The organism is Corynebacterium sp. HMSC062A03 (assembly GCF_001811145.1).
GTDB classification, from domain to species: Bacteria; Actinomycetota; Actinomycetes; order Mycobacteriales; family Mycobacteriaceae; genus Corynebacterium; species Corynebacterium aurimucosum.
Window position 1 is genome coordinate 114,431 of sequence record NZ_KV803680.1, and the last position, 57,179, is coordinate 171,609.

Here is a 57,179-nt window from a genome sequence, read left to right on the forward strand (position 1 = left end):
TCGTTTTCTTCTCTACCACCGTACCCGCTTATACGCGTGACACGTCAATCATTACCCCGGGATCTTCCGCCGCGGATGCATCCTGCCTTATGCCGCAGGAACCAGCAGCGCCAAGGTCTCAAAATGGTGTGTTCCCGGAAAGGCATTCACCATAGCTAGGCGCTCCATGCGGTAGCCGCGCTCGGACCATGCAGCGATATCACGCGCAAACGTAGCGGGGTCACAGCCAATGTGGAGGACGCGCTGCGGCGCCGCAGCGGCAATGGCGTCCACCACCTCAACACCCGCACCGGTACGCGGAGGATCCAAAATGACCGTTGTTGGCCGCGGCAGCTGGCTTGCGGCCTGCTCCACCTTAGCTGTCCGGAAGTGCACATCAATTCCTGAAAGGCCCGGCTGCGCTGCCGCAGCCGCCGGCGAGTAATCGACGGAATACACCGTGGCGTGCCCACCCTCAGGTGCAGTGACTTCAGCCAGCGCGGGAACGAATAGCCCTACTCCTCCGTAGAGATCCCACGCTACTGCTGTGACCTCGGATCCCTTCGTTGCTTCGTGTTCTTCGGCCTCGCCTTCAGCCGCGAGCCACTGACGCGCAAGCCGTGTGTAGACATCAGGTGCGCCGATGTGTGCTTGCCAAAAGGCGGTGGATGGGAATTGAAACTCGTGGCCATCAGCGCGTTGAACTACGTCTTGCGTCGGCGCCTCGATGGTCTCCCGAATAGTCTCGATCCTCCGGCCGCGCGGCGCCTTCCGGGTTTCCACGACGTGGCGGTTACCGTCGCTGTCCATGACCGCAATGACCTCCGCGCCAGGGCTAAATGTGCGGGCTCCAGGACCGACCAGACCGCTGACAAGGCCCGGTACTAGCTGGCTGCACGCCACGTCCGTAACCAGTTCTGTGGATCCGCGCTTGCGCACACCAGCACGGCCTTGCTGGTCGACGCCCAACCGGACCCGCGTGCGCCACCCTCGCTGGGGCGCCACATCAATAGGCTCAATTTCTGGAATACTCTCAAGGCGTCCTACCCGGCGCAGCTGATCCCGCAAGACTGCGACCTTGATTCCCGGCTCCGCCGCTAGGTCTAGCTCAGCGAAGTCGCAGCACCCGGCACCACGCTGTGCCGCCGGGCAGGCAGATTCAACGCGGTCAGGGCTTGCCTTGAGCACAGCATCAATTTCGGCTTCCACGAAAGATTTCTTCACCTTGGTAGCCGTCACTGCTACCTGGTCTCCGGGAAAAGCGCCGGGGACAAAACACACACGCCCGTCGGGTGCTGCGCCGATTCCGACACCGCCGTGCCCCATGCGCTCGATGGAGGTACCGAAAGACTGGCCTTTGGTGATGGCTGCGCTCTCAGCGTTCCGCTCAGTCTTAGTCATGAGTTTTCTCCTTGTGTAATTCCGGAGCCCTGCGCTTCCTCAACAACAGCGTTGGCGCGACGCACCATCCAAACAGTCAAGATGGTGACGATACCGGTCAGCGGCCAGCCCATGAGGATGCGGACGATGCCGAGGGTTGTGGTCTCGTCGGCGTCGTACAGCGCGCGCTGCACTATGAACCGGGCGATGAAGACTGCGGCCCACCCCGCTGTTGCTAAGGCATAGGCCCGCCGTGCCTTCGGTACTGTGCGCCACCCCATGTCATCGCCGTTCAGGCCCTTCCAGACCACGCCCACGAGTGGCCAGCGCGCGATGATAGAGACCACCGCCACGATGAACAGCACGAGCGACATCCAGATTCCATAAAGGAAATAGCCCTTGGCATCCCCTGTAAACCAGGCAATAGCGGCGCAGATAGCTACGCCCAACAGGCCGGAAACAGCCGGCTGCAGGGTCTCTTTGCGGGCCAAACGCCACACGCTAATGGCCAATGCCACGCCGAGCGCCGCAGCCAGCGCTGGTCCCAGACCCCAGACGTTGTTGACTGGGATGAGAACCAGCACCGGTAGGGTCGCGGACACGAGCCCAGTCAGGCCTCCCATCTGTTCGAGCAACGATGGTTCCACCTCGGCATCCGGGACCACGGCCGTTGCCTGCGGTGACGTATCGGTACTCGGCCCCGCGGTATCTGCGGGGCTAGGGGCGGCGCCGCGCTCAGTGAAATCGTGCTCTTCAGGCGTAGGGGTGGTCACGTGTTTTAAGAATCCTTTTCGCTAGTGCCGGGGAGAGAAAACAACGTTTAAAGTTTTAGTTCTTCTCGTTGTCTTCGAGCTCCCGCAGCTGTTCGCGGGCTTGGGCCTCCGCGGCGTTCTCGACGCCTTCGGTAGCTGATGCGGCCTCCGGTGTTGCAGTGTTGTCGGCATCGGCAGCCTGCTGCTGGCGCTCCTTCAGGGCCTGCTGAACTTGCTCAGCCAGTTGCTGCGGCAGCATAACAGGAAGCGAACTTCCGGCCAGGATAGGCTCCTCACCACGGTAGATGAAGGTACGGGCGACGACTTCACGCCCCAGCTTTGCGAGCTCTTCTTCCTTGCCCGCCGGGGCGGCCAGGGTCAATCGGTACATCCACCGCGGCCCCTCCACGCCGATAATGCGGATCCCGCCTTTGTCGCTGGATCCAACAATTTCAGATCCCCAAGGCCCGTCCTCTGGGTGCGCGGCAAAACCATCGGCTTCCAAGCCTTGGACGATATCCTCCGCAGATTCCGCCCATTGCCCTGGCGTGCGCGGCGCGGCAAAGGCTACGGGGGTCATGCGGCCGTGCGGCGTAAGGATGTGGAGCATGCGCGGGCCGTCTTGGCCCATCTCCACCTGGACCTGCGAGCCCTTCGGCAGCGGGATGCGCATGGAACCCAGGTCCAGCAAACCAACCGAGAAGTCCTCAAAGTTGAACTCGGCAATATCAACGTTATCGCCGTCGTAGGGCCCCATTTCCCCGTTGATGGCATCATGTGCCACGGCCTTAATCCCGGTAACACCATGAGAATCATCGTTGGCTTCGCGGACTAGGCCAGCGCTGGATTCGGCAGGAGCCGTGGCAGCGGTATCGGCTACGGTCTCTGCTGCCTCCGGAGCAGCCTCGTCCTGACGGAGATCTGGGTTCTTCCCCGCGTCCTCGGTCTTATTCTCGTCCTTCTTCTTTTTGCCAAAGGGCCACATCGCCATAGTTTATGCCTTCCTTAATTCGTGTGTGTTACTGGTCTATTCGAGTCAGTTGACGCCAGTGGAGCCGTAACCGCCTTCACCGCGAGCGGTCTCATCGAGTTCCTCAACCTCACGGAAACCGACCAACTCCACGCGTTGCACAAGGAGTTGGGCAATACGCATTCCCCGCTCAACCTCAAAGGTCTCTACTGGGTCGTGGTTAATAAGGCAGACTTTAACCTCACCGCGGTACTCCGCATCGATGGTGCCTGGCGTGTTGACCACGGAAATCCCATGCTTGGCTGCCAAGCCGGACCGAGGGTGAACCAAGCCGACCGTGCCCATCGGCAGGGCAAGGGCTATACCCGTGCCAACCAAAGCCCGCTGGCCGGGACGCAGAGTGACATCGTGCGCAGCATAGAGATCCGCGCCGGCATCGCCACGGTGGGCGCGCTGCGGCAGCGGAAGCTCCTTATCAAGGCGCTTTACCTGAATCTGACCAAAAGGACTTACCGGTTCTACGAGGGGATGTTGCTCATTCACGCGGCCCAGCCTACCTTGCTCCCACCGTGCCGCACCCACGGGCTGGGGCCTGGAGGCTATGTCTACTCGGCGCGTTGGGTTCTCCCCTCCCCAGACGACTAGACTCTGAGGCCATGTCTTCGAGTTCTTCGTCTGCTTCCCCCTCGGCAGCTGCCGAATCCCCCGTCATCCTTTACCGCGAGCGCCAGTGGGTGCCGTGGCACTGGTGGTTGATGGCGGCCGCCGTTGTGGTGATCTCTACAGCCACGGTCAGCCTCAACCGCGGAATCATGTGGGTCATCATCCCCGCTATTCTGCTCAGCGCCATCGCCGCGTGGGTCCTCTTAGCATGGTCCAACACGGTGGTGCAGGTGGAACAGGATACCGACGGCACGCGGTGGCTCACCGTGAAGGATGCGCAGCTGCCACATGATGTTGTCGCCCGAAGCACCGCGGTGCCGGCCACCGCGCGTCGCAATGCGTTGGGCCCACAGCTCGATCCCGCTGCATTCCTTGTGACACATGGCTGGGTACCAGAACATGTGATGCTTGTCCTCGATGACCCAGAGGACCCAACACCTTATTGGCTCATTGGCTCAAAGAACCCCGACGAGCTACTTGCGGCCTTCGTGCCCGAACAGGCCGCTGCTGCCAAGGCTTAAACGCCGCGTGCAGAATCAGGAAGCTCGTTAGCTCATTGGTTCAACCAATTGGCCGACCAATGAGCTAAGCGCAGTCCATGCAGACGGGCTGCCCGTCTTCTTCGTGGTCCAGGCGCTTATTGGACTGCACCAAGTAGCACACGGAACAGGTGAACTCGTTTTCCTTGCGCGGCACGACAGTGACGTTGAGCTCCTCGCCCGTCAGGTCTACTGACGGCGGCTCAAAAGCCTCGACGATTTCGCCATCGTCATCCATGCCGTTGTTGTCATTTTCAGCCGCCTTCAGGCCCTCGAGGGAATCAGCCTCGAGCTCATCTTCAGCGCGGCGACGCGGTGCGTCATAATCGGTGGCCATAATGCTTGCCTCTGTGAGTCAGATAGATAGGTACGTGTATTTATCGACGGCATCCTAAACCACACAGGCCCGCGTGTCACACTCGCCCCGCCATGGGGGCACCATGCGGCTCACCCTAATACCCCCTCCGCTCCTGCTTTCATGGTTCTAAGCTGTGCGTTTGCACCTTTCGTATCGTGGAAAATTTTTCTGGGTAAAGCTCCTCACACCCCACCCAATATGCATTGGGGCACGATGCATCGGACAGCGAAAATCGAAGTATTCTCCCCCACACCTTCGGCTTAAATGCTGAAGTATCACCACATCATCGGGCGGCTAAACATAGACTGTCGGTATGACCGTGCAAGAATCACAGCAGCAGGACACGAATCCGAGCCCCCAGCACCATGGCCATGCCTTCGGCATCGATGTTGGAGGCTCCGGTATCAAAGGTGCCGTAGTAGACCTCGCGACAGGAGGGTTCGTCGGCGACCGCCTCAAGATCGCCACGCCACAGCCTGCCACCCCCGACGCCGTGGCCACGGTAATCGCGCAGATCGTCGCTGAGAAGAACTGGGACGGTCCTGTCGGAATCACCATGCCCGCGGTGGTCAAAGAACAGATTATTCGCAGCGCAGCGAATATTGATAAGTCATGGATCGGGGTCGATGCACAGGACTTGCTGGGCAAGTACCTCGCTGCTCCTTGTACTGTGCTTAACGACGCCGACGCAGCCGGCCTCGCCGAGGTGGCCTACGGCGATGACGTCGCGCGCTCCGGCCCCGTTATCTTCCTTACGCTAGGCACCGGCATCGGCTCTGCCTTCCTACTAGATGGCCAGCTCTTCCCTAATACGGAGATCGGCCACCTCATCGTCGGGGAAAAGGAGGCAGAGCACCAAGCCTCGTCCGCAGTCAAGGATCGTGAGGGGCTCAAGACTAAGCATTGGGCAAAGCGCGTCAACCGAGTACTCCATGAATACGAGGCGCTTTTTAACCCCTCAGCTTTTGTCATCGGCGGTGGAATCTCTCGAAAGTTTGACAAGTGGGGCGAGCACCTGAGCATCGAAACCCCAGTCGTTGCAGCTCAGCTCCGCAATCGCGCGGGCATCGTCGGGGCCGCAATGGCAGCGAAGGAAGGCATTCGCCCATAAACCGAGCAGACCCTATCTTCCCCAGTCGACCCCAGTCACCGCCTAGTGACAAAAATGATCTATACTGGGCTGTCGATTATCGAATATCCAGCGGCGCGCCTCCCCTGCTCATTACGGAGGCGGGCTAGCATCGGGGACTAGTCGCGATAAACTTGCGCGTCCCCATAGTTTCCACTCAAAGAGCAAGTCGAAAGGGCGTACGTGGCAGCCACTGATTCTTCAGACCAGGTACTCGGCGAGGGCGAGAGCGCCTCCGAGGCATCTGCACCTGCACAGAAGACCGCCAAGAAGACGGCAAAAAAGACAGCCAAGAAGACGGCTAAGAAAACCGCGAAAAAGACTGCGAAGAAAACGGCTAAAAAGACGGCTAAAAAGACCGCCAAGAAGGCTGCTAAGAAGACAACTCGCAAGTCTGCGCAGAAGGCGACGAAGAAAACCGCCAAGAAGACTGTGCGCAAGTCGGCAGCCAAGAAGGCAACCTCGCCTGAAAGCTCTGAATCTGCCGAAGAGCTCGCAGAGGATCAGAACGACGAGTTGGATGCCGAAACCAACGACGATGCCGATATCGACTTCGATCCGGACAACGCAGAGTTGGACGAGGACGACGAGTTCGGTGACGACGATGACGACCTCGAGGGCGAGGACTCTGAAGAAGAAGATGACGGCTCATCTGTCTGGGATGAGGATGAGTCCGCAGCCCTGCGCCAGGCTCGCAAGGATGCAGAGCTAACTGCCTCGGCAGACTCTGTCCGTGCCTACCTGAAGCAAATCGGCAAGGTCGCCCTGCTCAACGCAGAGCAGGAGGTATCCCTCGCCAAGCGCATCGAGGCCGGCTTATACGCTCAATACCGCATGGATGAGATGGAAAAGGCCCGCGCCGAGGGCGACAAGGCCGCCAAGCTCTCCCCCATGGAGAAGCGCGATATGCGCGCCATCGCCCGTGATGGACGCAAGGCAAAGAACCACCTCCTCGAAGCGAACCTCCGCCTCGTCGTGTCCTTGGCTAAGCGCTACACAGGCCGCGGCATGGCATTCTTGGACCTCATCCAGGAAGGCAACTTGGGCCTGATCCGTGCCGTTGAGAAATTTGACTACACCAAGGGTTATAAGTTCTCCACTTATGCCACGTGGTGGATTCGCCAGGCCATCACCCGCGCCATGGCGGACCAGGCCCGTACCATTCGCATTCCGGTGCACATGGTGGAGGTCATCAACAAGCTGGGCCGTATCCAGCGTGAGCTGTTGCAGGACTTGGGCCGCGAGCCTACCCCTCTGGAGCTGGCGAAGGAAATGGACATCACCGAGGAAAAGGTGCTGGAGATCCAGCAGTATGCCCGCGAGCCTATTTCCTTGGACCAGACCATCGGTGATGAGGGTGACTCCCAGCTCGGTGATTTCATCGAGGATTCCGAGGCCGTCATTGCCGTCGACGCTGTGTCCTTCACTTTGCTGCAGGACCAGCTCCAAGATGTGCTCACTACCCTTTCTGAGCGCGAGGCCGGCGTAGTTCGCCTGCGCTTCGGCCTGACCGATGGCATGCCGCGCACTTTAGACGAAATTGGCCAAGTCTACGGCGTTACCCGCGAGCGTATTCGCCAGATCGAGTCGAAGACCATGTCTAAGCTGCGCCACCCATCGCGTTCCCAGGTGCTGCGCGACTACCTGGACTAAGCAAACTGAAGAAATAAAGCGGCGAGGAGGGATAAACCTCCTCGCCGCTTTTTCTTTGCCCTATATAGCCGGCAAACCCAAGGGCTTTCTAGCCTTCGATCCCCAGCTCAATGGCTGTGGCGATCCGATCGATAACGTCTTTATCGGAAACATCTCCGCTGATGGTCACCGAAGCGCCCTGGGATACCCCGAGAGACATCAGCATCATTGCAGAGTCTGCCTCTGCCGACTCTCCGTCACAGGAGAGGGTGACATCCCCTGCCGCTTCCGCCGCCAGCTCTGCAATCCTTGACGCCGGACGTGCATGCAGACCCGCCTCATCGGCCACAGTCACTGTCAGCGAGTACCCATCAGCGTTTGTTGCTAGGTCATCCTCGGCTGCAGACGCAGTGGCTGAGGGCTGCTTCGGAACGAAGACTTCGATGGCGCGTTCCGCGGCTTTGATCACGGCGGCGAGTCCATCGCCCTGCTGAGCGGCGGTGGCTGCTGCAATAGTGGATTCGACCAAGGGGGCATCGACAAACGTCACCGTGTCTTCGTCAAGGAACTCGAGAACGGACTCAACGGTCATCGTGGCCGAGCCCAAATCGGTGAGGACAACCACGCTAAGGCCTTGGCCACGTGCGTGGCTGATAGCCCCTTCGACGAGGTCAAAGGACGTTCCGATGCCGCCCTCCTCCAGACCACCGGCAGGAAGGATGGTCACGTCAGGAGCCATCTGAGCAGCAAGCTCAGTCAGACCTTCAGCGAGCTTTGCCGAGTGTGATACGAGAACGAGTCCAACGCGGGGCTGTGCCATATCCTATGCTTCCTCCTTGAGGGTTTCGGCGGCGCCCGCAGCCGCAGCGATGAAAAGTGCCGAGGATGTAGCGCCCGGATCCTTGTGTCCAGCAGAACGCTCCCCTAGGTAGGAAGCGCGGCCTTTCGTGGCCACCATCGGGATAGTCGCTTCCGCGCCTGTTGCTGCGGCGTCGGCAGCCGCGCGCAGCACTTGATCGGGGCTCTGTGCGGCATCCGCCGCAGCGCGAGCGGCCCGTGCGGCCGGCGCCCAGGCATCGACCATCGTCTTCTCCCCTTCAGAGGCCTTACCACGGGTGGCTATTCCCTCAAGCGCGGCCTCAATGAGAGCGGCCGTCGTAGGCGCATCGATCTCTCCAGAGCCTGCGGCCTTAGCCGCGCGTAGAAAAGCGGTTCCCAGCAATGGACCAGAGGCGCCACCAACGGTGGACATAAGCGTCTTTGCCGTCAGCTTCAACACATCAGCAACGTGAGACGTCTCCGGTGAGATATCCGAATCCACTTTCTCCGCGACAGCTCGGAAACCGCGGTCGACGTTTGCGCCATGGTCACTATCCCCGATGGCGCGGTCAAGCTCGATGAGTTCCTCGCGGTGTTCGTGTGCCGCTGCGGCGCAGTTTTTCATCCATGCCTGGGCCCACGCTGTTGTCAAAGTTGCATTGTCGGTCATATCTACATTCCTTGTCGTAGTGCAGCGGTGTGGCACGGGGCATCAAAAAGCTCAAGGTCTTCCTCGTCCGCGCGCATGACTGTAACGGAGCAACCGGCCATATCTAGACTAGTAACGAAGTTACCCACGAGGGAACGCTCGATGCTAACACCCGCGTCCTTCAGACGCTGAGCCACACGACGGTAGACCACGTACAGCTCGGACGCCGGAGTAGCACCCATGCCGTTGACAAGGACAATGGTACGCTCCCCATCACCCAGCTTAAGGTCTGCCAACACCGGATCAAGCAGATGGTCAGTTACGTCGTCGGCAGAGACCAACGGAATTTCCTTGCGGCCCGGCTCCCCATGAATACCCACGCCGAGCTCGACTTCGTCTTCCCCGAGGTCAAAGGAGGGCTTGCCCACGTGTGGCACCGTGCAGGCACTCAGCGCTGCGCCCATGGTCGCGGTGTTTTCTACCACCTTCTTCGCCACAGCGGCCACCGCCGCGAGATCATCACCGCGCTCGGCTGCAGCACCCGCCAGCTTTTCTACCAACAGTGTGCCGGCAACACCGCGGCGACCAGCTGTAAAAGTGGAATCCTCCACCGCAACATCATCGTCCACGATGACCTGGCTGACCTCAATATCATCGAATTCCGCCAGCTCCGCCGCGGTGTCGAAGTTGAGAACATCGCCGGTGTAGTTCTTGACGATGTAGAGCACCCCCGCCCCGGCATTAGCTGCCTCCGTGGCCGCTTGGATTGCGTCCGGCGTTGGCGATGTAAACATGGCACCGGGCACTGCTGCATCCAACATGCCGTAGCCAACGAAGCCGGCATGCAGCGGCTCATGTCCAGAACCGCCCCCGGAGACTATGGCTACCTTGCCGTCTTCTTTCTTCTGCGAGCGGGACACAAAGAGAGGATCGGTGGATCGAGTGACTATGTCACCGTGTGCTAAAGCAAAGCCCTCCACGGATTCCTCTACTACGCTGTCCGGCGAGTTGATGAGCTTCTTCATCATCCTTCTCCTTAGGTTTTCATTGCCCTCGAGCACTCTTCTGGGAATGCTGCCGAGCCTACCCTCGCTACCGGACGGTCTGCCGAGACCAGCGTAACGCTCCTGTAGCCCCCGCCTCACCTTCTTAGCTCTTCGCGGCCTTTTGAACCTGCAACGCACCAAAGACACCGAGTACCAAGAACATCACTGCGGCCAGAAGCGACCATCGAGCTGCATCACTCATGCCTTCGCTCAACGCCTGCACCAACGCTGTTGTCTGTTCCCCAAAGGGTCCAGCCGCGCCCTGTGCGCGAAGTCCTGCGATGCTCGAGCCCGCGGACTGGCGGGTAGCTTCCGCCATGGCATCTGCGGCTGGGCCGACGACGTCGATGTCTTCGAGCGCCTTCGGCAACGCCAGTGCTAGGGCGACGGAAAAGACGGAACCAGAAACCGCGGTGCCGAGGGAGGAGCCGATCTGGCGGACCGTGCTCTGGGTAGCAGATGCCTGCCCCGAATTCGCTACCGGTATCTCGCTCAAGACCGTGCCCGTCAACTGCGCAGATGCGAACCCCAAGCCCACGCCATACAACACAAGCGGAAGCGCGATGACCCAGCCGCTAGTGTCCGGACTCAGGAGCATCGCGAGGATAAGCGCGCCGACAACTTCTAGGCCCAGACCTATGAGCACTGTTCCAGGAGCACCAAAGCGGCCAGCAACATGCCGTGCGGCGGCTCCCGAAATAAAGGCGCCGATTGCCATCGCCGCGAGCACGAGGCCAGCGGACATCACACTCAAGCCCAGCGCATTAATGAGGTACAGCGGGAGGATAAAAATAATCGCAAACTCACCGATAGCTACCGCGCCCGCGGTGATGTTTCCCCAGGAAAACGTGGAGTAGGAAAAGAGGCCCAGGTCCAGCAGCGCGGAGCGTTGTACTCGCTCACGGTGCTCCTCCCAGCGGATGAACAAACTGAAACTGATCGCGGCGATGAGCAGTGCAACTGGCACCGCAGATACCGGCGCGGTGGTGGGCCATGTCCAGCCGAACACCGTCAGCTCGGACTGTGGTGTCCACCAGCCAAGACTTGGCCCCTCAATCACCGCGAAAACAAGGGCTCCGAAGGCAATCGCGCTCAACTGTGCGCCATCGACGTCGACCCCGGGCCGTTTTTCGGGGCTACGGGTTTCCCGCACGGTGAGCACAGCTCCAACAGCCACGATGATGCCAATGGGAACATTGACCAGGAAGATCCAATGCCACGATACCCACTGGGTAAGCGCGCCACCGGCCAAAGGTCCGACGGCGGCGGCGCCAGAGATAACTGCGCCCCACACACCGAATGCAGCCGCGCGATACTTGCCTCGGAAAACGGCGTTCACCGTGGACAAGGTTGAGGGCATGATAAACGCTGCACCCACTGCTTGTACTGCACGCGCGGAAATGAGCGTGCCTGCGGAGTCCGCGAAACCCGCCCACACGCTGCCTGCTACGAAAATGCTAAGACCGGCGAGAAACGCTCGCTTGCGACCCCAACTATCCGCGATCTTTCCGGTGGACAACAACAGTGCGGCAAGCACTACCGCGTAGAGGCTGTTGACCCACTGCGCCTGAGTTATGTCCAGTTTGAGGTCAGTAATAATAGCCGGCAGCGCTACCCCGACGATGGTGCCATCAAGGACAATGACGCCCAGTCCTACCGACAAAACCGCAAGACTAATCCAGTCACGGCGGGTCGGCACCGCCGTGATGGAACCCGCTGTGGGCGACAACATGACTAGGCGCTCACGGGTGCCGGGGTGGAAGAGTTAGCCGGCTCCTTCAATGCGCGGCCAAGTGCGACAACGAAGAGAACGAGGCCAATCGTGATGAGGATGTGGCCAATACCGGCAATCCCGGCGATCATGGCGGTGGATTCCTCGCCCAACACGGTCAGGCTGCCGTGCCAGATGAGCATTCCAACGGTAAGCACGACACCAATGTTGTAGAACCAGAAGAAGGAGTTAAACAGCTTCTTATTCCGCGAGACGCCGAATACCTTGTCCACGACGAGGAAGATCAAAAACATCATGAATCCCAGCGCCAAGAGGTGGGTATGGGCCACGCCCAACTGGGTGAACTGGCCCTCCGGGAAATCATTTGCGCGTGTGAACTCACGGTAGAATAGTCCTGCTGCCAACCCCATAACGAGGTAGAAAATAGCTGCTCTATACAGGGACTTCATTACTTGTTCCTTCCTAGCCACGGTGTTGTGGCTGCTGCACCGAGGGTGTTATCTATCACGGCCAAAGCCTTCTGGTATCCATCCTGCTTGGCGCAGCCAGCACAGTCATCGAGTGGTCGGCTGACTTTGACATCAACCAACTAGTTGATCGCGCACCTAGCCCTCAGCCCGCAGCTCTCTTCTTCCCCGAATCCACGCCTACTCAGCGGCGCCAACTACCACTTGCGCAGATAATCGATGCGCTCTTGGAGCTGCTCGGCGTCGCACAACGCGGTGGGAGGGCCGCCGCAAGCCTTGCGGGCTTCAGTGTGAATAGCGCCGTGTGGGCGGCCGGTGCGTTGAGCGGTGATAGACACTACTGTGTTGAGCTCCTTGCGCAACGCGGAAATCTCATCCACCACACCTGACTGGGAACCGGTGCTGCTTGCCGATGCCTCCGCCCCGCGCTTGGGCGCATGCGGAGTGCCGTAGAGCTTGCGGCGTTGCTCCTCTGCCGCCTCTGCAGCCCGGCGCGCCTTCTCTTCTGCCTCGCGGCGGTCCAGCTCATCAGACTGCTTCTTGCGCAAGAGGTCCTTGACCTGGTCGGCGTCGAGAAGCCCGGGAATGCCGAGGAAATCCTCTTCTTCATCGGTGATATTGCCCGTGGTGAACTGCGAGCCGTTGTAAAGCAGTCCTGAAAATTCTGCTTCCGCGCCTAAGGATTCATAGGAAGGCTCGAGCATGTCCGGTTCGGACTTCTTCTTATTGGCGTCCTCGAGCAGCTCATCGTCCCAGCCATCCTTGTCGGGGTTTTTCTCCCCTCCCAGGACGTGGTCGCGCTGCTTCTCCATGTTCTCGGCAAGCCCCAAGAGCACCGGCACGGAAGGAAGAAAGACGGAGGCGGTCTCCCCTGGCATGCGGGAACGCACGAAGCGCCCGATGGCCTGCGCGAAGAAGAGCGGTGTCGACGCAGAGGTGGCATACACACCCACGGCGAGGCGGGGAACGTCGACGCCCTCCGACACCATGCGCACGGCCACCATCCACTCGTCGGTGGATTCAGAGAACTCTGCAATACGCGCCGAGGAGCCTGGGTCATCGGAGAGGATGACGGAGACGGGGGTATTGGAAATCTGCTTGAGGATCTTGGCGTAGGCGCGCGCGGTTGTCGTGTCGGTAGCGAGCACGAGACCGCCGGCATCCGGCATGTTGCGGCGCATCTGCATCAGCCGTGTGTGCGCCGCCTGCAGGACGGTGGGGATCCACTCGCCTTTCGGGTCGAGGGCCGTGCGCCATGCGCGGGCGGTCTGCTCCGGATTGAGAATATCGCCGAGCCGGGCCGCATGTTCCTCACCGGCGCTATCACGCCAGCGGGATTCGCCGGAGTAGCTGAGGAAGACGACGGGGCGCACGACACCGTCGGCAAGCGCATCGCCATAGCCATACGTGTGATCAGAGCGGGATACGAGGTGACCTTCCCCATCCTCCTCGTAGCGCACGAAGGGAATTTGCGAGTCATCGGAGCGAAAGGGGGTACCGGTCAGCGCGAGGCGGTGCTCCGCATCATCATAGGCTTCCCGCACGCCATCGCCCCAGCTCTTGGCATCACCGGCGTGGTGGATCTCATCGAGGATCACCAGGGTGCGCCGGGCTGAGGCCACCGCGCGGTGTTTGTATGGGTGCATGCCCACCTGCGCATAAGTCACCACGACACCGTCCATCGCGGGGTTGACTCCCGAGGAGTTTGTGAACTTGGGGTCGAGCGCTAAGCCAACGCGGGAGGCGGATTCCGACCACTGCACTTTGAGGTGCTCGGTGGGCACCACCACGATGACGCGCTCAACGGTGCGGTCCGCCATAAGCTCTGTGGCCACCCGCAGGGCGAAGGTGGTCTTACCTGCACCTGGCGTTGCCACCGCCATGAAATCCTTCGGCTTGGTGGCTAGGAACTTATCCAAAGCAGCGCGTTGCCACACGCGCAGCGAACCGTTATTGGCAAATCTCTGTGCTGGAGTCTGTGTAGACACGGTCAGCGACTATCCCCCTCTAGTTATCCCAACATCCCGCTTCTGTGAAGTTCTCTATCCCTAATGCTTGGCATCGACGCAGGATGAACGTCGATGCGCAGCTTAACGGCGGCGCAAGCTCTTATAGACGCGCTCGCAGTCAGGGCACACGGGCGAACCAGGTTTGGCTTGCTTGGTTACCGGGAAGGTCTCTCCGCACAGGGCAACGACGTACTTGCCGTTGACCGCGGAGTCGAGGATCTGGTTCTTCTTCACGTAGTGGAAGAACTTCGGGGTGTCGTCGTTGGTCGACGTATCCTCGCGGACATCAGGGCGCTCAATAGTCTTAGTCGTCGTACTCACGCCCACTATCATGCCGCATCAGTATCGAAGTTGGCGAGTCCTCCAGCTACGCTGATAGGCATGACCCCTTCGAACTCGCGCGATAACGCCCGCCATACCCCACGATCGGGGCAGCGGCGCGGACGCCGATTCGGGCGCGAAACGCACCTCATCACCACGGCAAAACTCGCCCCCGGTCAGGACCGGCATCGCCGCGAGATCATCTACTCCATACTGCAGTTTCTGCGCGTTCCATCCCTCCTGATAGCCGGGGCCATGGTTTATGTCTGGCAGTGGTGGATCCCCGCCGCCCTTGTCGTGGCCGTCACCTTCCCCCTCCCCTGGATCGCTGTGGTCATTGGCAATGGCCGGGGTCAAAAGAAAGACAAGCGCGAAAAAGCTGTTTATAAACCAGCCCTTGCCCGGCAAATGGCGCAAGCACAACGTGAAGAACTCACCAGCGGTTCCCATGGTGAACTGCCCAGCACGCCTGGGCGGCACAAACCCTCGTCAGGAGCAGACACAAACAGTACTGCAGCTGACACTATTGACCACGAAGATTAGAACATCACTGTATTCCCTCCCCGATGCATTTAAGGATTCTCTTGTGAGCACCCAGCAGCCTTCTCCTTTTGGCCCAGCGATGAACCCGGAACACCCCATCGCGGACGTTGCGGCAGAACTTTCCCGAGTGTTTGCGGAGGCAGGGTTTAGTGCGGATGGCATCGCAGGCCATTTGGGACCCGAGTACACCGAAGCCCTGCATCGCGGCGAGCCCGCCGCAGTTGCGCTAGGAGCAAGCGGCGATTCCCGCCTGGACCATCTCATCCGTATCTTCTTGCTGCATGAACACGTACCAGCCACGCTGCTTTCCGACGTCCTCGGAGCACGCCTAGCCGCCCAACTCATTGATTGCGGTGTCGTGCTCAGCGACGAACACGGCACCGCCTACGTGGCTTATGACATTCGACCGCACATCATCGTGGGCAAGAATCGTGTCGTGTTCTCCGATGTTGATGCATCTCTGGTGCATCACGTCCCCGGCCCCGAGCATGTGTTGGGAGTGGGCTCGGCCAGCCTGTCCTTGTTGCATTCAACGCCAACGACACCAGTGGAATCAGTACTAGATTTAGGCACGGGTTCAGGCGTCCAGGTCCTTGGGCAGCTGGATTCTGCGCAACGCATTGTGGCTACCGACGTCCATGAGCGAGCCCTTGAACTCGCCCGCGCCACCGTCCTCGCGGCGGAGGCGGAAGACCGCGTTGAGCTACGCCACGGCTCCTGGTACGAACCCGTTGAGAATGAGCGCTTCGACCGCATCGTGGCTAATCCTCCATTCGTGGTTGGCTTACCCGAAGTGGGGCATGTCTATCGAGACTCCGGCCTCAACCTGGATGGAGCAAGTGAGCTGGTGGTCTCCCAGGCAGTCGAGCATCTCAACCCTGGGGGCACAGCGCACGTACTCGCAGCCTGGGTGCATCAAGGCGAAGAATCGTGGCAACAGCGCGTCGCCTCGTGGCTACCGGGTACCGGCGTCGCCGCATGGATCATTCAGCGCGATGTGGCGGACCCAGCGTTATATGTCTCAACCTGGTTGAGCGATGAATCCGTGGATGTTCGCAGCCCTGAAGGCCAAGAGCGGTCTCGCCGGTGGCTGGAGCACTTCCGTGAAAACGAGGTCACCGGAATCGGGTTTGGTTTCGTGGCCATCCAGCGCATCGGTGAGGACGAGCCCTCGGATATCTTGGCGGAGACCATGGCGCAGCCAGTTATCGATCCGCTCGGCCCGGAAGTGGAAGAATACTTCGCGCGCGTCGAATGGCTGCGCAACCTGGTGCCGGGTGAATTAGAAACTAAGCATGTACAGCTGCGCCCCGGGGTGACCCGTGAGGACGTTGCGCTGCCCGATGGGGACCTGGGCATGGGCTTTGAGCGCGCGGCACTGCGGCTCAGCCGTACCGATGGCCCCCGCTGGCAGCACGATGTCGATGAGCATCTCGCGGCCATTGTCGCCGGGTTTAACCCGAATGGTTTGAGCATCGGTGAAACCATCGAGCTCTACGCCGCCGCGCAGGGTTTTGAAGAAGCCGAGTTGGTCAGCGCAGCACTTCCGGCCATCGTGGATCTTATCCGCCACGGGCTTCTCATCCCGACTGAGCTGCTAGCTTTTAGCAACACTGAGTAGCCTCGCGCCCCACTAAGAGCCTCTTTCCTCCTTCAATCCCCGCGTACTTCTCATCCGAGAAAGAACTCCTCTACAGAAAGGTTGTGTACTTCCCTGCCATGCGTGCTGTTTTAACCCGTGTTTCTGAAGCCTCTGTCACCGTTGACAACGACGTCGTTGGGTCCATTACCTGCCCCGACACCGGCGGAGTCCTAGCACTCATTGGTGTGTCGCGGGAGGACGTCGAGGCAGGTGGTGACGCCACCGCTAGCGACGGCCCGACTTTAGAGGAGAAGATGGACACGATGGCGCGCAAGATCGCTGAGCTGCGCATCCTCGAGGGTGAGACCAGCGTGGTCGATAGTGGTGCGCCAGTTCTGGTGGTAAGCCAGTTCACCCTCTACGGACGAACCGCGAAAGGCCGCCGCCCTTCGTGGTCAGATGCAGCCCCAGGCGAGGCCGCGGAGCCGGTGATCCAGGGTGTAGTTGCGCGCCTGCGCGAACGCGGAATCACCGTGGAGGAAGGCCAGTTCGGAGCGATGATGCGCGTCTCCTCGGTCAACGAAGGGCCGTTCACCGTGCTCGTGGAGGTCTAGGTGCGGCGCGCCTCCCCCAAAATGGCCTAAAACCTCACTCTTCCCGCGGGGTGTTAGAAAATTTTTCGGGCCACGGGAACTAACTGCGCCGAAAGCTCGTTGTAGGAGATGAACCAAGCCGCAACTTAGGAGGCATGAGATGGCCACATCATCCGCTGCTAGCGTCCAGGACGAGGACGGACAGGAAGTTGACCGCGGCTCACGCCGTAACCAAACAAATGACAATCCCTCTGCGGACTTGGTCCGCGTTTATCTCAACGGAATCGGCAAAACTGCGCTGCTGAGTGCTGAGGACGAGGTTGAGCTCGCACAGGCCATCGAGGTAGGCCTGTACGCCGAATACAAGCTCGCTAATGCCGAAAAGTTGACCCGCGCTGAGAAGCGCGACCTGAAGATTTTGGCCCGCGAAGGCAAGAAGGCTCGCTCCCACCTCTTGGAGGCCAATCTGCGTCTCGTAGTCTCCCTGGCTAAGCGTTATACCGGCCGCGGCATGCCGCTGCTGGACCTCATCCAGGAAGGTAACTTGGGCCTGATTCGTGCGATGGAGAAGTTTGATTATGCCAAGGGCTTCAAGTTCTCCACGTATGCAACGTGGTGGATCCGCCAGGCCATTACCCGCGGCATGGCTGACCAGTCCCGCACTATCCGCCTCCCCGTGCACCTAGTTGAGCAGGTAAATAAGCTTTCCCGCATTAAACGCGAGATGTACCAGTCCTTGGGCCGCGAGGCCACGAATGAGGAGCTCGCGGAGGAATCCGGAATCGAAGAGTCCAAGATCGAGATGCTGCTGCGCCAGTCCCGCGATCCTGTTTCCTTGGACATGCCGGTCGGTACCGATGAGGAAGCCCCGTTGGGTGACTTCATTGAGGATGCCGAGGCAACGGATGCCGAGACCGCTGTGGTGGCCTCCATGCGCCACTCCGATATCCGCTCCGTGATTGGTTCCCTCGAGGAACGCGAACAGGATGTCATCCGCCTACGCTATGGCTTGGACGATGGTGTCCCGCGCACCCTCGACCAGATTGGCCGCAAGTTCGGCCTCTCTCGTGAACGCGTTCGCCAAATCGAGCGTGAGGTGATGGCCAAGTTGCGCGAGGGCAACCGTGCGGACCGCCTCCGCGAGTACGCGCTCTAAGCCTTAGCTGACTTCCCAGCCTTAGCCATTGAGGAATTCCTTTGCTGCCCAGTTGACTTGTGCTGCTGGGCCGCAGAGGACGTTGCTCGATGGCTTTTTCTTTCCTCGCGGTGGTCCTCACGGTTTTTAATTCCCGCCCCTCTCCTCCCTGTCGAACGCACAGTGCTGCGCGCTCTCAGCTTTCGAAAAATGCGCTATTGTTTAAGATATTCTCTTAATACACTTTTATTACCGCGCCTAAACCTATGTGGCTACGGACCGCCGACAACGCAGAAAGGTAAGCCCACGTGAGGGACCTAGTTGACACCACGGAAATGTATCTGCGAACCATCTACGAGCTCGAAGAGGAAGGTATTACCCCACTGCGTGCTCGAATTGCAGAGCGTTTAGAGCAGTCCGGACCGACCGTCTCCCAGACCGTGGCCCGGATGGAGCGCGATGGACTTCTTCACGTGCGCACCGACCGCAGCCTTGATCTCACTCAGCAGGGCCGCGAATTAGCTACCAACGTCATGCGCAAACACCGCTTGGCTGAGCGGTTGCTCACGGATGTCCTTGGCCTTGATATCCACAAGGTCCACGACGAGGCCTGCCGGTGGGAACACGTCATGAGCGAAGAAGTAGAAAAGCGAGTCGTCGCGGTGCTGGAGGATTCCTCCCGCTCACCATTCGGCAACCCAATCCCCGGTTTGGCACAGCTGGGCATGTCTCCGGTAGAGCTCGACTTGGGCACGCGCGCCATCGACCTTCCCACGGGGCAAGAAACCGAGGCCACTATCGTGCAAATCAATGAGGTCTTGCAAGCTGATAATTCCACCTTCCACGACCTGTATGCCTGCGGAATCCAGGTTGGCTCGCACGTCACCGTAGTCAATGAGAGCGGGACGATTAGGCTGACAACGAAATCAGGACACACTGTCGAGCTTGTCGACGACCTTGCTCACGCTATCCGCGTCAAGGAGGACTAAACCGATGAAGCTGTTAGTTACCGGCGGCGCCGGCTATGTCGGCAGCGTATGCGCGGCCGTCCTCGTTGAAAAAGGCCACGATGTCACCATCATCGACAATTTCTCTACCGGCAACCGCGAGGCCATCCCGGAGAAGGCGCGCCTTGTCGAAGGCGACGTGGCCGATGTCGCTCGTGAGGTGTTATCTGAGGGCGGTTTCGAAGGAGTCTTGCACTTCGCGGCCCGCTCCCTCGTGGGCGAATCTGTGGAGGCCCCGGCTGACTATTGGCAGCACAACGTGGTCACAACTCTAAAGCTGCTCAACGCTATGCGTGAATTCGAGGTCACCAACCTCGTCTTTTCCTCAACCGCTGCCACCTACGGTGAGCCGGCGCAAGTGCCGATCACGGAGACGATGCCCACCCAGCCGACGAACCCTTATGGCGCATCGAAGCTTGCCATCGACTACATGATTACTTCTTATGCCCAGGCCTATGGCTTGGGGGCGACTTCCCTGCGCTACTTCAACGTCGCCGGCGCCTACGGCGATATCGGAGAGAACCGCGAGGTGGAAACCCACCTCATTCCCCTTGTCCTGCAGGTAGCGCTGGGACATCGCGAAAAGATTTTCATCTTCGGCGATGACTACGACACCACCGATGGCACCGCAGTGCGCGATTACATCCACATTCGTGACTTGGCCGAAGCCCATGTCTTAGCGCTGGAGAGCAATGCCGCTGGCACCCACCGCATCTACAACCTGGGCTCCGGGGACGGCTACTCGGTCAAGCAGGTTATTGAGGCCTGCCGCGAAGTCACTGGACACCCCATCCCAGCAGAGCTTGCGCCGCGCCGCGCTGGTGACCCCGCGACGCTCGTGGCGTCCTCAGACAAGATTAAATCCGAGCTCGGATGGAACCCAGGCCGCACCGACTTGAAGACCATCGTCACGGATGCGTGGAATTTCACCCGGCAGCTCGGCGAGCGGGCTCACTCCGCTCGGCGCTAAGCGTCTTTTCTTTAGGCTCCTCCCCTAGGGCGGTGTCATAAGCCTTGAGCGCCCCTGTATGAATCGAATCACGTACCTTTTCATGCAGGCCATGGCGGTACGCTTGGCACAGCAGCGCCCCGAGGCGGTGGCTGGGAAACTCCTCCGTGACGAGCTGCAATGCTGGTCCGGCAAGGATATCCCACTCCTGCTCCAACTGCGCTAATGCGAAAAGGGTCAGCGCATTCGCCCGCAGCTCCCCGCTGAATGTGCGGGCCGCTGCGAGGAGAAGGTCCGCCCCGGATTCGCCTGCCTTCGCGCAGATATCTACTACGAGGTCGCGCGTCCACGTCGTCGCGAGCCACACTGCGCAGGTTTCCAGTAGCTTGCTGTCCTGTTCTGCTTCTTCCACCGATGCCACTTGGTCAAGCGCCCACTGGGCATCCTCAAGAAAGTGATCCAGCAGGTCTTTGCGCTTCTTTCCGTGCGCAACGGCCACCTGCTCGCGATATCGCGTTGCCGAATCGCGGGCTTGCTGCGCTAAGACTTTAGCTTCTTCAGCGTCGAGGTAGCTATTCCCCGGCGCAAAGACGGAAAAGAAATCCTCCCGGTTTAGCTCAGGTACCACATTGTGGTCGACGCAAGAGCGCATCGAGGGGGCGTCGGTTAGCGCCGGTATAGTCCCCTCAACCCACTTCTTCATCGGCCCGCTACCGTCCGCGTTGACGGTTCCATGCAGCAATATATAAGGCGCATTCTGGGTGATTTCCTGGGCATACCACGCGGCGTCGATCTCCACCCCATCCTCAGCACGGTCCAGGCCATAAAGCCAGTGGGACACTTCCCGCAGTTCGGTGAGAGGCTGCTTCGAGATGAGGAAGGCAAAGACACCTTCGCGGGCATGCTCCGCTAGTAGCGGTGCGATGTCTGTGATCGTTCCTTGGGCATCCGTGATGTCGACGCGAGCGAGCGGCCCCATGGCTGGGCCGCGTGGAGTGGTGTCGATGGCCATGAACACCACTGATTCGGTGGGATAGAAGCCTAAGAGGCCGGGGATGTTAGCGAGAAGATGACCTGGAGTTGTTATTGGTGGTGTACGGTCTGTGTGCGTTGAAAAAGTGTTCATACCCTGTAGCCTGAACCACCAACGGTAGCCACCGCTAGGGATACCCCGGCGCGCACGGCATATCTGTGGATAACAAGTCCGGACTGCCACTCAATCCATGGAAATCCACTGGGTTATCCACACCTTGGCAAAGGCAAGCCTGGAAGAAGTAATGACTATATGGCATGCTTGTACGATCAACACCAGTTCCCGCAGGCAGTCCCACATACGCAGCCTCCCGGGTTTGTGTTCTCCTTGGAGCACCATTTCAGCTGGGAATAGGCAGCAAGCCTTAAGCGTTGCATGACACAGAACGCTGATGAAGTCCGTACGCTCGTTAAGAAGCGCACGATGAGAAGGAGGAGTCACTACCATGCAGGAAGAACAGCGCCGCATGTATGAGCTGGAGTATCCCGCTCCAGTGATCAAGGATGATTCGACTCCAGACAACGGCCCCACGATGATCGTTGCTATGAATGGTTATGCCGACGCCGGACAAGCCGTCGAAGCCAGTGCCGATCACCTCAAGGCCGCTTTGGAAAACCGCCAGCTGGCCTCGTTTAACAATGACGAGCTCATTGATTACCGCTCGCGCCGCCCCGCCGTCACCATCGATCATGACCGCACGGTGGAGATTGAGAACACTGACTTGGGTATCAAGGTGCTGCGGGATAACTCTGGCACTCCATTCTTGCTTCTTTCGGGCCCTGAACCGGACTTGCGGTGGGAGGCCTTTACTGATGCGGTAGTGAACTTGGTGGAGAAATTCGATATCAAGAACACCATCATGCTCTACTCGGCCCCCATGCCGGTGCCGCACACCCGCCCCACTGTGGTAACAGCGCATGGCAATTCGCCGGAGCTCCTTAACTCAATGGTGCGCATGGAATCCACCATGATGGTCCCCGGCGCCGCCGCCCTGTATATCGAGCGAGCCTTGGACAAGAAGGGCCGCCGCGTTGCCGGGTACACCGCCCATGTTCCGCACTACTTGGCCGCCTCCCCGTACCCGTCGGCCACGCTGCGTCTTTTGGATTCGGTGGCAACCGCAGCTGGCCTCAACATCCCACTGGGCAGCTTGGAGGCAGACGTGACTCGCGTTAACCAGCAGTTGGAGGAGCAGGTTACCAACTCTGAGGAAATTGCAGGCGTGGTCCACCAGCTGGAGGAGCAGTACGACGCCTACATGGAGCGCTACCGCTCCCGCCACCCGCAGGCCATCATGCCTGGCGAAGAGCACATGCCTACTGGTGAGGAGATCGGAGCAGACTTTGAAGCTTTCCTGGCGGGCCTCGACGACAATCCGGATATCCTCTCCGAAGATATCGATGACCGCGAAGACAACTATGGGCGGGAGCAAGGACCCGGCTCGGATATGGACGATGACGTCTAATCGCAGTTAGATCTACCGCACGAACACAGGCACCGAGGACAGCCATCTGGGACTCCGGGGTGGAGGCCTAGTCCGCGGTGCTTTTCGCCTAAGGTGGGACGGGTGAACCTTTCTCAGATGTTGCCCGATCTCGCCGAAGTCCCCGAGTCGATGGTTGATGAGGCCATCTGGGACACATTTTTGTCCTGGACTTCTGGCCGTGGTATTTCGCTTTACCCAGCGCAGGAAGAAGCCTCCCTCGGCATTCTTGCCGGGGATAACGTCATCCTGGCAACTCCCACTGGTTCCGGCAAATCCATGGTGGCCAACGCCGCCCACTTCATTGCTTTGGCGCGCGGCCAGCGCAGCTTCTACACCGCACCCATCAAGGCCTTGGTGAGCGAAAAATTCTTCGCGCTCTGCGAGATTTTCGGCCCCGAGAACGTCGGCATGATGACCGGTGATGCCACGGTCAACGGCTCCGCTCCCATCATCGCCGCGACGGCTGAGATTGTGGCCAATATTGCGCTGCGTGATGGCGCGGAAGCCGCCATTGATCAGGTAATCATGGATGAGTTCCATTACTACTCCGAGCCTGATCGCGGCTGGGCCTGGCAGGTTCCGCTGTTGGAGCTACCGAAGGCCCAATTCTTGCTCATGTCCGCCACCTTGGGCGATACCGCCTGGCTGGAGAAGGATTTGACGGAGCGTACCGGCCGTACGACGACTCTGGTAGCGGGAACAACTCGCCCAGTGCCCCTCGACTTCTCTTATGTCTTTTCCGCGGTCCACGAAACCATCGAAGAATTGCTCGCCGATGGCAAGGCCCCTGTCTATGTCGTCCACTTCTCCCAGCGCGAGGCCTCAGAGCGCGCGCAGGCGTTGACTTCCCTGTCGAAGATCATCACCCCGGAGGAGAAGGAGGCCATTGCAGCTGAGCTCGCGGGCTTCCGCTTCACCACGACGTTTGGCAAAGACCTCTCTAAGCTTCTGCGTAAGGGAATCGGTGTGCACCACGCTGGTATGTTGCCGAAATATCGGCGCTTGGTTGAGCGCCTGGCCCAGAAGGGCCTTCTCAAGATTATTTGCGGCACCGATACTTTGGGCGTGGGCATCAACGTCCCCATTCGCACAGTCCTGATGACCGGCCTTGCCAAATATGATGGAACCCGCCAGCGCATTCTGAAGTCTCGCGAGTTTCACCAGATTGCCGGCCGCGCTGGCCGCGCCGGTTATGACACGGAAGGCACCGTCGTCGTGCAGGCGCCGGAGTATGAGATTGAGAACGCCAAGGCGCGGCGCCGTGTGGGCGATGACCCAGCAAGGCTCAAGAAGCTGAAAAAGAAGTCTGCGCGCGACGGTGAAGTGTCGTGGTCGGAACAGACTTACGCACGGCTTATCGACGCCGAACCGGAGCAACTAACGTCCCAATTCCGAGTGTCCAATTCCATGTTGCTCAACGTGCTCGCCCGGCACGGCAACGGCTACGAGCATCTCAAGCACCTGCTGCGCACCAGCCACAACACGCGTGCCCGCCAGAACGAGGACATCCTGACGGCATTGAGTCTGTTCCGGGGACTTCTCAATTCGGGCGTAGTGCAAAAGTCTACGAAGGGGCTCGATATCTACGGCCGTCCCTACCACGTCGTGCGAGAGATGCCGCGCGATTTCGCCCTCAACCAGCCTTTAGGACCCTTCGCGCTGGCAGCGCTCACCTTATTAGATCCAGAATCGGATACTTATGCACTCGACGTCATCTCTGTCTTTGAATCGGTGCTGGATGATCCTCGCCAGGTACTCATTGCCCAACAGAAGCAGCGGCGCGGTGAGGAAATCGCGGCGCTCAAGGCCGAGGGCGTGGACTATACCGAGCGCATGGCCATCGTGGAAGACATCACGTGGCCAAAGCCTCTGGAAGAGCTCCTCGAACAGTCCTATGAGACCTTCTGCCAGACCAACCCATGGGCGAAGGAGTTCGAGCTGCGGCCTAAGTCTGTAGTGCGCGACATGCTGGAGAGCGCCATGACTTTTTCCGATCTCGTCGCCACCTACGGTCTGGCCCGCTCGGAAGGCGTCATTTTGCGCTACCTGACCGATGCCTGGCGCACGCTCAAGCAGTCTATCCCTGCGGAGTTCCTCACAGAGGAACTCGAGGACATTATCGTCTGGCTCGGGGAGCTTATCCGCCAAGTCGATTCTTCGCTTGTCGACGAGTGGGCTGAGATGGCTGGCGAGGACTCCCCCATTTCCCAGGAAGATTTGGACCGCGAGTTGGCCTTCGGAGTCGAGGATCCCACCGCCTTGACCGCGAATCAGCGGGCTTTCAGCATCATGGTGCGCAACTACTTCTTCCGCCTTGCCCAACTCTTTGCGTTGGAGAAGGAAGAGCGCTTGGCAGACCTGTTGGACTACTTGGAGGAGATTCCTGACTTTAGCCGTGCCCTCGATGACTACTTCGATGACTACGATGACATTGACACTGGGCCAGCGGCTAGAGGCCAGGAATACTTCCTCCTGGACAAGGGCGACGCAGGTTCGGGCGCTCGTGGCGTTGGCGGCTCGCGGTCGTGGACCGTGCGTCAGATCCTTAAGGACCCAGAGGGTGATAATTCCTATCAGCTCGTTGGCACCGTAGATCTCGATGCCTCCGATGAAGCCGGGGAGGTACGGCTATCCGAGCTGCGCGTGGAGTACTAGGGCGCATAAGCAGGGACTATTAATACCCCCTTTCTGAATTAATATTTTCTACACACCGCATATTATGCGTATGATTGGGGGATGAGTACGCCACAGCAGATAGACGAACGCAAGCTTTCCCCTATCCCTCACGCCAGCGCAGCGCCTGCGGCCGAGCGCCTCACCCCCGGCTCCTTCACCATGAAGGTCCTCAACGGCATCTCCATCGCCGTCGTTGTGTCGCTCGTCCCACAAGCACTGCTCGGTGAATTAGCCAAGGCGCTACTCCCTTTGTGGTCCGGCGCAGCCACCGTCATTGCACTGACGGGCTTAGCCGCAAGCCTCTTGCCGGTAATGATTGGTGTCCTCGTGGGCATCGAATTCAAGATGACCCCCATCCAGACTGCTGCGGTCGGCATTGCTTCCTTCTGCGGCTCAGGCGTGGCCACTGTTAATCCCGAAGGCGGTTTCTTCCTCAAAGGCACCGGTCTTGTTATCAACTCAGGCCTTACAGCAGCCATAGCAGTGGGATTATTGCTCTTTATCGGCGACAGGCTGAAGAATTACTCTATTTTGTTGCTATCCACCATCGTGACGCTGGTGGCGGGCACCATCGGTTGGGCTGTCACCTTCCCCATCGTCAAGGTCTTCACTCTTTGGCTGGGCAACTTGGTCAATGGGGCAACTACCTTGCAGCCGGTTCTCATGGGTGTTGTCCTCGCCGTCCTTTTCGCCATCATGATTGTCTCTCCAGTCTCCACAGTCGGCATTGCCACTGCCATCTTCATTGACGGCATCGCCTCCGGTACCGCGAACCTGGGCGCCGTCGCCGCTGGGTTCACACTCCTCGTTGCCGGCTGGCGCGTCAACGGCTTCGCCACCTCTATCCTGCATGTTTTGGGTTCCCCGAAGGTGCAAATGGCCAACATGCTATCCAAGCCAGTCACCTTCCTGCCCGTGATATGCTCCGCTGCCGTGCTGGGCGGCGTCGGTGGCGCTTTAGGAATCTCCGGCACCCCTATCTCTGCTGGCTTTGGCATCTCCGGCCTCATGGGCCCACTGGCAGCCCTCAATTACGAAGGCTGGGGTTGGAGCGCCAGCAACGTGATGATTATTACCTTCGTTTATGTCATCCTTCCCCTCGCCCTTGCGCTGCTCTTTTGCTGGCTCTTTGAAAAGGTTCTGCACCTGACTAGGGCTGAGTACTTTTCTCTCGACTTTAAGTAGGTATCCGGGGAGTACAGTGGGGACCGCTATGAACGAACAGAACACCCCGCCCACCGGCATCCGCCTCGCAGGCGTTCATTTTGAGACGCACGAAGACGCCGTCACCGTGCATTGGCTCCTTGGAGGAATGCCCCACCACCGTGACGTCGTGTTCACCCTGCACACCCTCGATCTGGAGCTCACCGCTCACTTCGAACAAGAGCAGCTCACGTCGATGGAAATCTCTTCCTTCGGCGAGGACACCAGGGACGCCCACCGTCGGGTTGATTACCCCTACGAGTACACCCCGGAAGAGTTGACTGTTACCCTCCCCACCGCTCATTTCAACCTCTCGGAAGAAGTGTTTACCATGGCTCTTTCCGTGGACGGTGCGGCATGCGGTGAATGGACCGGCACTATAATCTAAGCCTTCACTCTCTGCATTCAGCTAAGCCTACACACGCTTTACAAGGCCCTGACCAGCGGCGATACTGGAACATAAGAAGTTCTCTAGACAACTGCGAAAGCACTAGAGAGCCACGCATATTCTGGTATCCAAGGAGCTGGCAATGCCACAACATATCAGCGAACCCCACGGAGCCTCACACAACGCTCGTCTGAACTCTCTTCGCGCAGGTGTACTTGGGGCTAACGACGGCATCGTCTCCGTCGCGGCACTTCTACTTGGCGTCGTTGGTTCTGGGGCGTCGGCAAGCGCCATCCTCACCGCCGGCCTAGCCGCAACGGTGTCGGGCGCTGCCTCCATGGCACTCGGAGAATATGTCTCTGTTTCGGCACAACGCGACTCCGAGCGCATGATGATAGACAAGGAGACCCGCGAGCTGGCAGATCTCCCCGAGCAAGAGCATGCCGAGCTCGTTTCTATGCTCGCCAGCTACGGCATGCATACCGAAACCGCGGATACTGCCGCCCGCGAGATCGCTGCCGAAGATAGACTTCTCGAGGCACACCTTCGACTGGAGATGGGCATTGATGGCGAAGACCTGACAAATCCTTGGCACGCCGCGTTGTGGTCGGCCGTATCCTTCCTTGCCGGCGCCGCACTCCCCCTGTTATCAATCTTCCTCGCACCCATGAGCATGGCTGCAGCAACAGTCGCCATTGTTACCCTGATCGCCCTGGCAATCACGGGCTACGTTTCGGCACGCCTCGCTGACACGGATGCCGCGCGCTCCGTCTGCCGCCTGGTTATCGGTGGTGCGCTCGGCTTAGCCATCACCTATGGCATCGGCGTAGCCTTCGGCGGGGTCATCGGCTAGCCCATGCTAGGACACTTTCCTCTGCCCCAGGTCCGGGCCCAAGCCGACAATGCACAAAGTCCCACTCACCGCAGTGCGAGCGGTGAGTGGGACTGCTTAACTGCGCTTGGGAAAGCGCACTGAGTCATTTACTCAGCGGAGCGTACGGCTTCGGCCTGGAGCGCTTGTGCAACGGCCTCAACCACACCAGCGACCTTGATGCCTTCCCAAATCTGCTCCTTGGTCACGCCTTCCTCGAGGAGAGTATTAGCGTGTGCGGACAGGCAGTGCTCGCAGCCGTTGATGGCGGAGACGACGGTGCTCCACAGCTCGAACGTAGCCTTGTCTACGCCAGGCTTAGCAATGATATTCATGCGCAGACCAAACTTGACCTGGGCAAAATCATCACCCAACCAGCTCTTTGCGCGGTAGGCCACGTTGTTCATAGCCATCACCGTGGCGGAGCCGAGAGCTGCGTCAATTGCCTCCTCGCTGAGGTGCTCGCGAGCTTCCTCAAGAATCTCCGACAGCACCAGGTCATTGCGGGTCGCAGCGGCGGCAGCAACCAAGCTGCCCCACAGCTGCTCCTCATTCAGCTCGGTGCTACGCGTAAGGGAACCAATGTTGAGCTTCTGATCCTTGGCATATGCCGGAAGCGCGGACTTCAGATTTTCGATGGACACTGATCTAACTCCTTTAAGGTTGGGCGGTTGTGCTTAGTGCTGTTTTACAGAGCGGACTTAACAACCTCGAGCTTGTCGATGTTCTTGGTCGGGTCATTAGCCTCCCAGTTGCAGGCACAGACCTCTTCAGACTGCAGGGCGTCCAGCACGCGCAGAACTTCATCTACGTTGCGGCCGACAGCATCCGGAGTCACGGACACGAACTGGATAACACCGTCCGGGTCGATGATGAAGGTAGCGCGGTCAGCAACACCGTCGGCGTTTTCCACACCGAGGGCACGGATCAGGTCGTGGCGAATATCAGAGAACATCGGGAACGGAACTTCCTTCAGCTCCGGATGGGTTGCACGCCAGTTGAAGTGCGCGAACTCGTTATCGGTGGAGCCGCCAAGAACCTGGGTATCGCGGTCCAGGAATTCCTCGTTCAGCTTGCCAAAGGCCGCAATTTCAGTCGGGCAGACGAAGGTGAAGTCCTTCGGGTAGAAGAACACGACCTTCCACATTCCCTGGTACTTGTCCAGAGATACCTGCTCGAAGTAGTCCTCCGGCTGGTTAGCGTTGACGTCGTGGAGGTCGCCACCCTTCAGCGCGGTCAGCTCGAACTCCGGGAACTTCTCACCAACGGTCAAGATAGGCATAGAAGACTCATCTCCTTCAATAGTCACAACAATGCACAAAAGTGATGCAAATCTCTACGACCGCACACCACTTTGCCTTTTGGCTGGTACGCAGTCGCTCGCTTGTTAAGTATGCCACGGAAGGCTTGGCACGTCAATAGGCTCCACGAATTAGAGATGTTAGAGTTATAGGCATGAACAATAAGGAGTATCGCCCAACCCTCGCCCAGTTGCGCACCTTCGTCACGATTGCGGAAAACAAGCACTTTGGAACCGCAGCCGCCAAACTCGATATCTCCCAACCTTCGCTCTCCCAGGCCCTCGTCGCACTCGAGCAAGGTTTGGGAGTACAGCTGATCGAACGCTCGACCCGCAAGGTCATCGTGACGTCCACAGGTGAAGCGCTACTGCCTTATGCCAAGGCAGCACTCGAAGCTTCCGATGCTTTCCTCAGCCAAGCGCGCGGCGCTAGCGGCACGCTTACCGGCCCCCTCACTATCGGCATCATCCCCACCATCGCGCCCTATATTTTGCCGGGGATACTGCAGTCCATCAGCGAGACCTATCCCGATTTAGAACCCCGCTTCGTCGAGGAACAGACCCAGCACCTGCTGGACAAGCTGCGCGAGGGCAACCTGGACCTGGCCATTGTTGCTCTGCCCACCGAAGCCCCCGGAATGGTGGAGATTCCTCTCTACAGCGAGGCCTTCACCGCAGTCACCCCGGCAGAGCACCCACTTGCGGGTCGAAAGGATCTCACGCTCGAGGATCTAGGGCACCTTGATCTGCTCCTGCTTGACGACGGCCACTGTCTCCGCGACCAAGTCCTCGACCTGTGCCGCCGCGCGAAGGTCAATCCCTCCGAAGCCACCAATGCCGTCACTCGAGCCTCATCGCTGACTACTATCTTGCAGCTGGTCATGGGAAACCTCGGCGCCACTCTCGTCCCCGAGTCCGCCCTGGCAACGGAATGCCAGAATCCGCGGCTCTCCGTCGCACACTTTGCCCCTTCTGTCACGGCGGAGCGGCACGTGGGGCTTGTCTTCCGCTCTTCCGCTGCCCGTGCCGATGAGTTCAGCGCTTTCGGGACCTTGGTCACCGCTGCCTTCCACGACGCCGCGGAGCGTTCCCGGACACTTTTCACGGCCTCCTAACTGTTCCCCAGCTCCAGCATCAGAGCTAAAGAAGACGACAACGCCGCCCCTAACTCACCTCATGAAGTCAGGGGCGGCGTTGCATATCGATTCGACAGCTTAAGCCTTAGGCTGCAGGAGCATAGCGACCCTGGCACTGGCGGCACAGGTGTGCGGTTGCCAGCTGCAGTGCCGGCGCGATGATGATCAGTGCCAAGCCCAGGGTGATGAGGGAGGCGAAAGCCATCAGACCGGACAGGACAATGAACAGCAAGATGTGACCGTAGTTTTCCTTGCCCAGCTTCAGACCCTGGGAGAAAGCCTCACCAACGGAGGAGCTATCGGCTGCCAACCACGGCATGAGAGTGAAGAAGGGCTGAATGAACAGCGCAATCAGCATGACGATGATGACTCCGCCGAAGATAGAGCCAACGAGTGCAAAAATATCATTTTCACTGAGCTGCTCTGGGTTCTGGAGGTCCACACCTGCCACACCACCGAGGCCCACCATAAGCAGGCCGACGATGACAATCACCAAGACAATCGCACCAAGAATGCCCAAGACGATGTTCACCACGAGCGGCGGTACCCAGCGAACACCCTGGAACAGGGTGCCCCATGTGGGGCTCGGCTTGTCGATTTCACGGTAGGCCAAACGATAAACAACCAGAGCAATGACAAAGGACAGGATGGACACCGCGAAGGAGAAGAGGTCCAACATAATGGAGGTCTCCGCCCCATCGGCGTTCTGCGCACCAACGCTGATTCCAATTTGTGGAACAAACTGAATAGCAAACACGACGACGGCGCCCAGCACCCACAAAAGTGCGTTACTGAGCGCGGCTTTGAAACCCCACTTGATAGCTTCGATAGCGCTGACCGGACCGGTGTAGGCCGGGCCGGCGCCTGGGCCTGGGCCTTCGTAGCTGGAGTCGCTTCCATAGCCCGCACCAGCGTAGCCTGGCTGGCCAGCCTCGTACCCACCATAGGACTGGGAGCCGTAGGCGCCGCCGCCATAATTGCCGTAGCTGCTGGACTGGCCGAAGCCAGCCTGATCTTCTGGGTGAGAAGTAGGCTCGTATTTGGGAAGTCCGCCGTTGTTTCCGGAGGAGTCGCCGGAGTTATGAGCCGGGTTGCTGCCAAAGCCCCGGTTGGAGCCGTTATCCTCCGGATTCGATTCAAAAGGATTAGTCATAATTCATACCCTTCATTGATTAGTGTTCACGCAATAAACACGAGGGTACCAATATCTCCACCTCGACCTGTGAGCGAATAGCCTTCCGAGTAGACTTTTAGGTCGATTATGACTGCTACTCGCGAAGACCTTTACGGCGCTCTCACTTCGGTTTCCTTGAGTGATGAGCGCGCTTTCCGCCGTCGCCTGCGCAAGGCCCGCTCCCCCAAGGCCCTGAATGCCATTGGAGCTGATATCGCAGCCGCCCAAGACAAGGTGCGCACCATCGATGCGCATGTACCACCCATTACCTACCCCGAACAGCTTCCCGTCACTGGGCGCCGCGATGATATAGCTGAAGCTATCGAGAATAATCAGGTAGTCATCATCGCCGGTGAGACTGGTTCGGGAAAGACCACCCAGATTCCCAAAATCTGTTTGGAGCTCGGCCGCGGGCGTCGAGGGCTCATTGGGCATACTCAGCCACGACGTTTGGCAGCGCGCACGGTTGCTGAGCGCATTGCAGAAGAGCTTGACCAATCCATCGGGGACTCAGTCGGCTATGCCATCCGCTTCGATGACCGAGTCTCCTCCACCACCGCTGTAAAACTCATGACGGACGGCATCTTGCTGGCAGAAATGCAGCGTGACCGCTTCCTCAACGCCTATGACACGATCATCATCGATGAGGCGCACGAGCGTTCGCTCAACATTGACTTCCTTCTCGGGTACCTCAAAAGGCTGCTGCCCAAGCGCCCCGACCTAAAGGTGATCATCACCTCCGCCACCATTGATCCGGAACGCTTCGCCAAGCACTTCGCTGACGCTCACGGTGAACCAGCGCCGATCATCGAGGTATCGGGGCGTACCTATCCCGTGGAGATCCGCTACCGCCCGCTCGAGGTCGAATCAGGTGGCAAGACCATCGACCTCGATCCCTTGGACGCCCTCTGCGAAGCCATCGAAGAACTCATGGTCGAAGGCGAAGGAGACATTCTGTGCTTCTTCCCGGGCGAGCGCGATATCCGCGACGCCATGGAAGCCATCGAAGGGCGCCATTGGCGCAACGTGGAGGTCACTCCGCTCTTCGGACGACTGTCCAACCAGGAACAACATCGCGTCTTCCGCTCGCACCGCGGCCGCCGAATCGTGCTCTCTACCAACATCGCTGAGACCTCATTGACGGTGCCTGGCATTCGCTATGTCGTCGACACGGGCACCGCGCGCATCTCGCGCTATTCCACTCGCACCAAGGTGCAAAGACTGCCCATTGAGCCGATCTCCCAAGCAAGCGCTAACCAGCGCTCAGGCCGATGTGGTCGCGTTGCCGATGGCATTGCCATCCGCCTCTACAGTGAACAGGACTTCCTCTCCCGGCCAGAATTCACCGACCCCGAAATCCTGCGCACCAACCTGGCCAGCGTCATCCTGCAAATGATCTCGTTGCGCCTCGGTGATATCGCCGACTTCCCCTTCGTTCAATCCCCCGAACCGAAGGCCGTGCGCGATGGTCTGCTCCTCCTCCACGAATTGGGCGCACTCGAGGGCAAAGAAAAAGATGGGCTGCCGGTACTGACCCGAATTGGACGCAATCTTGCCCGCATTCCCGTGGATCCGCGCATGGCCCGCATGCTCGTTGAAGCCAACACCTCCGGATGCCTCCACGACGTCATGGTCATTGTCGCCGCGATGACAATCCAGGATGTGCGCGAGCGGCCTACCGACAAGCAAGCGCAGGCTGACCAAGCCCATGCTCGTTTTAAAGACAAGTCTTCAGACTTTATGGCAATGCTCAACCTGTGGGACTTTGTCCAAGAAGCTCGCGAGGAGATGAGCGGCAATGCTTTCCGCAAACGGATGAAGGCCGATTTCCTGCACTATATGCGCATCCGCGAGTGGTTCGACCTGGTGCGGCAGCTGCGGGACGTCACCAAGCAGCTCGGGTGGAACGCTCAAGAGGGCACCGAACGGCGCCCCGATGACATCCACATGTCGTTGCTCTCTGGCCTGCTGTCCAACATCGGCGCACGTGACGGTAACTCCAAGGAGTTCATTGGCGCGCGCAATACCCGCTTCCTTGTTTTCCCGGGATCAGCGCTCGCAAAGAAGCCACCGGAGTTCCTCATGGCAGCCGAGCTGGTGGAAACCTCGCGACTGTGGGCACGCGATGTTGCCGCCATCGACGCGGCCTGGGTGGAAAAACTGGCGAAGGATCTGTTGAAACACAACTATTCCGATCCAACATGGTCACGGAAGCGTGGCTCAGCGGTCGTTACCCAACGCTCGACGTTGTACGGCGTCACCGTGGTCGCAGACCGGTCGGTGCCCTACCACCGCGTCGATCCTGCGGCGGCACGCGATATGTTCATTCGCAATGCGCTTGTCGACGGCGAATGGACCACCCACCATCACTTCTTCCACGACAACAAGCGCAAGCTTGCCGAGGCCTCCGAGTATGAGGAGAAGGCCCGTCGGCGCGGCCTCGTGGTGGATGAAGACACGCTCTTCGACTTCTATGACCAGCGGATCCCCGAGTCTGTCACCACTGCCCGTCACTTCGATTCTTGGTGGAAGAAACAGAAGAACAAGCACTCTTTGGACTTCGACCCGGAAGCACTCCTCGAAGAGGACCACGCTGTTACTGAAGAGGCTTTCCCCGACCGATGGCTGAAGGGAAGCATCGACTACGACCTCTCTTATAAATTTGAACCCGGTGACCCCCTCGATGGTGTCACGCTCATGGTCCCTGTCCCCCTCCTTGCGGGATTGGACTCCGAGGGCTTCGACTGGCTCGTACCCGGCCTGCGGCTAGAGCTGGTAACGGAGCTGATTCGCTCACTCCCGAAGGCTCTTCGGCGCACTGTGGTTCCAGCACCCGAATTCGCTGAACGAGCGCTGCCCAAGCTTGTGCCCTATGAAGGCGCACTCACTGAGCAACTCGCTGCTGTTCTGCAAGAAATGGGCGGCCAAGGCATCAACGCAGGGGATTTCCGCCCCGACCAGCTCCCTCCGCACCTGCGCATGAACTACGCGGCAGTGGACAAACGAGGAAAGGTCATCGATTCCGATCGGGACTTGAAGGCGCTCGTGCAACGCCAAGCCGGGCATATCTCGTCCTCCGTCTCGCGTGTTGGCCGGGCAGCTGAATCCACCGCCGTCAAGGAATGGTCAAAGGACACTCTGGGCGCTATCGATGAAGAGGTAACCACTGTCGTTGATGGGCACGAGGTCACCGCCTATCCAGCACTCGTAGCAACGAAGGAAGGCGTCGCTCTCAAGGTGCACCCGACAAAAGCGGCTGCCGACGCCTCCATGATCACCGCCACCCTCACCTTGTTGCTTCGGGAAATCTCCGTGAGTGCACAACAGATGGTCAAGGGCTTACCGCTACAGCAGCGGGTAGCTGTCGACTCCTACCCACACGGCGGAGCCGAAGGGTTGGTCAACGATGCACGAGTAGCCGCAGTGCGCGACATCATGATGGACAAGGGAGGGCCCGTAAGAACTCCTGAGGAATTTACCGCCTTGCTGAACGCCGTAAAGCCTGAGGTCCCGGGGCGTGTGCGTCAGGCGGTGGTGGCCATTGCCCCAGGGTTGGCAGAGTACTCCAACCTCAACGCAGAGCTGAAGCACTGGGAGGGGCCGGCAATCGATGATATTCGCGCTCAGCTCGACTTCCTATTGCCACCGCACGCCATCACCGTGCATGGAATCCAGCACTTGCGCCACCTACCGCGCTATATCCAGGCTGCACGTATCAGGCTTGATGATATGAACCTGGATCCAGATCGTGACGCTGACCGCCAGGCAGATGTCGACGAGGCCAAGGCCTACCTGAATAATCGTTTGCGCTCCTTGCCTGCAGGCCGCGAGAAGACGCGTGAAGTTAAGGAGATCTTGTGGATGATCGAGGAGTTGCGCGTATCGCTCTTCGCGCAACGCCTAGGAACCGCTCATGCGGTGTCTGTTCGGAGAATCCAAAAGGCCGCGGATAAATTGCGCTAGAAGCTAAGGCCGCGGATAAATTGCGCTAGAAGCTATCGCGGTCACGCCGACGCATCAGGCGGATTTCCGATTCGAAGTCGTCTGCGCTTTCGAAAGACTTGTATACGGAGGCGAAGCGCAGGTAGGCGACCTCATCGAGATCGCGGAGAGGCTCCAAGATGGCAAGGCCGATGTCGTTGGCATTGACTTGGGAAGACCCATGACTGCGCACGGTCTCCTCGACTTCTTGTGCAAGCTTCTTCAGAGCATCATCACTTACATCACGCCCTTGGCACGCGCGTTTGACGCCGCGAATCAGCTTGTCGCGGCTGAAGGGCTCCGCTAAGCCATTGCGCTTGACTACCGACAGGACCGCCTTTTCGATCGTGGTAAAACGGCCTTTACATGCGGCGCATTCGCGACGCCGCCGGATTGAGGTTCCACTATCAATCACGCGCGAATCGATGACTCGTGACTGTTCATTGTGACAAAACGGGCAATACATAGTGTCGTAACCTTCCTCTCCGCCGATGCGCCTTGCTTCCCCGGCCCAAGGAATTCTAGCGCGAAGTTGCCTCCGCGGTAGCTGAAGCACCATTGTTACTAGGAACCTCACTATCGATGCTGAGGCCACCCCACACTGTTCCAATAAAGACTGCAGCGCCAAAGACCGCGCCCAAAACATAGTTACCTACGTTCGACCCTCCACGCCGGCTCCGCGACACACTCCGCGGGGAAGAAACACAGGATGGTGCCGAGCTGATCGTGCGCCCCTGTGTTCTACCCTCCGAAGAGAGCGTTCGAACAACAGACGAGCCACGAGAAGAAGTAGGTGATAATTCATGGGTTCGCACCTGGCGCTGCACAGGATCCCAAATTGCCGCCGGAGGGACCAGCACTGCCGTGTTGCGAGGCTTCCGACGAACATCCCTACGCAGTACAGAGGCATTATTGAGAGCGATAGCCATGACGGCTCCTTTCTAGTTCTTCCTTCTCCATCGACGCAATATCCGAAGTATAAGAATCCAGGCAGACACTTTCGAACATCACCATCGACCAACCGTTCGATTTAGCGTGTATGTTCGATTTATAGCACCGTCTCGAAAATTTGTCCACAATTCGGCGACGCCAGTCGAACATTTTTTCCTGTCGTGCTAAAAAGGAAAGCGGAAGCACCACCGGCAGTCCCATACATGCCTGGCACGCCAAAGCCTCAACCACGAATGTGCACATCGCAATAGTTTTAGGAGAAAGAATGGCCCGCAAATCCAAGCGAAGCGACCACCCTTCCCTCGACACCCTGTCCGCCCGCCAGCGCCGCATCCTGGAGGTTATCCATGATGCCGTAATGCTCCGCGGATACCCGCCAAGCATTCGTGAGATCGGTGATGCCACCGGCCTACAGTCCACATCATCCGTGGCCTACCAGCTGAAGCAGCTTGAGGAGAAGGGCTTCCTGCGCCGCGATCCAAACAAGCCGCGCGCCGTTGATGTCCGCCACTTCCCCGGTGCCGAAGACTCGAAGAAGCCCGGCCGCAAGACAAGCCAGGCAAACAAGTCTCCGGATCTTTCCACCCCCGATATCCCTGAGGACGCAGCGACGCCGAACTATATCCCTGTTGTCGGCCGCATTGCCGCAGGTTCCCCAATTACCGCCGAAGAAAACGTTGACGCTTATTTCCCTATGCCGGGCGAAATCCTTGGCAGCGGCGAACTTTACATGCTGCAGGTCGTGGGCGATTCTATGCAGGACGCCGGAATCCTCAACGGCGATTGGGTGATTATTCGCTCACAATCCGTCGCAGAGGAAGGCGAGTTCGTCGCCGCTCTCCTGGACGGCGAAGAAGCTACCGTAAAGGAATTTCACCGCGACTCTTCCGGCGTCTGGCTTCTCCCCCATAATGATGCCTACTCCCCCATCAAGGGCGACGAAGCTGAGATCATGGGCAAGGTAGTGTCAGTTTTCCGCAAGCTCTAGGAATCATCACTTCGCAGCCACCCCCAGGGCCCTACCCACCCCGCAGTGCCAGTCCACTCGGTGCGGGCGTAAAGGGCCGGGGGATTGTTTCTTTCTACCCCCTTGTGTGTGTACATGCCCGATTCCTACCGCTTTAGCGTCCGACATCACACATTTGCATATGTGCAGGTTATAACTGAATTTTTACACTAAGACGGTAATCGCAATGTGAGTTTTTCTTTGTTTCGTTCCGTTTTCTTCACATTCAGTGGGACAATAGAAGCATCGCCGCAACATTCGTTGCTCTTTTCGTTCACACGCCCCAGCCCCGTTTCCTTTCCGCGGCGGGCGCAGTGACCACCACAGGCAGACTTCACCGGGAGGAACTATGTACGCAGAAGAGCGTCGCCGACAAATTGCCTCATTGACCGCCGTCGAAGGCCGTGTCAATGTCACCGAACTTTCTGAACGCTTCGATGTTACCGCTGAGACGATTCGCCGCGATCTCGCGGTTTTGGACCGGGAAGGAGTCGTGCACCGAGTCCATGGTGGTGCGGTTGCCTCCCAATCCTTCCAAACCGCGGAGTTAACCCTTGATACCCGTCAACGCTCGGCCACGGGCGCCAAGATGGCCATTGCGCGCGCTGCACTGGAACAGCTTCCCGATGGCGGCAGCATCTTCCTCGACGCCGGCACCACGACGAATGCGCTTGCTGATCTCATTGGCCAGCGCTATTCGGCAGGTCAGTTCAGCATCGTCTCCAACAGCCTGCCGATCGCCCTTTCGCTAGCCAGCAACGGGGTATCCGAAGTCCAGCTCCTTGGCGGTACAGTACGGGCAATTACCCAGGCCGTGGTTGGTGATACCGCCCTTCGCACCATGGCGCTCATGCGTGCCGACGTGGCTTTTGTCGGCACCAACGCACTGACCATTGATCACGGTCTCTCAACGGCAGACTCGCAAGAGGCTGCGATCAAGTCCGCTTTCGTCACCAATGCGCACCGCGTCGTCGTACTGTGCGATTCTTCAAAGCTGGGCAATGACTACCTCGTGAGCTTTGCGTCCCTCGATGAAATTGATGTCGTTATCACCGATGCCGGCGCGCCCGCTTCCTACGTTGAAGCGCTGCGTGAGCACGGCATTGAGGTGATCATTGCTGCAGAGAAGTAGGCGCTTTAGCCCCTAGATCGTTTCAGGAGGTGTGCACCCCTTCATGGTGAGGGGCACACACCTCCTGCGCATTCACAATAATCTAGGACGCTTGGAATTGCTCCAATAGGTCAATCACCGCGGCGCGGGCATCAGCTGGGCCCTCAGCGTTTACTGCTGCGTCCGACATCTTCTGGCATTGCTCAAGAGTGACCTCAGCAAGCTGTGCGCCAACACCTGCGACCGCAGTCGACGCCGCAGACAGTGAAGTCACACCAAGGCCAGTTAGCACGCAGGCGAGCATGGGATCTGCTGCTGCTTCGCCGCAGACGCCCACCGGAACATTATTATCGCGCCCGACCACGCAGGTGTGCTGGATCAAACGCAACACGGCCGGTTGCCACGGATCGGTCAAGTAGGCCAGCTGGGGCGATAGGCGGTCAGCGGCCATAGTGTACTGCGTCAAGTCATTGGTACCGATGGACACGAAGTCGAGGTGCGGCAGGATAGTATCCGCCATCAGGGCTGCAGCCGGTACCTCAATCATCGCACCAGCCGTGAGCCCACGCTCGCGACAGAGTTCGGCGAACCACTTTGCCTCGACTGCCGTGGCCACCATCGGTGCCATAACCCACGTCGTGGCACCTTCGGCACGCTTTTCTGCGGCCTGCGCGATGGCATCGAGCTGACGGGTCAAAAGTGCCTCGTTATCGCGGGCGATGCGCAGGCCCCGGACGCCCAAGGCGGGGTTCTCCTCAGAGTCCAACGTGGCATAGGAGATCGGCTTATCAGAACCAGCATCGAGCGTTCGAACAACGACCTTGGAGTCCGGGAAAGCGTTGAAAACCTTGCCGTAGATGCGTGCTTGCTCCTCCACGGTGGGCTCTTCGCTCGCGGAGAGGAAGGACAGCTCTGTACGGTACAAACCGATACCTTCTGCCTGCGAATCAGAGGCGATGCGAGCTGCGTTGCCGTCGGCAACATTGGCGAGCAACTGCACGCGGTGTCCATCCTTGGTCTGGGCCGGACCCCGCCACTCGGCCACTCGTGCTGCCTTCTCGCGGTATTCCTCTACAGCCTTGAGCGAGGCAGCGCGATCCGCACCAAGGGCCACTGTTCCCACGGAGCCATCGACGAAGATCTGGGTTCCCGCCTCAATCGTGCGCAGCTCAGCGCCGACCGCCACGATGCACGGAAGGTCGAGCTGACGAGCGATAATTGCCGTGTGGCTGGTGGGACCGCCCAGCTCGGTCACAAGCGCCTTGATATGGGTGGTGTCCAAGGTTGCGGTATCCGCCGGTGCAAGGTCATCCGCCAGCAGCACCGCCTCCCCTTCAACCATGGGCAGGCCCGGCTCTTGCTCACCACGCAGTTGTGCGATGACACGGTCGCGCACGTCCTTGAGGTCAGTCGTGCGCTCGGCCATTACGCCGCCGGCGGCCTCAAACATGGTGACAAACCTGTCTGTGGCACCAACAACTGCATATTCGGCGTTCTTGCCGCTGCGAATGCCCTTGCGCACTGCCTTGTGCCAACCTCGGTCCTTGACCATTCCAGCAGTAGCGCCCAGAACTTCTGCTGCCTGACCTTCAGCACCAGCGGCACGCTGTTCTAGCCTGCTGGCAACGATGTCGGCGGCTTCGAGGAAGCGATCGTATTCAGCATCACGTTGCTCTTCCGCCACGGTTTCTCCAGCCGTGGGCAGTTCTGGGCGTGGGCGAACCCACACCGCCTCAGCGTATGCAACGCCGGCGACGACGCCGGTGCCTTTAATGGTGGATGGGGATGCGTTTTCCATGACACATTTCCTTACGGAGACGATGTTTTTCTCTATCCAGATCATCACAAGTCGGTCAAAAATGCAACGAAAACCACAGTGACGCCGTTGACATTCGGACACAAACGGGCAATAATCAACATTAAGCAACATTACTTTCACGCTGACCACGGGCAATCCGCACGGGAGTTCTTGTTTAAGCCGCCGAGGCGCGTTTGCCCCCAATATACGCACTCCGCGAAAGGGGACATTGTCCACAATGATCCTTACCTTGACCCCCAACCCAAGCATCGACGCCACCGTGCGCCTGAACGAGGAACTCGAGCCTGGTGCTGTACACCGCGCAGGGTCTGTATCCAGCGTTGCCGGTGGTAAAGGCGTCAACGTCACGCACGCCGTAACGCTCGCTAACGTCGACAGTCTGGCCCTTCTACCGGCTGTGGCCTCAGACCCTTTCTTAGCCCTCGCCGCTGACGCGTCTATCCCCGTGCACGCCGTGCCGGCGCATGACGCGGTGCGCACCAATACCACCCTGACCGAACCGGATGGCCGTACGACCAAACTCAACGGACCCGGCCCCACGCTCGATGAATCAATTCAGCAAGACGTGGCACAGGCTGTTGCTGAACACTGCGCTGCCGCCGAGTGGATCGTCATGGCGGGCTCTCTTCCCCAAGGCGTTCCTACAGATTGGTACACGCAGCTCATCTGTGTCGCGCGCGAAGCCAACCCCGGCATCCGTGTAGCCGTCGACACCTCCGATGCCCCTATGGTGGCTCTCGGAGAAAACCTCGAAACCGCCAGCCCCGACCTCATCAAGCCGAATGGTCTTGAGCTTGGCCAGCTAGCCAACGTGGATGGTCAGGCCCTCGAAGCTGCCGCCGAGAACGGTGATTTTAGCGGTGTGGTCAAGGCCGCGAGGGTCGTCGTCAAGCGCGGCATCCCCGAGGTTCTCGTCACCCTGGGTGGCGCTGGCGCAGTGCTGGTCACTGCCGATGAAGCGTGGGCCGCTACTCCCCCGCCGATTACCCTGCGCTCTACCGTGGGCGCCGGTGATTCTTCGCTCTCCGGCTATATCCTCGCCCGCCGCTCGGGTGCCTCCTACTCGGAAGCCCTGCGCCAAGCGGTGGCCTACGGCTCGGCTGCCGCAGCACTCCCGGGAACCCAGATACCAACCCCTGAAGAACTAGATATCGAACACACGACGGTTCAGGCCGTCACCGACTTTTAGCAGTACTGAGGAGTACGTACCCGATGTCATCAGAACTCATCACCACCGATCTTGTGGCGCTCGACGCCGACTTCGGTGACAGCATCGAGACAGTCATTACCAACCTGGCCACGCTTGTCCACGACACCGGCCGCGCCACCTCCGTGGAGGAACTGGCTGACCCCGCCATCGAGCGTGAAGCAAAGGCTGGCACCGGTGTCCCCGGTGGCGTTGCCATCCCACACTGCCGTTCCGCCGCAGTGTCTGAACCCACCTTGGCCTTCGCCCGCCTCTCGCGCGGTGTAGACTTCTCCGGGCCCGATGGCGACGCCCACCTGGTGTTCCTCATCGCCGCCCCGGAAGGTGGCGGTAAAGCACACCTGAAGATCCTTTCCAAGCTGGCTCGCGCGCTGGTGAAGAAGGACTTCTTGGAGGCTCTGCGCACCGCGCAGACCAAGGAGGAAATCGTCTCCCTGGTACTCGACGTGGTTAACGCCGAAAAACCGAAGAAGAAGGCTACGGCCAGCGAATCAGCACCTGCAGCTGCGACTGCAGCGCCTGCGGCGAGCAAGGCTGCGGATTCACAGAAGACCCGCATCGTGGCTGTGACCGCATGCCCGACCGGCATTGCCCACACATACATGGCAGCCGACGCCCTCACCCAAACCGCCGAGGAGCGCGACGATGTCGAGCTCACCGTAGAAACCCAGGGTTCCTCCAATAACACCGCTGTTTCTGCAGACACCATCGCGGCTGCCGACGCCGTCATCTTCGCTACCGATGTCGGTGTTCGCGACCGGGAGCGCTTCGCCGGAAAGCCCGTTATTGAATCAGGCGTCAAGCGCGCCATCAACGAGCCGGGCGTGATGCTCGATGAAGCTATCGCTGCGTCCAAGAACCCCAACGCACACAAGGTCGCAGGCACGGCAGGCGCAGCCTCCTCTAGTTCCGCAGAAGAAGGCGAAGGTCTGGGCTGGGGCAAGCGCATTCAGCAGGCCATCATGACCGGTGTGTCTTACATGGTGCCCTTCGTCGCTGCCGGTGGCCTCCTCTTAGCCTTGGGCTTCCTCTTCGGTGGCTACGACATGGCCAACGGTTGGCAGGCCATCACCAGCGATTACTCGTTGACCAACCTGCCGGGCCATAACGTCATGGTTGATGGCGAAATGATGACCTTCAAGAAGGCAGGGTTCGCCCTGTACATCGGCGCCGTGCTCTTCGCCATCGGTCAAGCATCGATGGGATTCATCGTCGCGGCGCTCTCCGGCTACATTGCCTTCGCGCTGGCGGGCCGCCCGGGCATCGCGCCGGGCTTCGCCGGTGGTGCCATTGCGGTCACCCTCGGTGCGGGCTTCATCGGTGGTCTGGTCACCGGCCTTATCGCTGGCTTTGTTGCGATGTGGATTGGCAAGTGGAAGGTCCCGCGCTGGATCGGCTCCCTCATGCCTGTGGTCATCATCCCGCTGCTCGCCACCATGGTTACTGGCCTGCTCATGTACCTGCTGCTCGGTGCACCGCTGGCCGCCATCATGGAAGGCCTGCAGAACTGGCTGTCCTCTATGTCCGGTTCCTCCGCGGTCCTTCTGGGCATCATCCTGGGACTTATGATGTGCTCCGACTTGGGTGGCCCGGTCAACAAGGCTGCTTACCTCTTCGCTACTGCTGGCCTGTCCACGGGTGATGAGGCTTCCATGAAGATCATGGCCGCCGTTATGGCCTCCGGCATGGTTCCGCCGATCGCACTGTCCATCGCTACCTTCGTACGCAAGAACCTGTTCACGCCTGCGGAGCAGGAAAACGGTAAGTCCGCCTGGCTGCTGGGTCTGTCCTTCGTCTCCGAGGGCGCTATCCCGTTCGCTGCTGCCGACCCGCTGCGTGTCATCCCGTCGATGATGCTCGGTGGCGCAGTAACAGGTGCTCTGTCGATGTCCCTGGACGTCATATCTCGCGCCCCGCACGGCGGTATCTTTGTTATCTTCGCTATCGAACCTGCGTGGGCATACTTCGTGGCTATCCTTGCCGGCGTCATCGTGTCCGCCATTGCGGTCATCGCGATGAAGCAATTCTGGCCTAACAAGGCTGCGGAAGAGGCTGCTGCGAAGGCAGACAAGGCCAAGGCCGCCGCCTAGCGCTTAAGCCGCGTACACTTGTAAGCACGAAACTCCGTAATTCGAAAGGATTATTATCATGGCTTCTAAGACCGTCAAGGTTGGTTCCTCCGTCGGACTGCACGCACGTCCGGCCTCCATCATTGCCGATGCCGCCGCTGAGTTCGACGAGGACATCTTCCTGACCCTCGTCGGCGATGAGGACGAGGATGAGACCGATGCTGCTTCCTCCCTCATGATCATGGCTCTCGGCGCCGAGCAGGGCGACGAAGTCACCGTGACTTCTGAGAACGAAGCCGCTGTGGAGAAGATCGCCGGTCTCATCGAGCAGGACCTCGACGCTTCCTAAAGCACTTTCCGTCTATAGAACGGCAGAGCTCCCGCTTCCCTCTTGTACTGAGGGTGGCGGGAGCTTTTTGATTCGCCTCGTCTGCGCGGACTCTTTCTCTCGTCTTCTCCCCTCGACTGAAGTGACCTACTGTGTAGAGTCAAAGACATGACTGGCCAGCCAACAACGCCCCCAGACGTCGGCTACGAGGTCATGGGAGCGTTGACCCGGTTCCGCGGCGACCTCGATACCGAAACCCTCTACCACGGAGTCGCCTCACACCTCTGGGCGGATCAATTAGCGGGAGATTATCCGATTGGAAAAGCAGACTTCGCCAACCCCGAAACCATTTCGTGGCCAACTCATACCGACGACGAGGTATACATACACACGGTGGAAGAGCTGCTGGACTACGCACAGGCTCATTCCGGCAGTGATGATGTCTGGCTGGATGATGAGTTCGTGGGGAGACCTCTAAAGGGACCGAAGTAAAAGCACCTTATGCAGACTTCTGCACACATTCACCTGGGGTTTTCTAAATAAAAGCCTCCAGATGGTGCCTTTACTCCGTTCAGGCGGCGAGGGTATGTCTAGTACTTCGCGCCGCGGCCCTCACCAATGGAGCCGTAGAGCTTCTTCATCACCGGGTAGAGCACGATGATGCCGACAGAGCCCCAGGCAATGCCCTCAAGCGTCACGCCAAAGACGTCGAGGGTGAGGTTGCCAATACCCGCGATGAGCGCCACCGCCGCAGCAGTGAGGTTCACCGGGTTATTGAAGTTGACCTTGTTGTCCATCCAGATGCGCACGCCGAGCATGCCGATGAGCCCGTAGAGGACAATGCAAGCACCACCCAGCACGCCGGTGGGGATGGTAAAGATGAGCGCGCCAAACTTCGGGATGAAGGCCAGAGCGATGGCTGTGATAGCAGCTACCCAGTAGGCGGCCGTGGAGTAGACGCGGGTCGCGGCCATCACGCCGATATTCTCCGCGTAGGTCGTAGTACCTGAGCCACCGAAACCACCAGCCAGGGAGGTGGCAAGACCGTCTGCAATGAGGGCGTCACCGGCCAGATCATCGAGATCGCGCTTGGTCATCTCCGAGACGGCCTTGACGTGGCCGACGTTTTCCGCAATCAACACGACCAGGACCGGAAGCGCGGCCGCGATGGCGGAAACGTGAAACTCCGGCGCATGGAACTGTGGGAAGCCAATCCAGGCTGCTGCGCGGATGGACTGCACAGCGCCTTCGCCAAGGTTGCCCGTGGCAGCCGCAAAAGCCCAGCCCACGACAACACCGATGAGGATAGACAGACGCGACACCATGCCGCGACCAGCGACGGTGGCCAGGATGATGACCGCCAGCGTCACCGTGGCAACCAGAGGCTGGCTCGAATAATTGGTGGCAGCATTGGGCGCCAAGTTAAGGCCAATCAGTGCCACGATGGCGCCGGTCACAGCCGGCGGCATGACGGCGTCAAGGACCTTCCGGCCCGCCGCCTTCACCGCGAAACCAATCGCCACCAGGACCAGGCCAGTCACTAAGACGGAACCCGCCTGTGCGCCAATGCCGTACTGCTGGGAGGCGCTCAGCGGCGCAATGAACGCGAAAGAGGATCCCAGGTAGGAAGGCAGGCGGTTGCGGGTAATCAGGAGGAATAGGATTGTTCCCAGGCCTGAAAACAGCAACGTCGTATTGACCGGGAATCCGGTCAGGGTGGGCACCAGCAGTGTCGCGCCGAACATGGCCACGACGTGCTGCATGCCGATGCCGATAGTGCGGCCCCAGCTCAATCGTTCTTCGGGTGCGACGACCGCGCCCGGCTTAATCGTTTTTCCGTCCCCGTGGACGGCCCAGCCAAAATTACTCACGAACCATAATTATGGCTCACGGGAGCACTGAAACCTAAGCGTCCTCACCGGCCACGCGAAATTCCCTGAGTTCGGCGGCAATAGAGGCGGGCAGGCGAACGTCGACAAGCGTGCCCTGACCCGTGTACTCCTCACTGCGCACGGTGCCCTGGGTATGGATGCGATCGACCACGTCCCCGCGGGTAAACGGCACGAGCAGCTGCACGTGCTCGTCTTGGGAATTGAGGAACAGCTCCACACGCGCAGTGAGCTCATCGATGCCCTCCCTCGTCTTGGCGGAGACATAGACGACATTGTCGCGGTCGAGGGCGTGGCGCAGCTCCGCGAGTACCAGGGGGTCAGCCTGGTCAATCTTATTAATGACGATAATCTCCGGCGGGGCTTCCTCACCGGTGTCCTTCACAATGTCATAGATGACCTTGTTGACCGCTTCAATCTGCTTGAGCGGGAAAGGATCAGAGCCGTCCACCACATGAAGCATCAAGTCCGCTGCGAGGACTTCCTCCAAGGTGGATTTGAAGGCTTCCACCAGCTGCGTCGGCAGGTGGCGCACAAAGCCGACGGTATCGGTGAAGACGACCTGACGGCCATCGGCCAGCTCGGCGCGGCGCGTAGTGGGATCCAAGGTAGCGAACAGCGCGTCCTCCACCAGCACGCCAGCGCCCGTCATCGCGTTGATGAGCGAAGACTTGCCAGCGTTGGTGTAGCCAGCAATAGCGATCTGCGCAATCGTTGAGGATGCGCGGCGCGAGCGCTTGATCTCGCGTTCCGTCTTCATCCCTTTAAGTTCCTTGCGCAGCAGCGCCATCTGCGTGCGGATGCGGCGACGATCCGTCTCAATCTTGGTTTCACCGGGTCCGCGCAAGCCGACACCGCCGTTGGATCCGGCTCGGCCACCCGCCTGGCGCGAGAGGTTACCGCCCCAACCGCGTGTATGGGTGTAGAGGTACTCCAGCTGTGCGAGCGAGACTTGGACTTTACCTTCCTTGGACTTGGCGTGCTGCGCGAAGATGTCCAAGATGAGCATGGTGCGGTCGATAACCTTGGTGTTGAGCGCTCGTTCTAATGCCGTGAGCTGGCCCGGGGTAAGTTCGCCGTCGCATACCACGGTATCCGCGCCGGTGGCAGTCACGATATCCTTGAGCTCTTTCACCTTGCCGGAACCGATATAGGTTCCAGGATCCGGCTTGTCGCGCTTCTGATACAGGGCTTCGATGACCTCTGCACCCGCGGTCTCCGTCAACGCGACAAGCTCCGCCATCGTGGCCTCAACCTCGGCCACGGTGCCTTCGGTCCACACGCCCACCAAGATCACTTGCTCAAGGCGGAGCTTGCGGTACTCCACCTCGTAGATGTCGGTGCTGTCTTCTGAGCGGATTGTGGTCTTACGGTTCACTCGCCGGAAGGCATTGCGCTCCGCGAGGTCGAAATCACCGGTGGACGGCACCTGTGTCATGGGCGCGGGCTCACCAAAAGCCTGCGCGAGGAGATCATCATGGGTTTCTTGTGTCATATGTTTTCTATTCTTGCACGTCACGCCTCTTAACAGGGAATCTCCGTTGCACACGACCTTGTGCCGATCCCGGCGGCAAGGCTCACCGACAACATTTTTGAGTCATCGCGGCGCCAGATACAATGGGCCGCATGACCGTCAAAGAGACCACCCACCCAGAGATGCAGGCCATTGGCCTCAACTACGAGCGCTGGCAGGACGCCGTCGAAGCCGCCATTTCCACCAACCAGCTGGCAGTCACCGGGGAGGTTCGCGGAGGACAACTCATTCAGTTCTCGGATCCTTCCGGGGCGCAACTCAATATCCTTGCCGTCGAACCTTTCGCCACCTTTATCGGCTTCGAGGGCGTCACCCAAGGATTCGCTCACGTCTCTATGCTCAACGATGTCTTGGCTTACCTGGACATCATCGATCCTTTCGGAAACGTTCTCGCGCAAGCAACGGCGAACCTGGCGCAGGGCCCGCTCTCGGCAGATGAGGACACCCAGCAGTGGCAACAGGTAGAGCTCACCGCGATGGGCCTCGACGTCACCGCCTTCGACAGCACTGAAGCCTACGAAGCCGAGAAGGGTGCCTACCCAGCCACGTTTGAATCCACTGGCGCGGCAATTGTTGCGGCCGGTTCCGGTTCCGAATCCCCCACGCCGGGCTGCACTTTTTCCGCACGGGTCATGGAATCCGAGTGGCGCCACAACCAGCTCACAGGTAAGCGCTTCATGCACCTCGTCATGGATGGCACCTTCCCCTTCGATCTGTGTCTGCCGGAGAGCTTTGGTGAGCTGCCACCGAAGGATTCCGTTCTTGCGGGTTCGGCGATGTTGACGGCCTCGATTGCGCTGCCCACCGGTGGTTGTGGCGGCGAAGGCGGCTGCGCTTGTGGCTCTGGAGGCTGCGGAGGCCACTAAGGTCTCGGAGAGTTGTCACCATGATTTTTTCCGCATCTCAGCGTCGCGGTCTAGCGCTGCTTCTCGCCGCAGTTACCGCTGCGGTGTTGATTGTGACGCTGAAGCTGCCGGGAGTCATCCTCGCTGCTTTCGTCTGCGGCGCGCTGTGGCTTTTCGCCGATGCCCGCCCCAACGCCTCGGAGCATGCGGCACTGCGGGCTTCCATTGCGCTCACGGTGGAGGACATCACGGGTGTCCTCGAGGACTATGCCACGTTTGCTACGAGCGATGACGCGGAGTCCTTAGCCGACCGAACATTGCACCGCCCCGCGCTTGTCGACGTCGACTGCGCAAACCCCGTCATCGAAGCGTTCCACTACGAGATGCATGGTGCGCAACGCTTCTTACGCCGCCTCGATGCGCGGGTGAACTCACCGCACGTTGAAACCAGTGAGCTGGAATCCCTGCTTAAAGTGGCCGACGAGCGCGCCGCAGAACTCAAAGAAGCCTGGCTCGCGGCCCGCCGCGCCGCCTTGGCCTTGGGCACCAACTACAAAAAAGAGGACGGACGCTAAACGCCGTCCCGAAAAGCCCTATAGTGAAGTTTCACCAGTTGCCACGATGCGCGAAGGCCCCGTCAGCGTGGAGCCGTCTTCGGTGATGTCCACCTCTACCTCGCCGCCCGGAACAATGACGCGGACGTGGCCGGTGACCTGGGAGGCATCGGCAAGCGCGGCGCACGCTGCCGCCACCGTTCCGGTGCCGCACGAGCGAGTCTCCCCCGAGCCGCGCTCGAAGACGCGCATGTGAATCACACCATCGCGCAAAGGTGTCACCAGCTCTACGTTGACGCCTGCCGGGAAAAAATCAGTGTCAAAGACAGGCTGCTCAAGGCGCTTTCCAGCCAAGGCCTCTGCGCTAAGCCCCGGGATTACAGCCGCCAAATGGGGGTTTCCCACGTCCACTCCTAGCCCGGCGAAGCTCTCCCCCGCCATCGCAGCCGTGGAGACACCGAGCACCTGTGCTGGTCCCATCTCCACGCTAACTTCGGCCTCAGTCTCGCTGAAAGAGTGCACGGTAACCTGCTTGGCGCCGGCGCGCGTGCCCACGGTGAAGGTGTCTTCTTCCACCAACCCACGGGAACGGACCCAATGCGCGAAGACGCGGGTGCCGTTGCCACACATTTCCGCCACGGAGCCATCCGCGTTGCGGTAGTCCATGAACCAGTCATCGGCGTTAATACCCGGCGCGAGCTCATCGATTTCTCCAGAAGCGAGCAGTTCACCAGCGCGGATGACGCGCAGTACACCGTCGGCGCCGATTCCGGCTCGACGGTCACACAGTGCCGCCACCTTTTCCGGCGGTAGCGGCTCGGTTCCCTCCACAATGACGAAATCGTTCTCAGTTCCGTGGCCTTTAGCAAAGTTCATAGCTGTAGAGTCTAACGCCCTTCGAGGACACGCAAAGCCTGCGTGGTCGTGTCAGCCGCGGCATCCAACCAGTGGATCCGTTTATCGCGGTTGAACCAGGCGCGCTGGCGGCGCACATAGCGGCGGGTTCCGGTGATAGTGCGCTCCACTGCCTCCTCCCATGTCAGCTCTCCGCGCTGTGCTTGGAGAACTTGGGCATAGCCAATCGCCCGCCCGGCTGTGGACTCAGCCTTCAAGCCGCGGATTTGGAGGCTCTCCACTTCCTCCACCAGCCCCTTGTCGAACATGAGGCGGCTACGCAGCTCGATGCGCGGGTTCAACCAGCTGGCTTCCGTGCGCAACCCGAGGATTCTCGTGCCCCACCGGGGCGGGGCGTTCTTCGGTGGCTGGCTGGCTTTGAAAGGCTTGCCTGTAAGCTCGATGACTTCCAGTGCGCGCACGGTACGGCGCGGGTCCTTATCTTCAATGATGGCCGCGGCTGCCGGGTCCACGCTGGCAAGCTCTGCGTGCAAGGCATCGGTACCAATCTCTTGGCGCCGGGCTTCCCAGCGAGCGCGCACCTGCGGATCAGTGGGCGGGAATTGCCAATCATCCACGAGTGATTGGACATAAAGCATGGAGCCGCCCACCAAGATCGGAGTCTTGCCACGCGCTCGAATACTCTCGATATCCGCGATGGCAGCGGACTGATAGCGTGCTACCGACGCCGTTTCCGTCACGTCCCACACATCGAGCTGATGGTGTGGGATACCTTCGCGTTCCTCCATCGTTAGCTTGGCGGTGCCGATGTCCATGCCACGGTAGAGCTGCATCGAATCAACGTTGACAACTTCCCCGTCAAGCTCGTGTGCAAGAGCTACGCCGAGAGCCGACTTTCCGGAGGCCGTCGGGCCGACCACTGCAATGGGGGTTGGCGCGTGCGGGTGAGTATGAGTCATCAGCACTGCCACCCCGCCACATAGCGCCCTACCCCGAGGGTTGAATCCGCTGCCCGAAGCTCCGCGTGCCGTGGGTGCACGCCTGCCAGCTGTGCCCAGAGGTTCGTCTCGAGCACACCTGCGGACCGCAGACGTGCCTCGTCGCAGTGTGCTTCCCCGCCGGCAAGAACGCTTTCGCACCACAGGTGGGCATCCCGTGCGCCGTCGACGAGGGCTAGTGGCGCGCGTTTGGTCAGGCCTGCTGAGCCATCAACACAGACAACGGTCAGGCGGGCGGGACGGACCTCACCGAGTTCAGCGCGGGAATCCTCCACCACGAAGCCTGGTTCATCGGGTGTGTGGGCAAGCGCGCGACAAAGCACGTAGCGGGCCATGATTTCTGGCAGAAAGTTGCCTCCGCCGACGTCGACCTGCGGCGCTCCCCATGCTCGCAAGCTTCCCGTATGCTCGGTGCGCCACCGAGTATCACGCGATCCCACGATATCTACCTTGAGAGGGCCTCCGCCGCTTATGCGTGCGGCATCGCGAGCGAGCTCGCAGGCCGCGCCGAGCAGCGCGCGCGAAGCGTCATCGCCGGGAGAGAGTTCTTCCGCCAGAGCCGGGGAGGCTGGCATAACCATGAGATTCTGCATCAACTCCCATCCTATAAGGTTTGTTTTTCGGGGTTAACACGCGGCTGCACGGCGGAAACGGTAGTGTTGTGTCACATAAGTTTTGGCAGCCGTGTCGCGCGGCGCGATAGTACCGAAGGTGGTTTCCTACCATGTCCGCTATTCCTTCTCCTGGAGCCATGCCCCGCAAGGGCGCTCGTCCCGGCCCGTCGGCTTCCGCCCCCGCCGCACGACCGGTGCAGCCGGCAAAGAATGATCCCGCTAAATGGGGCCGCGTTGATGCTGATGGTTCGGTCTTTGTGAAGTCGCCCGAAGGTGAACGCAAAATCGGCGAATGGCAGGCAGGCACCCCAGAAGAAGGCTTGGCGCACTTTGGCGCCCGCTACGACGATCTGTCTACCGAAATCGAGCTGCTGGAATCCCGCCTGCAGGCGCATCCGGACGATGCAGCGTCGATCAAATCAACCGCGGCAGAGCTCCGGGACTCCCTGCCCACGCAGGCAGTGATTGGTGATATTGCCGCCTTGGACAAGCGCCTGAGCACCGTCATTGAGCATTCCGTGGAGGCCGGCGAGCAGGCGCAGGCTAACAAGGCTCGCCGCCGCGAAGAGGCAATCGCCAAGAAGGAAAAGCTGGCGGCCGAGGCCGAGGACATCGCCGCCAACTCGACGGAGTGGAAGGCCGCCGGCGACCGCATTCGCGCCATCCTCGAGGAGTGGAAGCAGATTCGTGGCATCGACCGTCAGACGGATGATGCACTGTGGAAGCGCTATTCCCGCGCCCGCGATTCCTTTAACCGTCGTCGGGGCTCGCATTTCGCCGAGCTCGATCGCAACCGCGCTGCAGCCCGCGCCAAGAAGGAAGAGCTAGTGGAGCGCGCGGAGGCTATTAAGGAATCCACCAACTGGGGTGAAACGGCGCGTGCTTACCGTGACCTCATGACGGAGTGGAAGGCCGCTGGCCGCGCTCCCCGCGAGATCGACGATAAACTCTGGGCCCGCTTCCGTGCCGCGCAGGACCACTTCTTCAACGCCCGCAACGCGGTCAACGACGAACGGGATAAGCAATTCGCAGAAAACGCCGCCGCCAAGGACGCGCTCATTGCGGAATATGACTCCCAGATTGATCCATCCAAGTCCATCGACGCTGCAAAGGCCAAGCTGCGGGAGCTGCAGGAAAAGTGGGAAGAGATTGGTTTCGTCCCGCGCAAGCAGGTGCGCGAATACGAGTCTAAGATCTCGGCGTTGGAAAAGCGCGTAAGCGACGCCGAGGATTCACAATGGCGCCGGACGGACCCAGAGGCCCAAGCCCGCGTGGCCCAGTTCCAAGCCAAGGTGGATGAATTCACTGCACAGGCGGAGGCCGCAGACGCCAAGGGCAATGCCAAAAAGGCAGAGGAACTGCGCGCCCAGGCGCAGCAATGGCAGGAGTTCGCGGATGCCGCTGCGGCTGCTGTCAACGATAAGTAGCGGCTCCCAGTCTGAGTGTTCGTTCAGATAGTCGCCCCGCCGGGCTCGGCACACGCTGAGCCGGCGGATTGCCTCCGCAGCTTTGTCTTCGACGCTAACCTTGCCGCACAGGAAGCCAGCGGTGATCCCGCGGCCAGTGGCTCTCCACGCCGTGTGCTCCAGCGCTTGCAAGGCTCCGCAGAGTCCGTGACTTACCTTTTCGGGCTCACTACCACTGCTATGGGCACTGCAGGAGAACTGGGGCTGCCGGTCATTTCAGCAGCCGAGCCCAGCCCAGAAATCGACTTCGACGGTTTCATCCATATCTCACTTCCTCTCTTGGAGGAAACGGACAACGCCGATATCGAATGCGTTCTCGCCGCGGATCTCTTGCCCTTGCCTGGGGAGGAACTAGAGCCAGAGGCTCTCGACGTTACGCGAGCCCTCGCCCGCGAGGCACTCCGGCTTACCCGCCAACTGGGCCGCAAGAATGCCCAGGTTGGCATGCTGTATCCGCCGGACGCGGACCATACCTACGATCCAATGTCGCAGGCCTACCTCGAACTGGGGTTTCGCCAGAAGCACGCCGAGCGTCAGATGTACGTCGACATCCAGCCCACTGCCCCGGTGCTCGGTGCGCAGGTGTGGCCGGACTATGACATCCCGAAAGAGCTTCTGGATGATGTCCTCCGCTTGCTCACCATTGCCTCCGCCGACGCCGTGTACGGTGACTTGAGCGTTGAGCCCATCGTGTGGACGCGGCAGCGCCTCAACGAAGCTTACGCCCGGCTACGCTCCCGGAAGGCTCACACGTTGCTCGTCGGCATTCTCGAGCGCGGTCGAGTCGTCGCACTCACGGAGCTGTCGCGCCACGGCGATGCAGACCCCGAAGTGTGCGAGTGGACTCTCACAGTCACCGACCGCGCCTACCGCCGGCGCGGACTGGCCACGCGCGCCAAGCAGCATGCTCAGTACGCGGTGACGCACCACTGGCCCACCGTTCGCCGGGCGTACTGTTCTGTGGCCCAAGCTGATCCAGCGATGAATGCGCTCTACGCGCGCCTCGGCGCGCATATCATCTCCGCCAGCAGCGCCTACGAGCTCACCGTGTAGAGCGGATAATCGGTGTAGCCGCGCTCCCCACCTGTGTAAAACGTTCCTTCGTCCGGCGCGGTGATTGGAAGCTGCTCCTGCCAGCGGCGAACGAGGTCCGGGTTCGAGATGGCCAAGCGGCCCACGGCCACCGCATCACCATGCTGAACCAGCTCCTCGGCTTCGGCACGCTGGGTGACCTGGACAAATCCCGAATTCAGGATGACGCGGGTGCGCCCGTTAGCGCGTGCAAGGGTGCTCAGCTCAGTAATGAGCTCACCGGTAGGCTCTGCGTGGAGGAAGGAAACATAGGCCAGACCGAGGTCTTCACTTGCACGGAGCAGCCCTCCATACGTGGCAAGCACATCCGCGGCGTCAGTTTCCTCGATGCCCTGAATATTGTGTTGTGGCGACAGCCGCAGTGCGAGACGGTCTGCACCGATCTCCTCGGCCACAGCACGGAGGATTTCCTCCACGAGGCGATAGCGATTCTCTGGGTTTCCACCATAAGCATCCTCTCGGTGATTGGAGCTCGGGGAAAGGAATTGATGCAGAAGGTAGCCATTGGCGCCATGGATCTCTACGCCATCCATCCCTGCGTCGATGGCGTTGCGAGCGGCCTGACGGAACTCTCCGATGATGCGAGGTAGCTCTTCAACGTCGAGGGCTCGGGGAACCGGACACTCTTTGCGGGACTCAAAATCTCTGACCGCAGTCCCAGAGGCCACTGCGGAGGGCGCTACCGGCTGTGCCCCTTCGAGGAGACTGGCATGAGACAGGCGCCCGCCATTCATTACCTGCATGAAAATGCGCCCGCCGGCCTCATGGACGGACTCCGTCACGCGACGCCACCCGGCAATCTGCTCTGGAGTTTCGACACCGGGCTGGCCAGGAAAGGCGCGGCTCGTCATCGAGGGGAATACGCCCTCTGTCACGATAAGGCCCATGGAAGCGCGCTGCGTGTAGTACGTCTCGTGCACATGTGTGGGGACACCGTCACGGCCTGCCCGTGAGCGGGTCAAAGCTGCCATGGTCACGCGGTTTGGCAGGGTTAGTCGTCCCAATTCAAGTGAGTCGAAGAGTGTAGTCATGCACTCCACAACACGATAGTAGGAGTGCTTATTCCTCGCCCTGCTGACGGCGGTGGCGTGAGGCGGCGCGTGAGCGGCGGTCGTCGATAAGCAGCGGGTTCTGCTCCGCTGGCAGCTCAGTCGCGGCTTCGTTTTGCAAGACACCCACGTGGTCAAGCTGCCCCGAGACTTCACGGACACGCTCAGCGGCGGCTAGCTGCTCAGGGCTGCGGCGCAACGCAACTTGGCAGTACACAAGAAAGGCCACCAACGTCGAGATAGCACCCGCGTACATGCCGATGGAAGCACCCTCAGCGGCGCCGCCGCGGTACCAGAAGCCCCATAAGTTGACGAAAAAGGAGATGGTCACCATCATCCATGCGGCGAGAGCTACAGACGTCCGCCGCGTGAGGAGTGTGGCCGTGGTCAGAATACCCACGCCACCCAACGCTAGCCAGGCGCTGACGGTCTCCATAAGCGAGATCCGGACTCCCTCAACGGTTCCTCCGACGAAGAGCGCTTCCCATCCGCGAGCCTCGCCAGCATAAGGAAGCACCAGGTACGCTACCCACGCCAGGACGGATACGATGAGCGCGTATTTGTGCTTTCCCAGTTCAATGGTCCTCGCTGCACGCTTCTCTGCCGCGACGGCGTCGCGCACCTGCTTCAAGTCATCACTCATAGAACCGGAGCCTACTCTCTTCTAACAGCCGCAAGAATCAGCCGGCGCGCTGGGCTTGCCGACGCCCGGCAGCCCCAGCCCCACCCCAATCGGAGCCGTCGTAGGTGTCTGCCCTGCCGCCGACATATCGCCGGCCTTCGTGCGGCGGTGCTCGCTGACGCCGGAGTCAGCAACCAGGAAGAAGGAGCCCGCACCCGTCACGGTGGTGTGCACGACATCACCGGGACGAATCTCCGCGGAAATGTCCTTGCCCGCAGGATCGACGGGAGCGAAGTGAACGAGGCGACCGTCGCGGGCACGGCCGGTAAGGCGGTGAGTCTCGGCGGACTTACGGCCACCTTCCGCCTGAACCAGAAGCTCCACATCGGAACCGACGAGCTTCGCGTTTTCCTCAGCCTGGATGGAGTCTTGCAGCGCTACCAAGCGCTCGAAGCGCTCCTGCACGACCTCTTTCGGTATCTGATTCTCCATTTCCGCAGCCGGGGTGCCTGGGCGCGGCGAGTACTGGAAGGTAAAGGCGGACGCGAAGCGGGCGCGGCGCACCACCTCTAGAGTGGCCTCGAAGTCTTCCTCCGTCTCGCCAGGGAAGCCCACAATGATATCCGTCGTAATGGCAGCATGCGGCATCTTCTCTCGCACTTCATCGAGAATGCCCAGGAACTTCTTCGTGCGATAGGAACGGCGCATGTCCTTGAGCACCTTGTCCGAACCAGACTGAAGCGGCATGTGCAGCTGTGGGCACACCGCTGGGGTCTCCGCCATGGCATCGATAACATCGGACGTAAACTCGGCAGGGTGTGGGGAGGTAAAGCGGAGGCGCTCAAGGCCCTCAATCTTGCCTACTTCCCGCAGCAGCTTGGAGAAAGCGAAGCGGTCCCGCGGCAGATCCGGGTCGGCGAAGTTGACACCATAGGCGTTGACGTTTTGCCCCAACAAGGTCACCTCGGACACGCCCTGGTCCACCAGTGCTTGAACCTCTGCGAGGATATCGCCTGGGCGGCGGTCCTCTTCCTTGCCGCGCAACGAGGGAACAATGCAGAAGGTACAGGTGTTATTGCAGCCTACGGATACCGATACCCACCCGGCATAAGCGGATTCGCGCTTTGCCGGCAGCACGGACGGGAAGGCCTCCAGGGCGTCGACGATCTCGACCTGGGCCTCATCGTTGTGGCGGGCACGCTCCAGCAATGCCGGCAGGGCAGCCATGTTGTGGGTTCCGAAAACAGCGTCTACCCACGGCGCATGGTCAAGGACTGTGTCCTTATCCTTCTGCGCCAAGCAGCCACCCACCGCGATTTGCATGCCCGGGTGGTTTTCCTTCGTCTTCTTTAACGCACCCAACGTGCCGTACAGGCGCTTATCGGCGTTCTCGCGCACGGCGCAAGTATTGAAAACGATGAGGTCAGGCTCAGTGCCCTCCGGTGCCGCCGAATAGCCGGCTTCCTCAAGCAGGCCGGAGATGCGCTCTGAGTCATGAACGTTCATTTGGCAGCCGAAAGTCCGCACCTCATAGGTGCGGGGCTGGGAATTAATTACGGGGGAGTTCACGGGGGACATTCTAACTGGCCCATCCGACTACTCATAATGCCTTAAGTTCGGCAATGCGTGCGTCCAAGACCTCAATGGAGATACGCATAACGAGTTCCT

The 57,179-nt window shown here is 59.9% G+C and carries 53 protein-coding genes (1 of these 53 cut by a window edge); 26 read left to right on the plus strand and 27 right to left on the minus strand.

The features are described 5' to 3' along the window. Positions 1-87: 87 nt before the first annotated feature. The 4 genes from HMPREF2781_RS06895 to dut are packed head-to-tail and all read right to left on the minus strand — an operon-like array spanning position 88 to position 3,624. Positions 88-1,380 (minus strand): class I SAM-dependent RNA methyltransferase, encoded by a 1,293-nt coding sequence (locus HMPREF2781_RS06895; protein ID WP_070644925.1) that lies wholly within the window; start codon positions 1,378-1,380, stop codon positions 88-90. Further along, positions 1,377-2,132, minus strand: coding sequence for a DUF3159 domain-containing protein (locus HMPREF2781_RS06900; protein ID WP_070446774.1), 756 nt, complete (start codon positions 2,130-2,132; stop codon positions 1,377-1,379). The genes HMPREF2781_RS06895 and HMPREF2781_RS06900 overlap by 4 nt, the downstream gene beginning before the upstream one ends. A gap of 55 nt (positions 2,133-2,187) precedes the next feature. After that, entirely contained in the window at positions 2,188-3,102 is a 915-nt protein-coding gene (locus HMPREF2781_RS06905) for a DUF3710 domain-containing protein (RefSeq protein WP_070446773.1), read from the minus strand. Positions 3,103-3,147: 45 nt separating this feature from the next. Continuing rightward, positions 3,148-3,624 carry a dUTP diphosphatase gene (dut, locus tag HMPREF2781_RS06910; RefSeq protein ID WP_070644927.1) on the minus strand — a complete coding sequence of 159 codons (477 nt, stop codon included), beginning with the start codon at positions 3,622-3,624 and terminating at the stop codon, positions 3,148-3,150. Positions 3,625-3,737: 113 nt separating this feature from the next. On the opposite strand from dut, the gene HMPREF2781_RS06915 reads away from it, so the two are divergent. After that, positions 3,738-4,265 carry a DUF3093 domain-containing protein gene (locus tag HMPREF2781_RS06915; protein ID WP_070446771.1) on the plus strand — a complete coding sequence of 176 codons (528 nt, stop codon included), beginning with the start codon at positions 3,738-3,740 and terminating at the stop codon, positions 4,263-4,265. A gap of 64 nt (positions 4,266-4,329) precedes the next feature. Here the strand turns inward: HMPREF2781_RS06915 and HMPREF2781_RS06920 are convergent, their stop codons facing one another. Then, positions 4,330-4,620 (minus strand): DUF4193 domain-containing protein, encoded by a 291-nt coding sequence (locus tag HMPREF2781_RS06920; RefSeq protein WP_070446770.1) that lies wholly within the window; start codon positions 4,618-4,620, stop codon positions 4,330-4,332. Positions 4,621-4,954: 334 nt separating this feature from the next. Between HMPREF2781_RS06920 and ppgK the strand changes: the two genes are divergently transcribed. Further along, positions 4,955-5,752, plus strand: coding sequence for a polyphosphate--glucose phosphotransferase (ppgK, locus tag HMPREF2781_RS06925; RefSeq protein ID WP_070446769.1), 798 nt, complete (start codon positions 4,955-4,957; stop codon positions 5,750-5,752). Positions 5,753-5,953: 201 nt separating this feature from the next. Continuing rightward, positions 5,954-7,423, plus strand: a complete 1,470-nt coding sequence (locus HMPREF2781_RS06930; protein ID WP_070446768.1) for an RNA polymerase sigma factor — start codon at positions 5,954-5,956, stop codon at positions 7,421-7,423. Between the two features lie 88 nt (positions 7,424-7,511). Here the strand turns inward: HMPREF2781_RS06930 and dhaM are convergent, their stop codons facing one another. The 7 genes from dhaM to HMPREF2781_RS06965 form a co-directional block, all read right to left on the minus strand. Then, complete coding sequence (gene dhaM, locus HMPREF2781_RS06935; RefSeq protein ID WP_070446767.1) at positions 7,512-8,222, minus strand: dihydroxyacetone kinase phosphoryl donor subunit DhaM; 711 nt, start codon at positions 8,220-8,222, stop codon at positions 7,512-7,514. A 3-nt stretch (positions 8,223-8,225) separates the two neighbouring features. After that, positions 8,226-8,891 (minus strand): dihydroxyacetone kinase subunit DhaL, encoded by a 666-nt coding sequence (dhaL, locus tag HMPREF2781_RS06940; RefSeq protein ID WP_070644929.1) that lies wholly within the window; start codon positions 8,889-8,891, stop codon positions 8,226-8,228. Positions 8,892-8,893: 2 nt separating this feature from the next. Then, positions 8,894-9,895, minus strand: a complete 1,002-nt coding sequence (dhaK, locus tag HMPREF2781_RS06945; RefSeq protein WP_070446765.1) for a dihydroxyacetone kinase subunit DhaK — start codon at positions 9,893-9,895, stop codon at positions 8,894-8,896. A 124-nt stretch (positions 9,896-10,019) separates the two neighbouring features. Continuing rightward, a complete protein-coding gene (locus HMPREF2781_RS06950) occupies positions 10,020-11,648 on the minus strand; it encodes a DHA2 family efflux MFS transporter permease subunit (RefSeq protein WP_070446764.1) in 1,629 nt (542 codons plus the stop codon). 2 nt (positions 11,649-11,650) lie between these two features. Beyond that, entirely contained in the window at positions 11,651-12,097 is a 447-nt protein-coding gene (locus tag HMPREF2781_RS06955) for a DUF2871 domain-containing protein (RefSeq protein WP_070644931.1), read from the minus strand. Positions 12,098-12,312: 215 nt separating this feature from the next. Further along, positions 12,313-14,103, minus strand: a complete 1,791-nt coding sequence (locus HMPREF2781_RS06960) for a DEAD/DEAH box helicase (RefSeq protein WP_070446762.1) — start codon at positions 14,101-14,103, stop codon at positions 12,313-12,315. 102 nt (positions 14,104-14,205) lie between these two features. Further along, positions 14,206-14,457, minus strand: coding sequence for a DUF3039 domain-containing protein (locus HMPREF2781_RS06965; RefSeq protein WP_012715089.1), 252 nt, complete (start codon positions 14,455-14,457; stop codon positions 14,206-14,208). A 48-nt stretch (positions 14,458-14,505) separates the two neighbouring features. On the opposite strand from HMPREF2781_RS06965, the gene HMPREF2781_RS12200 reads away from it, so the two are divergent. The 6 genes from HMPREF2781_RS12200 (at position 14,506) to galE (ending at position 20,275) form a co-directional block, all read left to right on the plus strand. Beyond that, positions 14,506-14,988 carry a DUF3099 domain-containing protein gene (locus HMPREF2781_RS12200; RefSeq protein WP_141740731.1) on the plus strand — a complete coding sequence of 161 codons (483 nt, stop codon included), beginning with the start codon at positions 14,506-14,508 and terminating at the stop codon, positions 14,986-14,988. A 79-nt stretch (positions 14,989-15,067) separates the two neighbouring features. Then, on the plus strand, positions 15,068-16,609 hold the full coding sequence (locus HMPREF2781_RS06975; RefSeq protein ID WP_210386017.1) for a DUF7782 domain-containing protein: 1,542 nt from the start codon (positions 15,068-15,070) through the stop codon (positions 16,607-16,609). Between the two features lie 98 nt (positions 16,610-16,707). Next, entirely contained in the window at positions 16,708-17,184 is a 477-nt protein-coding gene (gene dtd, locus HMPREF2781_RS06980; protein WP_070446759.1) for a D-aminoacyl-tRNA deacylase, read from the plus strand. 139 nt (positions 17,185-17,323) lie between these two features. Further along, entirely contained in the window at positions 17,324-18,319 is a 996-nt protein-coding gene (locus HMPREF2781_RS06985) for a sigma-70 family RNA polymerase sigma factor (protein ID WP_046648202.1), read from the plus strand. Between the two features lie 287 nt (positions 18,320-18,606). Next, positions 18,607-19,287 (plus strand): metal-dependent transcriptional regulator, encoded by a 681-nt coding sequence (locus HMPREF2781_RS06990; protein WP_070446758.1) that lies wholly within the window; start codon positions 18,607-18,609, stop codon positions 19,285-19,287. Between the two features lie 4 nt (positions 19,288-19,291). Further along, positions 19,292-20,275 (plus strand): UDP-glucose 4-epimerase GalE, encoded by a 984-nt coding sequence (gene galE, locus HMPREF2781_RS06995; RefSeq protein ID WP_070446757.1) that lies wholly within the window; start codon positions 19,292-19,294, stop codon positions 20,273-20,275. Here galE and HMPREF2781_RS07000 read toward each other — a convergent pair. Continuing rightward, positions 20,232-21,380: a DUF4192 domain-containing protein gene (locus HMPREF2781_RS07000; RefSeq protein ID WP_070644935.1), complete on the minus strand. Its 1,149-nt coding sequence runs from the start codon at positions 21,378-21,380 to the stop codon at positions 20,232-20,234. The two genes, galE and HMPREF2781_RS07000, sit on opposite strands and share 44 nt — an antisense overlap. A 352-nt stretch (positions 21,381-21,732) precedes the next feature. On the opposite strand from HMPREF2781_RS07000, the gene HMPREF2781_RS07005 reads away from it, so the two are divergent. From HMPREF2781_RS07005 to HMPREF2781_RS07025, 5 genes are all read left to right on the plus strand, one after another. Beyond that, a complete protein-coding gene (locus HMPREF2781_RS07005; protein WP_070446755.1) occupies positions 21,733-22,752 on the plus strand; it encodes a PAC2 family protein in 1,020 nt (339 codons plus the stop codon). A 102-nt stretch (positions 22,753-22,854) separates the two neighbouring features. Beyond that, a complete protein-coding gene (locus tag HMPREF2781_RS07010) occupies positions 22,855-25,428 on the plus strand; it encodes a DEAD/DEAH box helicase (RefSeq protein ID WP_070644937.1) in 2,574 nt (857 codons plus the stop codon). A gap of 180 nt (positions 25,429-25,608) precedes the next feature. Further along, on the plus strand, positions 25,609-26,634 hold the full coding sequence (locus HMPREF2781_RS07015; protein ID WP_371325764.1) for a PTS sugar transporter subunit IIC: 1,026 nt from the start codon (positions 25,609-25,611) through the stop codon (positions 26,632-26,634). Positions 26,635-26,662: 28 nt separating this feature from the next. Further along, on the plus strand, positions 26,663-27,040 hold the full coding sequence (locus tag HMPREF2781_RS07020; RefSeq protein ID WP_070527229.1) for a hypothetical protein: 378 nt from the start codon (positions 26,663-26,665) through the stop codon (positions 27,038-27,040). A 142-nt stretch (positions 27,041-27,182) separates the two neighbouring features. Beyond that, positions 27,183-27,893 carry a VIT1/CCC1 transporter family protein gene (locus tag HMPREF2781_RS07025; RefSeq protein ID WP_070527225.1) on the plus strand — a complete coding sequence of 237 codons (711 nt, stop codon included), beginning with the start codon at positions 27,183-27,185 and terminating at the stop codon, positions 27,891-27,893. A gap of 128 nt (positions 27,894-28,021) precedes the next feature. On the opposite strand, the gene HMPREF2781_RS07030 is transcribed toward HMPREF2781_RS07025, so the two are convergent. Next, the gene (locus HMPREF2781_RS07030; protein ID WP_070446750.1) at positions 28,022-28,555 is read right to left on the minus strand and encodes an alkylhydroperoxidase, AhpD family; all 534 of its coding nucleotides are present in this window, start codon (positions 28,553-28,555) and stop codon (positions 28,022-28,024) included. A 44-nt stretch (positions 28,556-28,599) separates the two neighbouring features. Next, complete coding sequence (locus HMPREF2781_RS07035) at positions 28,600-29,193, minus strand: peroxiredoxin (RefSeq protein ID WP_010190254.1); 594 nt, start codon at positions 29,191-29,193, stop codon at positions 28,600-28,602. Positions 29,194-29,366: 173 nt separating this feature from the next. Between HMPREF2781_RS07035 and HMPREF2781_RS07040 the strand changes: the two genes are divergently transcribed. Further along, positions 29,367-30,326, plus strand: a complete 960-nt coding sequence (locus tag HMPREF2781_RS07040; protein ID WP_070644939.1) for a hydrogen peroxide-inducible genes activator — start codon at positions 29,367-29,369, stop codon at positions 30,324-30,326. Positions 30,327-30,432: 106 nt separating this feature from the next. Here HMPREF2781_RS07040 and HMPREF2781_RS07045 read toward each other — a convergent pair whose 3' ends face one another. Continuing rightward, positions 30,433-31,500, minus strand: a complete 1,068-nt coding sequence (locus HMPREF2781_RS07045) for a hypothetical protein (protein ID WP_070446748.1) — start codon at positions 31,498-31,500, stop codon at positions 30,433-30,435. Positions 31,501-31,608: 108 nt separating this feature from the next. Here HMPREF2781_RS07045 and hrpA point away from each other — a divergent pair, with 108 nt between their 5' ends. Then, positions 31,609-35,484, plus strand: a complete 3,876-nt coding sequence (gene hrpA, locus HMPREF2781_RS07050; RefSeq protein WP_070644941.1) for an ATP-dependent RNA helicase HrpA — start codon at positions 31,609-31,611, stop codon at positions 35,482-35,484. A 25-nt stretch (positions 35,485-35,509) separates the two neighbouring features. Here hrpA and nrdR read toward each other — a convergent pair whose 3' ends face one another. Then, positions 35,510-35,968 (minus strand): transcriptional regulator NrdR, encoded by a 459-nt coding sequence (gene nrdR / locus HMPREF2781_RS07055; RefSeq protein WP_010190258.1) that lies wholly within the window; start codon positions 35,966-35,968, stop codon positions 35,510-35,512. A 750-nt stretch (positions 35,969-36,718) separates the two neighbouring features. Between nrdR and lexA the strand changes: the two genes are divergently transcribed. Beyond that, positions 36,719-37,441, plus strand: coding sequence for a transcriptional repressor LexA (gene lexA, locus HMPREF2781_RS07060; RefSeq protein WP_070644943.1), 723 nt, complete (start codon positions 36,719-36,721; stop codon positions 37,439-37,441). Between the two features lie 367 nt (positions 37,442-37,808). Further along, positions 37,809-38,591 carry a DeoR/GlpR family DNA-binding transcription regulator gene (locus HMPREF2781_RS07065; protein ID WP_070446745.1) on the plus strand — a complete coding sequence of 261 codons (783 nt, stop codon included), beginning with the start codon at positions 37,809-37,811 and terminating at the stop codon, positions 38,589-38,591. A gap of 82 nt (positions 38,592-38,673) precedes the next feature. On the opposite strand, the gene ptsP is transcribed toward HMPREF2781_RS07065, so the two are convergent. Beyond that, the gene (gene ptsP / locus HMPREF2781_RS07070) at positions 38,674-40,368 is read right to left on the minus strand and encodes a phosphoenolpyruvate--protein phosphotransferase (protein WP_070644945.1); all 1,695 of its coding nucleotides are present in this window, start codon (positions 40,366-40,368) and stop codon (positions 38,674-38,676) included. A gap of 238 nt (positions 40,369-40,606) precedes the next feature. On the opposite strand from ptsP, the gene HMPREF2781_RS07075 reads away from it, so the two are divergent. The 4 genes from HMPREF2781_RS07075 to HMPREF2781_RS07090 all read left to right on the plus strand — a co-directional run bounded on the left by HMPREF2781_RS07075 (position 40,607) and on the right by HMPREF2781_RS07090 (position 44,485). Further along, entirely contained in the window at positions 40,607-41,578 is a 972-nt protein-coding gene (locus HMPREF2781_RS07075; protein ID WP_070644947.1) for a 1-phosphofructokinase family hexose kinase, read from the plus strand. A gap of 23 nt (positions 41,579-41,601) precedes the next feature. Beyond that, a complete protein-coding gene (locus tag HMPREF2781_RS07080; RefSeq protein WP_070644949.1) occupies positions 41,602-43,686 on the plus strand; it encodes a PTS fructose transporter subunit IIABC in 2,085 nt (694 codons plus the stop codon). Positions 43,687-43,744: 58 nt separating this feature from the next. Next, positions 43,745-44,014 carry an HPr family phosphocarrier protein gene (locus tag HMPREF2781_RS07085; RefSeq protein WP_010190265.1) on the plus strand — a complete coding sequence of 90 codons (270 nt, stop codon included), beginning with the start codon at positions 43,745-43,747 and terminating at the stop codon, positions 44,012-44,014. A 147-nt stretch (positions 44,015-44,161) separates the two neighbouring features. Further along, the gene (locus tag HMPREF2781_RS07090; RefSeq protein ID WP_070644950.1) at positions 44,162-44,485 is read left to right on the plus strand and encodes a hypothetical protein; all 324 of its coding nucleotides are present in this window, start codon (positions 44,162-44,164) and stop codon (positions 44,483-44,485) included. Positions 44,486-44,583: 98 nt separating this feature from the next. Here the strand turns inward: HMPREF2781_RS07090 and HMPREF2781_RS07095 are convergent, their stop codons facing one another. Both HMPREF2781_RS07095 and hflX read right to left on the minus strand, forming a co-directional pair. After that, on the minus strand, positions 44,584-45,864 hold the full coding sequence (locus HMPREF2781_RS07095; RefSeq protein WP_070446740.1) for a uracil-xanthine permease family protein: 1,281 nt from the start codon (positions 45,862-45,864) through the stop codon (positions 44,584-44,586). A gap of 34 nt (positions 45,865-45,898) precedes the next feature. Then, positions 45,899-47,377, minus strand: coding sequence for a GTPase HflX (gene hflX / locus HMPREF2781_RS07100; RefSeq protein ID WP_070644952.1), 1,479 nt, complete (start codon positions 47,375-47,377; stop codon positions 45,899-45,901). A 122-nt stretch (positions 47,378-47,499) separates the two neighbouring features. Between hflX and HMPREF2781_RS07105 the strand changes: the two genes are divergently transcribed. Continuing rightward, positions 47,500-48,282, plus strand: a complete 783-nt coding sequence (locus tag HMPREF2781_RS07105) for a hypothetical protein (RefSeq protein ID WP_070644954.1) — start codon at positions 47,500-47,502, stop codon at positions 48,280-48,282. 20 nt (positions 48,283-48,302) lie between these two features. Beyond that, positions 48,303-48,836: a hypothetical protein gene (locus tag HMPREF2781_RS07110; RefSeq protein ID WP_070446737.1), complete on the plus strand. Its 534-nt coding sequence runs from the start codon at positions 48,303-48,305 to the stop codon at positions 48,834-48,836. Positions 48,837-48,854: 18 nt separating this feature from the next. Here HMPREF2781_RS07110 and dapF read toward each other — a convergent pair whose 3' ends face one another. Genes dapF through HMPREF2781_RS07125 form a run of 3 tightly spaced genes read right to left on the minus strand, consistent with a single transcriptional unit; the run spans position 48,855 to position 51,261 of the window. Beyond that, positions 48,855-49,691 (minus strand): diaminopimelate epimerase, encoded by an 837-nt coding sequence (gene dapF, locus HMPREF2781_RS07115; protein ID WP_070446736.1) that lies wholly within the window; start codon positions 49,689-49,691, stop codon positions 48,855-48,857. Positions 49,692-49,702: 11 nt separating this feature from the next. Then, a complete protein-coding gene (gene miaA, locus HMPREF2781_RS07120; RefSeq protein WP_070446946.1) occupies positions 49,703-50,629 on the minus strand; it encodes a tRNA (adenosine(37)-N6)-dimethylallyltransferase MiaA in 927 nt (308 codons plus the stop codon). Continuing rightward, on the minus strand, positions 50,629-51,261 hold the full coding sequence (locus HMPREF2781_RS07125; protein WP_070644956.1) for a hypothetical protein: 633 nt from the start codon (positions 51,259-51,261) through the stop codon (positions 50,629-50,631). Before HMPREF2781_RS07125 ends, miaA begins: the two co-directional genes overlap by 1 nt. Positions 51,262-51,392: 131 nt before the next feature. On the opposite strand from HMPREF2781_RS07125, the gene HMPREF2781_RS07130 reads away from it, so the two are divergent. Next, on the plus strand, positions 51,393-52,709 hold the full coding sequence (locus HMPREF2781_RS07130) for a DUF349 domain-containing protein (protein ID WP_070644957.1): 1,317 nt from the start codon (positions 51,393-51,395) through the stop codon (positions 52,707-52,709). Between the two features lie 15 nt (positions 52,710-52,724). Then, on the plus strand, positions 52,725-53,801 hold the full coding sequence (locus tag HMPREF2781_RS07135; protein WP_070644959.1) for a GNAT family N-acetyltransferase: 1,077 nt from the start codon (positions 52,725-52,727) through the stop codon (positions 53,799-53,801). On the opposite strand, the gene HMPREF2781_RS07140 is transcribed toward HMPREF2781_RS07135, so the two are convergent. From HMPREF2781_RS07140 to recX, 4 genes are all read right to left on the minus strand, one after another. Next, positions 53,783-54,871: an alkene reductase gene (locus HMPREF2781_RS07140; RefSeq protein WP_083276477.1), complete on the minus strand. Its 1,089-nt coding sequence runs from the start codon at positions 54,869-54,871 to the stop codon at positions 53,783-53,785. The two genes, HMPREF2781_RS07135 and HMPREF2781_RS07140, sit on opposite strands and share 19 nt — an antisense overlap. 28 nt (positions 54,872-54,899) lie before the next feature. After that, positions 54,900-55,532, minus strand: a complete 633-nt coding sequence (locus tag HMPREF2781_RS07145; protein WP_070446732.1) for an Rv2732c family membrane protein — start codon at positions 55,530-55,532, stop codon at positions 54,900-54,902. A 21-nt stretch (positions 55,533-55,553) separates the two neighbouring features. Then, on the minus strand, positions 55,554-57,017 hold the full coding sequence (gene miaB, locus HMPREF2781_RS07150) for a tRNA (N6-isopentenyl adenosine(37)-C2)-methylthiotransferase MiaB (RefSeq protein WP_070446731.1): 1,464 nt from the start codon (positions 57,015-57,017) through the stop codon (positions 55,554-55,556). 94 nt (positions 57,018-57,111) lie between these two features. Beyond that, positions 57,112-57,179, minus strand: partial view of a recombination regulator RecX gene (recX, locus tag HMPREF2781_RS07155; protein WP_070446730.1) — the 3' end only. Its footprint extends 532 nt past the window's final position; 68 of the gene's 600 nt are visible here — the last part of the coding sequence; the start codon falls outside the window, past its right edge; it ends in the stop codon at positions 57,112-57,114.

Excerpts from the sequence above, each read along its gene's own strand:
- nrdR (WP_010190258.1), bottom strand. The coding sequence starts at position 35,968 with ATGTATTGCCCGTTTTGTCACAATGAACAGTCACGAGTCATCGATTCG.
- HMPREF2781_RS07075 (WP_070644947.1), top strand. The coding sequence starts at position 40,607 with ATGATCCTTACCTTGACCCCCAACCCAAGCATCGACGCCACCGTGCGC.
- HMPREF2781_RS06955 (WP_070644931.1), bottom strand. The coding sequence starts at position 12,097 with ATGAAGTCCCTGTATAGAGCAGCTATTTTCTACCTCGTTATGGGGTTG.
- ptsP (WP_070644945.1), bottom strand. The coding sequence starts at position 40,368 with ATGGAAAACGCATCCCCATCCACCATTAAAGGCACCGGCGTCGTCGCC.
- HMPREF2781_RS06985 (WP_046648202.1), top strand. The coding sequence starts at position 17,324 with ATGGCCACATCATCCGCTGCTAGCGTCCAGGACGAGGACGGACAGGAA.
- HMPREF2781_RS06895 (WP_070644925.1), bottom strand. The coding sequence starts at position 1,380 with ATGACTAAGACTGAGCGGAACGCTGAGAGCGCAGCCATCACCAAAGGC.
- HMPREF2781_RS06950 (WP_070446764.1), bottom strand. The coding sequence starts at position 11,648 with ATGTTGTCGCCCACAGCGGGTTCCATCACGGCGGTGCCGACCCGCCGT.
- dtd (WP_070446759.1), top strand. The coding sequence starts at position 16,708 with ATGCGTGCTGTTTTAACCCGTGTTTCTGAAGCCTCTGTCACCGTTGAC.
- miaB (WP_070446731.1), bottom strand. The coding sequence starts at position 57,017 with ATGAACGTTCATGACTCAGAGCGCATCTCCGGCCTGCTTGAGGAAGCC.
- hflX (WP_070644952.1), bottom strand. The coding sequence starts at position 47,377 with ATGACACAAGAAACCCATGATGATCTCCTCGCGCAGGCTTTTGGTGAG.
- HMPREF2781_RS07140 (WP_083276477.1), bottom strand. The coding sequence starts at position 54,871 with ATGACTACACTCTTCGACTCACTTGAATTGGGACGACTAACCCTGCCA.
- HMPREF2781_RS07105 (WP_070644954.1), top strand. The coding sequence starts at position 47,500 with ATGGGCCGCATGACCGTCAAAGAGACCACCCACCCAGAGATGCAGGCC.
- HMPREF2781_RS07090 (WP_070644950.1), top strand. The coding sequence starts at position 44,162 with ATGACTGGCCAGCCAACAACGCCCCCAGACGTCGGCTACGAGGTCATG.
- HMPREF2781_RS07015 (WP_371325764.1), top strand. The coding sequence starts at position 25,609 with ATGAAGGTCCTCAACGGCATCTCCATCGCCGTCGTTGTGTCGCTCGTC.
- HMPREF2781_RS07085 (WP_010190265.1), top strand. The coding sequence starts at position 43,745 with ATGGCTTCTAAGACCGTCAAGGTTGGTTCCTCCGTCGGACTGCACGCA.
- HMPREF2781_RS06915 (WP_070446771.1), top strand. The coding sequence starts at position 3,738 with ATGTCTTCGAGTTCTTCGTCTGCTTCCCCCTCGGCAGCTGCCGAATCC.
- HMPREF2781_RS06905 (WP_070446773.1), bottom strand. The coding sequence starts at position 3,102 with ATGGCGATGTGGCCCTTTGGCAAAAAGAAGAAGGACGAGAATAAGACC.
- HMPREF2781_RS07125 (WP_070644956.1), bottom strand. The coding sequence starts at position 51,261 with ATGCAGAATCTCATGGTTATGCCAGCCTCCCCGGCTCTGGCGGAAGAA.
- galE (WP_070446757.1), top strand. The coding sequence starts at position 19,292 with ATGAAGCTGTTAGTTACCGGCGGCGCCGGCTATGTCGGCAGCGTATGC.
- HMPREF2781_RS12200 (WP_141740731.1), top strand. The coding sequence starts at position 14,506 with ATGACCCCTTCGAACTCGCGCGATAACGCCCGCCATACCCCACGATCG.
- HMPREF2781_RS06920 (WP_070446770.1), bottom strand. The coding sequence starts at position 4,620 with ATGGCCACCGATTATGACGCACCGCGTCGCCGCGCTGAAGATGAGCTC.
- HMPREF2781_RS06965 (WP_012715089.1), bottom strand. The coding sequence starts at position 14,457 with ATGATAGTGGGCGTGAGTACGACGACTAAGACTATTGAGCGCCCTGAT.
- dhaM (WP_070446767.1), bottom strand. The coding sequence starts at position 8,222 with ATGGCACAGCCCCGCGTTGGACTCGTTCTCGTATCACACTCGGCAAAG.
- lexA (WP_070644943.1), top strand. The coding sequence starts at position 36,719 with ATGGCCCGCAAATCCAAGCGAAGCGACCACCCTTCCCTCGACACCCTG.
- ppgK (WP_070446769.1), top strand. The coding sequence starts at position 4,955 with ATGACCGTGCAAGAATCACAGCAGCAGGACACGAATCCGAGCCCCCAG.
- dapF (WP_070446736.1), bottom strand. The coding sequence starts at position 49,691 with ATGAACTTTGCTAAAGGCCACGGAACTGAGAACGATTTCGTCATTGTG.
- HMPREF2781_RS07145 (WP_070446732.1), bottom strand. The coding sequence starts at position 55,532 with ATGAGTGATGACTTGAAGCAGGTGCGCGACGCCGTCGCGGCAGAGAAG.
- HMPREF2781_RS07025 (WP_070527225.1), top strand. The coding sequence starts at position 27,183 with ATGCCACAACATATCAGCGAACCCCACGGAGCCTCACACAACGCTCGT.
- dhaK (WP_070446765.1), bottom strand. The coding sequence starts at position 9,895 with ATGAAGAAGCTCATCAACTCGCCGGACAGCGTAGTAGAGGAATCCGTG.
- HMPREF2781_RS07045 (WP_070446748.1), bottom strand. The coding sequence starts at position 31,500 with ATGACTAATCCTTTTGAATCGAATCCGGAGGATAACGGCTCCAACCGG.
- HMPREF2781_RS07065 (WP_070446745.1), top strand. The coding sequence starts at position 37,809 with ATGTACGCAGAAGAGCGTCGCCGACAAATTGCCTCATTGACCGCCGTC.
- miaA (WP_070446946.1), bottom strand. The coding sequence starts at position 50,629 with ATGACTCATACTCACCCGCACGCGCCAACCCCCATTGCAGTGGTCGGC.
- HMPREF2781_RS07020 (WP_070527229.1), top strand. The coding sequence starts at position 26,663 with ATGAACGAACAGAACACCCCGCCCACCGGCATCCGCCTCGCAGGCGTT.
- HMPREF2781_RS07035 (WP_010190254.1), bottom strand. The coding sequence starts at position 29,193 with ATGCCTATCTTGACCGTTGGTGAGAAGTTCCCGGAGTTCGAGCTGACC.
- HMPREF2781_RS07130 (WP_070644957.1), top strand. The coding sequence starts at position 51,393 with ATGTCCGCTATTCCTTCTCCTGGAGCCATGCCCCGCAAGGGCGCTCGT.
- HMPREF2781_RS07040 (WP_070644939.1), top strand. The coding sequence starts at position 29,367 with ATGAACAATAAGGAGTATCGCCCAACCCTCGCCCAGTTGCGCACCTTC.
- HMPREF2781_RS07110 (WP_070446737.1), top strand. The coding sequence starts at position 48,303 with ATGATTTTTTCCGCATCTCAGCGTCGCGGTCTAGCGCTGCTTCTCGCC.
- dhaL (WP_070644929.1), bottom strand. The coding sequence starts at position 8,891 with ATGACCGACAATGCAACTTTGACAACAGCGTGGGCCCAGGCATGGATG.
- HMPREF2781_RS06975 (WP_210386017.1), top strand. The coding sequence starts at position 15,068 with ATGAACCCGGAACACCCCATCGCGGACGTTGCGGCAGAACTTTCCCGA.
- HMPREF2781_RS07005 (WP_070446755.1), top strand. The coding sequence starts at position 21,733 with ATGCAGGAAGAACAGCGCCGCATGTATGAGCTGGAGTATCCCGCTCCA.
- HMPREF2781_RS07080 (WP_070644949.1), top strand. The coding sequence starts at position 41,602 with ATGTCATCAGAACTCATCACCACCGATCTTGTGGCGCTCGACGCCGAC.
- hrpA (WP_070644941.1), top strand. The coding sequence starts at position 31,609 with ATGACTGCTACTCGCGAAGACCTTTACGGCGCTCTCACTTCGGTTTCC.
- HMPREF2781_RS07000 (WP_070644935.1), bottom strand. The coding sequence starts at position 21,380 with ATGAACACTTTTTCAACGCACACAGACCGTACACCACCAATAACAACT.